The organism is Anoxybacillus sp. P3H1B (assembly GCF_001560855.1).
GTDB classification, from domain to species: domain Bacteria; phylum Bacillota; class Bacilli; order Bacillales; family Anoxybacillaceae; genus Anoxybacteroides; species Anoxybacteroides rupiense.
The window spans coordinates 114,007-171,677 of the sequence record NZ_LPUG01000012.1 but is presented as its reverse complement, the minus strand read 5'-3'; the positions used below and the strand labels follow the sequence as shown (position 1 = coordinate 171,677).

Sequence of the window (57,671 nt, the reverse complement as noted above, 5' to 3'; positions counted from 1 at the left end):
CGGCTCCTTTTCATCAATAAAGTAAGGAATCTCATAATCAACAAAAACAGTTTGAAATAGATTGCGATAGTCATCAGAATTTCGTACCAATAGAGCCACATCGCGATATCGATACCCTTCCTCGCGCACAAGCCGAATAATTTCTCTAGCAATTCCTTCAATCTCTGCCCGGCGATGTGATGCTTGGTATAATTGAATTTCACCGGCCTCCCCAGCAAAGGGCAAAGAAGGGCGCGTATCATAATGCGCTTCTAAATGGCGAAGCGATAACGACTGATGCCTTACATTCTCTTGACAAAACTTGACCGGTTCAATGAGAACGTTGTTTAAAAGGGCTATATTCCGCAGCTCATAGTATGTTTTACCTGTCATTCGAAACAAGTGTAGCTCATTCGGCAGCTGTTCATTATAAGGCTCATCCACCGTTAAAGCGACCGTCACGCGCTTAGCGAAACATAACAATTGCTCAAGCACCATATATTCTTGCGGTGTAAAATGGTGAAATCCGTCCACGTAAATTTCCGCGTCTTGTATGTAGCGGGAATGCGGAATTTTTTCAGCCAAAAAGCGCAAGTAATCTTCCGAATCCACATACCGATTCATTAAATCTCGTTCGAATTGGCGATAGATAAGCTGTAAATCCTTTAGCTTATCCGCTAATACTTTTTCAGCCGAGGTGGCATTTTGGCGCAGCTGCGTTTCTGTTTCCAGCAGTTGCTCCGGTGTAATACAATAACGCTTGCACTCAATAAGCATTTCTTCTAGCTGCTCAATAAAGCCATGCTTATCAGCCGCGCGGGCAAATAAAATCAGCTCATCCTTATGCTTATCAATAATTTTCCTTAGCAGCATGCGCACTCCCGTTTGATTTAAATAATAGCGGCTCATTCCCCCAGTTTCTTGCAGCACGCGAAAGGCCAATCGCGTAAAGCTTAGCACCTGTGCGCGAATCATCCCGTCCAGTCCCGGTGTGCGAATCAACGCATATTCTGATTGAAACGTCATTTGCTCTGGCACAAGATAAATGATGGGAGAGCCCATCGGCTGCTCCTTCAGCTTCTCACGAATTTCGTTTAAACATGCTATCGTTTTGCCGGTCCCTGATCTTCCAATCATAAAGCGAAGCGACATGCTATCACCACCTTTATTTTCCATTCCCCTTCTTATTTTAGCACATATGTTCGTTTGTTTAAAAGAGGGAGATCGTGGGAAATCGTCATCTGTCAAAGTAAAAAAGGTATTCATTGAACGCTTGTTTCGATGAATACCTTTAAAACTGAATGCTAATCTCACGAAAAGGCCAGCAGCGCGCATTAACTTTTCCAACAATTCGGTTCATTTTCACATAGCCAAAATGGCGGCTGTCCCAGCTAACTAAACGATTATCACCTAAGACAAACACATAGCCAGAGGGAACCGTCTTTCTCCCGGTCACTTCTTGAAGCGTAAAATCCCCGGTGAGTTTTCCATTAACCAATTTACGTTTATATCGCTGCAAATACGGTTCTTCTATCGGCTTCCCATTAATGTATAACACATCATTTTTATACATGATGCGATCGCCAGGAAGACCGATAACACGCTTGACATAATCCTTTTGCGTATTGGCATGGAACACGATAATATCAAAACGCTGGATGCTGCCAAATTTCTTCACGATTAAGAAATTGCCGTCCTGCAGCGTGGGCATCATCGATTCTCCTTCAACTACATAGTTAGTAAATAATAAAAACCGCGCCAAAAAAACCAGTGTCAGACTAACTGTCCATATAACCGATCTTCTCCGATAAATTGGCTGTTTGCTCATCACACTGCCCACCCAGCTTAAGAGTCTTTTTTATCTGTTTTTTCCGTCAATGAAAACCTTGCTTCTACTTTCTTCCCTGCATACCATAAAAGGAAAATCGCGATAATGACCGCTACCGTGCGAAGCGGCTGTTTGGCCAAAGCCGCCAAATCATAGCCAATAAAGCTAATCATAAAAATCATCACCATTTTGCCGAGAAGTACGGCTAAAATAAACTGCTGGCGGCTAACGCGGGCTAGTCCAGCCACGACATTGATAATCGCCGATGGTGTAAACGGAAAACAAAACAGTAAAAACAATGGGCCAAATCCATGGCGTTCCACCCAATCCACCAGTTTTTTCACCTTTTGATGACGGCTCAAAAAATGAAAAAACCGTTTCTGGCCTATTTTTCGAGCAAGTAAAAAAACACAAATGGATCCGAGGCAAGCGCCAATCCACGAAATCATAATTCCTTGCCAAAGCCCAAAAGCAGCCGCGTTCGCCATCACAAATACAAACATCGGAAGAATCGGAAAAAACGACTCTAACAGCGTAACGATAACCCCGGGCAGCATCCCAAACGAGCGGTAATGTTCCAGTAATTCTAATACATGCTTTAATGTAAACCAGTGCTTTAATGCTTCGATGTCCATGAATACTCCCCATTTACATTGTTGCTAACAATCTTATTTTACACGGTTACGCGGGGAATATAAATAGAGAGAATTTTAACAACTTCTAAACGAATCATCACTTCTAGAAGTGAGTGTTTCTTGAGTCTCACGACGAAGCCTTTTTCGTCTCCCTCATCGTAACTTCCCGCTGCGTGATGATACATATTCAACCAATCGAAAATTTTGATACGGTATTACGCAAAGACTGAAGCGCTTGGTTTTCGTCTAGATTCTCTCTGCTCCCCCAGTTATTGGCAAAGAACCTTTGTTTCTATAGTAGTACAATAGTTCAGGGAATACAATCCATTTCACCTATGCCCACTGCCATTCATCCTGATCGTTGGAATTTTGCCCTTCACGTAATGGAAACCGGGAATTTTTCGAGGTTAATAATTCATGACAACCAGTCTTTTGTTTGATCCATTCTAAACAAATACTGCATTTTTCGTTCACGCGCTTCCATTCTTTCAGATAGCTTCGTGCGCAGCTGGGCTGTGCGATAAAGTTGATTGACAAACGAATAGTAGGAAATATCAAGGCAAACACTTTTATCGTTTTTAAAATATACGGTTGTTGTGTCGCCGCGAGAGGGTTCGTATTCGAGCACGTGCATATGCGAAATCCATACGCATCGTATATCATTTGGAGATGTTGTAGGAAACACATAAATTTCGTTCAGTGGTTCAATCGCAATGGGAGGCTTGTGGGTAATGCCTATAATTTCTTTTGTTCCTTCCTTTCTACCTTTTAAGCTTGAGCCGTAGTAATAGCAGCTGCGGGAAATAATCTCAATCGGCTTCATCTTGACGATGTATTCTCCGTCTTCTTCAATGACTTTTGTGTAATGATGGTCATGAAAATGATGAGGCAAAATGACCATTGTGTAGCGGCTCACAATGAAGTCATTTAATACAATAAATTCGTTTACTTTCATTGAAATCGTTCACCTCTCACATCGATTAAAATGACTTGTACATCTTCATCATACCATTTACATCTATATTTTTCTATATTTTCAAAAAATAAAGAGCGATTAAAAAATCGCTCATGAATAATAAAAAACGGGGTACCTCTCTTCCTCTGCCAAATACTCGTTTGCCTGTTTGATCGCTTTATGTTCTGCATTTGAGCTGTCTGCATATCCAACCTCATCGAAAAACGCTTGATAAAAATGAAAATCGGTGCTTATTCTTACTTCGGGATTGAGCACGGAATCAAGCGGCAATTCCTTTCGGCTATTCTGCATTTGTCAACACCTCCTGATGTTATCATGTTTCATTTTTCGCTAAACATGCAAAAGGTTCGCATCGACTGCGAACCTTTTGACTGCTGACAAATGCTTTCATCCTGCGTCACAGGCCTCGTACATCCACTCATGAACGTTTTGGTTCCATTCACGTCTTCACTCAGCTGTGTTCCTTATCTGCCAAGCGCTTTCAAACGAGTCCGATGTGAAACCATGCCATCAATAAAGGATATTAAAATGGTTGTAGACAAAGTCAATGATGACTTTGTCTACAACTTGAAGGCTCGCATAGACGCGAGCTTTTCTCTCTATTATTTTCTCTATATAATCCCCCGTATTTCCTTACATTTCTATGATTAAGCTGTTGTGAATTGTTCTTCTTCTGTCGATCCCTTAAGTGCCACCGTTGACGATTGTCCCCCGGAAATGACTTGGGATACTTCATCAAAATATCCTGTTCCAACTTCACGCTGGTGTCTAGTTGCTGTATAACCGTATTTTTCAGCTGCAAATTCTGCCTGCTGTAATTCGGAATACGCCGCCATACCGCGCTCTTTGTATCCGCGTGCCAATTCAAACATGCTGTAGTTGAGGGAGTGGAATCCTGCCAATGTAACGAATTGAAACTTGTAACCCATTTTTCCAAGCTTCACTTGGAAGTTCTCAATTGTTTCAGCATCCAATTTCTTTTTCCAATTAAAGGATGGAGAGCAGTTATACGCAAGCAGCTTTCCAGGAAACTTCTCATGAATAGCTTCAGCAAAACGGCGTGCTTCTTCCAAATTCGGTTCACTTGTTTCGCACCAAATTAAATCGGCATATGGTGCATATGCTAGGCCGCGAGCAATCGCTTGATCCAATCCTGCTTTTGTGCGGTAAAACCCTTCCGGTGTGCGTTCTCCTGTAATAAATTCTTGATCGCGCGGATCAATATCACTTGTAATTAAATCAGCGGCATTTGCATCCGTGCGAGCGATTAGCACCGTTGGAACTCCCATAACATCTGCCGCCAAACGCGCTGCAATTAAATTGCGTACCGCTGTTTGCGTAGGCAATAATACTTTTCCGCCTAAATGACCGCATTTTTTCTCAGAAGAAAGCTGGTCCTCAAAATGTACCGCTGCTGCTCCTGATTCAATCATCGCTTTCATCAATTCAAATACATTCAGCTGCCCGCCAAAGCCCGCTTCCGCATCTGCTACAATCGGAACAAAATAATCGATATCACCGCTTCCTTCTAGATGTTGAATTTGATCCGCCCGCTGTAACGCTTGATTGATCCGTTTCACGACATGTGGCACGCTGTTGGCAGGATATAAGCTTTGGTCCGGATACATTTGTCCAGCTAAGTTGGCATCAGCCGCTACCTGCCAGCCGCTTAAATAAATCGCCTTTAATCCCGCTTTTACTTGTTGAACAGCTTGATTGCCAGTCAATGCCCCAAGCGCATGCACATAATCCTCTGTATGAAGCAAATTCCAAAGCTTTTCTGCTCCACGGCGAGCAAGCGTATATTCGATATCGATCGAACCGCGCAACTTGATCACATCTTCTGCAGAATAAGGGCGCTCAATCCCTTTCCATCGTTCCTCCGTGTTCCAGCTTTCTTGCAATTGTCTCACTTTTTCATCACGTGTCATTTTCCCTTCCCCCTCTTTTTTTCAGTAAGATCCTCAAAATGGCCTTCTATTTTCAGCGAATAAAAATATGAACTAAGCCATTTTTGTTAAAGTTGAACTAACTTTTTTATAGAAAGTAAATTTCCATCAAGTGTGAGATGCTTTTCTTCAGAATACCAGCCGTGCGGACGAACCCTTCAGCACAGCCGTCTCTTCCCTCGTAAATAGAGTTTTCCTTCTGGAGATTCATAAGTGATCATACGGTGGTGTCTCGTAAGTGGGTTGGTGTCTTTGCTGTCCGTTTTCTTATGTCGGAGAATAAACATCTTCCAAATCAACCATAACCCCCTTAGCCCCGGAATAGAGCGCGTCAATCATCATTTGGCGATCCGCCGGCTCCGCAATTTCAATATGCTAGTCTAGCAGATCTTTAGAAATGGGTCTCACGGTTGCCGATATGAACAGTTTCTTCTGGGGAGTTTAACAATCTTTCCATCATCCATTTCTTGATGCTTTTTCTTTCTTTGCTCAAACAATTTCCTTCTTTTCCAACCAAAATCGCCCTCTTATTTCTCCGTACATTTGGAAGGCTCATCTGTCAAAATGGTTTCTACCTCTTTTTTATGCGTCCATTTGCATGAAGTCGCGATATTTTCGTCTCCATATCCCCCACCTTCCTTTTGTTATAATACAAATAATATTTTTTCTGTTGTTATTATATAACAGAACATCCGAAAAGAAAACTATTTTTTTGAAATTTTTTAAAAAAATAAGCAGAAAGTGTTTCACTTTCTGCCTGCAGATAATATCACCGAAAAATTCAAGACTCAGCAAAGAAATCAGTGGGTGATGTTTAAAAGAACACAAATTTCATGGAAGGACCAAGCTTTATCCATAAATAGAACTTTCATTTATGCCCATTCTCTGATTTTTGCTGTTCTAAAAACACAATCCTTTCAAAAATAGTCGGATGTGTATAGCGAAAAATTTTCACTAGATATGGTGGGTACACCTCGCTAAGTCCAGCTTTGGCCAGTTTTTGAAATGTGGAAATCCCGGCATCTGCATCTTCTGTTAATTCAACCGCATATTTATCAGCCGCATGCTCTTCATATCTTGACACCATATTAGTCAAAGGCGTAACAGAAAACTGGAGCAGCGACATGATGAGCAAAAGCAGCGGCAAGGAAGCTAATTCTCCCACCGCTTTTATACGCAAATGCTTTCTCCATTTAGCAAGAGCCCAGCTCATCAAGCGGCTGACCATCCATAGTCCAAAAAAAGCCAGCACAATGGACCCTGCTATGCCCCAGTATATATGCTTCATTACGTAGTGCCCCATTTCATGGGCCATAATAAACAGTACTTCTTCCTGTTTTAACCGTTCAACCGTTGTATCCCACAACACAATGCGCGCATGGGAACCGATGCCTGTCACATATGCATTCAGTGCATTGGTTTTTTCAGACATATTGACTTCAAATACATGGTCAGCTGGAATATGCGCTTGTTGTGCCAATGATAAAATTTCCGCCTCAAGCGCGTGATTCTTTAGTGGATAAAACTTATTGTATAATGGATCAATGACAACAGGTTGAATAAACATCAAAAAGATGGTCAATGGAATCGATATCAACCAAGCAAAAAACCACCATCTTTTTTCAAAGCGACGAATCAACCCATACAAAACCGTGATGACGAAAAACAGAAGCAGCGTACTGATCAAAAAATCAGTGACTTCATCTCGAAGCCAGCTAGACATGGATTGCGTACTGATTCCATAGGCTCGAGAAAAATGATAGCTTGCCAACTCCAATGGCAAGGCGGCAGCTGTGATGATCAGCGACAACCAAAATACATAAAGCGCGGTTTGCATCCAAAATGCTTTTGTGGCACGCTGCGCCCATTTCTGCAGCATGTTGGAGATTCCCAGCAGTAAAATCAATAAGTAAACAAACCAATCATAAGGAATAGAGGCAAAATATAAAAAATTTTTCAAATCGGAATACCGCTCGCTCAAATGCTGCTCTCCTGATGTTAAAAAGCTGGATGGATCTGCACTCGTTCCCCGCCATTCAGTCGGAATGGACGCATCAGAAAACCAAAATAAATACAGCGCGATACCTGCACAGTACAACACATAAATCAACACCGACCAATAGATCATTTTTTTCATCAAATTCCCCCTTCGAATGGACAACATTCCTTATCATTAGTGTAGTCTCTTTTGGATGAATTAGAACGTCAGATAAAGTTCAAAATCATTATTCGTTTTTCCTTACTTTTTCATGTATCATGGAAAATAAGGGAGGGTGAAGCTGTTGAAAAAAATATATTGGATGTTCGGCATCTTGCTTGCTGTATGCATTGGCATCGGGATTTTTTATGTTTCCATATACCGTCAATGGCAAATGAAGCTGCCAAACAACATAACCATGGAAACGGCATGGGGGGAAGAATATTCATTCAATAAAATGACACCAAAAATGCGGCTGCTCGAATTTATTTATACAAATTGTCCAGACATTTGTCCAAATACGACATTCGAAATGACGAAGCTGCGGCAAAAATTAGAGCAACAGCGTGTATTTCCAAATAAAATCGAGTTTATTACCATCACCATTGATCCGAAGCGCGATACAGCGGCAAAGCTTCAAGCATACGCTAAAACTTTTCACATTTCGCCAAATGACAAAGGATGGATTTTGCTTCGCGGAAGTGAACGCGATACAAAAAAAGTAGCCGACGCCTTTGATTTCCAATATCGCGACCCCGGCAACGGCATGCTCATTCATACAACTCGCACATACCTGCTCGATGAAAACAACCGTGTCATTGAGCAATTTGGAATGGGCAAAAAAGGATTTAAATACGAAGAAGTTTACGAGACCATTATGGACAAAATCAAATAGAGGCTGTCTCAAAAGGTCGTTAAAACGCCCCTTTGGGAACCGCCTCTTTTTTACTACTTGATTATTTATTTCTTTTTTGAAGCAGGAATGGCTCCTTATTTCTGAATTTGATCCTGTTTTTTCTTTAGTTGGATCGGTTGTGGCCGCCCACTTTCTCAAATGGTGGCCCTCATTCCAAGGTGGTTTTTGGGAGCCCTCTTAACCAAAATCGCTGAAATTGCTGGTTGTACTTGATTGGCCCAAACACCGGGTCCTTTTCGATTGTCCGTTTTCGGTACGTCGCCGCCTCTTCTTCCGTGGACAGCCGTTCCCGGATCCCCTGCCGTTGTTGCGGATGGTTTTCGTGTCTTTGCCTTTGGCGCCAATCCACTCATCCAGCTCCTCCTCATACATCATGTCCTCAATTCGGTGATCTCCTTTGCACACGCTTTCGTTGGTTCCCGATCCAACGTGCTGTACTCGATCAGGGCAACGATCTCCTTTTTCACAATACGTGTAGTTCTCCTCTTTATCCAAAAAAGGGGCCCAAAAACGAACGCTATACGAACACTTTCGGGACCCCCTCTTCCTTTTTTATAGGGCAGCATAAACACTTAAAACTAAAACAGAGGCAAGCACTACGATAATGATATTCGCACCAAACCACGCCACGACAACAGCACTGACAAAGCCGAGCACGCCGAACCAAGGATCCTCGTCAAGCAAAAAAATTCCCGGTACAATTAATGCTCCTAATATCGCGTATGGCACGTTTTTTAATACCCCTTGCAAAAACGGCGGGAGCTTCACTCGATGAAAAACAGCAAGCGGAAGCATGCGCGGAATATACGTAACCATTCCCATTCCAATAATCATCCAAATAATGTCATAGCGCATCGTCGCTTTCCTCGCTTTCTTTGGCAAAAGATTGAACGAGTACGGAAGCAAGCAAGGTGGAGATGACAATCGCCCAGCCTTTTGACATATGAAGCCCCAGCAACAAAATAGAATGGAACGCAGCGGCTAAACAAGCAAGCCAAATCACTTTTCGTTGCTTCTTTAAAGTCGGGACAAGCAAGCCGATAAACATGGCGTATAGAGCAACAGACATGCTTTCCTGAAGGCTTTTTGGCAGTCTCTCTCCCACTACATGGCCAACACCTGAGCTTATCACCCAACTCCCATAAGATACAAAAATTAAACCCAACATGTAGGAGGCATTCACTTTTCCCGGTTTCATCGCCGCTACGGAAAAGGTTTCATCTGTAATGCCAAACGCATATAACGCCTTTTTCCATAACGATTCCTGCTCCGCTTTTTCATTCAATGCCGCCGCCATCAAAAAGTGACGAATATTTAAAATAAAGGTGGTCAACACAATTTCAAATCCGCCTGTGCCAAGCGTCAACAAGTTTAAAGCGATATACTGCGACGCCCCGGCAAAGACGATCACGCTCATCATCACCGTTTCCCACAGCGTCAATCCTGTTGTTTTCGCCAATAGTCCAAATGTTAAAGCAATCGGCATATACCCGATTGCAATGCTCATCCCCGCTTGCATCCCTTGGCGAAATGAGGACAACGTTCGTGCAGTAAGTGCTGTGTCCATCTTCCTCCTCCTTTCTTTCTTTATTTTCCGTAAATGATTTGCGTTTTTCAATAAAAAAAGTACCGATTGATCGGCACTTTTTTCAGCCAAGCCCATTTACACCGCTTTCTCTTTCTATTTAAATCCATCACCCACGGGCTTGAATATCGCTTAGCGTGAAGTCAATTGCTCCTTCAATGCCCTTCTTAAAATTTTCCCGGTTGTATTTTTCGGAATTTCGTCTAAAAATTCAACCATGCTTGGCACCTTATACTTGGCAAGATGCTCCCGGCAATATTCGATCAGCTGTTCCTCTGTCAAATCGGCATTCTTAGATACAACAAAGCACTTGACTGCTTCTCCAAAATCGGGATCAGGAATGCCGATGACCGCTGCTTCAACAATGTCCGGATGACTGTACAGCACCTCCTCTACCTCGCGAGGATAAACATTATATCCTCCGACAATAATCATATCTTTTTTGCGATCAACGATATAAAAATATCCTTCCTCATCCATTTTCGCCAAATCTCCGGTGTAAAGCCAGCCGTTGCGAAGTGCATGAGCCGTTTCCTCCGGCATTTTATAATATCCCTTCATCACGTTCGGACCGCGCACAATTAATTCGCCGACTTCTCCGACTGGCACTTCCTCGCCAAATTCGTTCACCACTTTATTTTCCACATGTAAAATGCTGCAGCCAATGGACCCCGGTTTGCGCGGACGATCAAGCGGATTAAAACACGTAACCGGAGAAGCCTCTGACAATCCATATCCTTCTGATACAATCACTTTAAATTTTTGTTCAAAATTTTTAAGCAGCGCCACCGGCATCGAGGCTCCGCCAGAGATGCAAAGCCGCAATGTTTGAAAATCCTCCGCTTTTCCGTGTTCATATTGGTACAAAAAGTTGTACATTGTTGGCACCCCAGCAAAGATCGTCGCTTTCTCCTCTCTAGCAAGCTGAAAGATTTTCGCAGGGCTGAATTTTGGAACAATCAGCACCGTTCCGCCATTCATCAACGGCGCATTGAGCGCAACGGTCAAACAAAAAACATGAAACATCGGCAATGTAGCAATCACGCGATCGCTCTCGTTTATTTTTAAATAATTGGCCGTATCTTGCGCGTTGCTATACAGATTCTTATGTGTCAGCATCGCTCCTTTCGGCTTTCCTGTCGTTCCTGATGTATATAAAATAACCGCTGTATCATCCTCAGCAAGCTGCGGTCCTTGATAATCAGCCACACCAGCCTTTAAGACGTCTGTAAACGATTTCATTTTGCCGGTGAATGAAATAGGCTGATCTTTTCCTTGCGGTGTGTCACATACGATGACATGCTCAATGTTTGGTAAGCGAGATTCCATTTTCTGAAATAGCGGAACAAGCAAATCTAAGCCTATAACCGCTTTCACATCGCCATTGGTTAAAATATAACCAATTTCATCAGGCGTATAAATCGGATTGACCGGTATGACCGTCGCTCCCGTCCGCAACGCTCCATATAATCCAATAATGAAGTATGGCGAATTTCCAAGCAATAGCGCAATGTGATCCCCTTTGCCAACTCCCATGCTGGCTAGTCCGCTCGCAAACCGCGAGATTCGTTCATGCAATTCTTGATATGTACAGCTTTCTCCTTCAAACACATACGCTTTCTTCTGTGGCAGCTGCTTGGCCACCTCTGCCAATCGCCACGATAAATTCATAAAACCCTCTCCCCTGCTTAATTAATGAATGAATCATCATTCATTTAATAATAAAAAAATTCTAAATATATTATATTTTATAAAAAAGAGAAGCGCAAGAAAAAAGCCCCACTCCTCCATTTTATCGATCTGTTTTTTCTTGTTATTCTAATAGCGGCATTCACAAAGATGCTAGCCACTATCATTCAATTGTTTTGAAAAACCGTTCAAATGATCCGCTAGATTGTATACGATCATCAACAAGATATATGAATCTAGGCTGTCGTGAAATCTCAACAGCCTAGAAAGCCTGCGTTTTTTTCTTCTATCGCATTCCAAAAGCTAGTCATTATTTACTGCTTGTTTTTCATTTTATGATGGAATCAAAAGGGAGAAAGTTCGTGCGTTTGTTTATCTTTCCCATACAAGCCCTGTCGCTGCAAGCTTTACTGTTCCGGCAAATATCGTTTTTGCTTCCTGAACGAGCTGCGCGTGATCTCCGAAATGCGGCAAATGCGTTAATAACAAGGTTCCTACGTTCGCATCGCGGGCGATGGCTGCCGCTTCTTCACTTGTCATGTGACCAGCTGGAGCCGCGTTTTGTCCCGCATAAAAGTTGCTTTCACAAATGAATAGGTCGGCATTTTGCGAAAATGGCACAAACTCTGGTAAGTAGCTGGAATCCGCCGTATAAACAACCGTGGAGCCTCCCACTGTGATGCGCATGGCGTAGCAAATCACCGGATGCGCAGTTTTCATAAATTGAATCGCAAACGGTCCGATTTCCAACGGTTTCTCTGGATCGTACGCGACCGCTTTTGTGATCTCTTTGTGAGCGAGGCGCGCAAAATCCAACGAGTCAAATGGATGACCGTAAATAGGCAGTTCTGGCAATGAAAATCCGAGATTTTTCTTAATCAGCCACGCATATTGGAGCGGTCCGATATCGGCCACATGGTCATGGTGATAATGCGACAAGATGACGGCATCTAGCTTTTCCACTGACACATAATTTTGCAATTTTGAAAGCACTCCGCTCCCGCAATCCACTAATAACCGAAATCCATCATATTCCAATAAATATCCAGACGTTGCTTCATTGGCGGCTGGGAACCCGCCCCAATATCCAATGACCGTTACTTTCATCATCACTCACCTCTACATATGTAGTCTTTTTTATATCATACATAATTCTCCAACATTTTTCACGATTGTGGAATTTTGTTTTAAAACAGTTATTGACTTATTGAATACTGTTATAATACAATATAAATAACAAATCAACGGAGGCGATTCCCATGCTAATGAAAATTTCTGAATTTTTCAGAAACCTTCCGCCTAAAAAATGTACAGATTGCGGAAAAGAAATCGAAGAGCAGCATGAATGTTACGGCAATAAATGCAACGACTGTTTAGGCGTGATCCATCATCATTAATAGAAAAAGGATGCTCGCTAGTAAGGAGCATCCTTTTTTTATTCTTTTACAGATCCAGATGTTAATCCAGAGACAATCCGCCGCTGAAATAATAATACCATGATCACGAGCGGAACCGTCACAATCACGGTTGCAGCTGATAGTTCTCCCCATGGAATCGTATATTGTCCTTGGAACATCGCAATTCCAACCGGAACCGTTTTATATTTTTCAGCTGTGTTGATCGTCAAAGCAAATAGAAATTCATTCCAAGCAGCAATAAATACAAGAATCGAAGTTGTAAATACCCCTGGTACTGCCAGCGGCAAAATGACTTTAAAATACGTTTGCATCGGCGTAGCTCCGTCCATTTTCGCTGCTTCCTCTAAATCAAATGGGATTTTTCTAAAAAACGTAACAAGCAGCCAAATAGACAATGGTAAAGCAAAGGTAGTATACGGAATAATTAAACCTAAATAGCTATTCGTTAAACCAAATTTTTTAACAAACATGTAAATGGGGGAAATCGTCGCAATTTGCGGAAACATTGACACGGCCAAGACCAATCCGAGAATGACGGCCTTTCCTTTAAATTCAAGACGTGCAATGGCATAGGCAGCAAATGCCGCCACAAATACCGTATACACGGTGGTAATGGTCGCAACCACTGTGCTGTTCCACAAATATCGCAGAAATGGATAATTGACAAACACAGAAACGTATGATTCAAAGGTAGGATGGCTCGTAAACCATTGAAACGCATGATCGCCAAACAGCTCGCTCAACGGTTTCACTGAACTAAGTAAAATCCATAAAAATGGAAACATCACAAAAAAGATAAAAACGGCTAAACAAACATAAAATAATGGTCCAGCTTTTTTAGACATCGTCTCACCCCTCCTTTATTTTTTTGCGCCATCCGAGAGCAAGTCCGCGCCTAATAGTTTAATATAAATCATGGAAATAAGAGCAACACATATAAAGACAATAACGGCTAATGCAGAGCCTTCTCCAAAGTTCGTTTGCGAGAACATCATTTTATAAGCCAAAATGGAAATCGTTTCTGTCGAATTCGCTGGACCTCCGCCTGTCAGCACATAAATGAGATCAAAAACACGGAAGGCATCCAGTGTGCGGAATAGTAACGCAACAAGAATGCTTGACTTCAATAGCGGCAGCGTAATTTTTGTGAACTGCTGCCATTTGGTCGCCCCATCAATGGAGGCTGCTTCATATAAGGAGCTTGGTATGGTCTGTAATCCGGCCAGCAAAAGTAGGGCCATATAAGGAGTTGTCTTCCATACATCAGCAAAAATAACAGCAAACATCGCTCCTACTTCTGTTGTCAATAAATCCCCCATCCGATGAACAATTCCAATATCCTCAAAATATTTCGCGACAATCCCATTCTGTCCATCATATAAAAATTTCCACATTAATGCTGACACAGCTGTCGGGATTGCCCACGGAACAAGAATGGCGGCCCTCACTAATCCGCGGCCAAAGAAGGTTTTGTTAATTAAAAGGGCAATTCCTAATCCCAAGACTAGTTCAATCGCTACAGAAATGATCGTAAAAGAAGCGGTATTCCACAATGCTTTCCATGTACGCGTATCACCAAGGCTGTCCTTGTAATGCTGCCAGCCAATAAAATTCGGTTCCACAACCACTCCCTTTAATCCCTGAGCAAGTCCGACAATTTTATCTGCCTGTTTTAATTTCCCCTCTTCTTTCATTTGAGAAAGTGTTTTGATTACTTCTCGGACGTTATTTTGGAACTGCCGGGCGGCTTCCTCATCAATCTCCACCATTTTAAGCTCATCGCTTGGTGACTCGAAATTATTTAAAGCCTCATCCACTTGATCGTAGCGTTTGGCTACTTCCTGATCTGCGCGAATCGTCTGATCCATTTTTTTCAGCTTTTCCTCGACATCTACCAGCGCTTTCTTCGCGTCAGGATTTGCTTGTGCCATTTCCTGTGTTAAAGAGCTTTTTAAAAACGGATAATTTTGTAAATAACCTTCGAGATCAAGGCTATAATTCAGATGAATGGAAGATTTAGTCGGATCATTTAACCGATAATCAAACAGGCTGTAATAAAATGATTGAATAACCGGCCAAATGGCCACCGCTAAAATAAGCAGCAGCGCTGGAGCAACAAGCGAATATCCTAATATTTGTTCTGCGCGTTTTCCGTTCCTCATGCGGTTCTCCTCCTATGCCATAAAGGATAATTAGCCTTCAGCGCTGAACAAACAGCGATCTGAAGGCTAACCAAATCGTTGAGCAACAATTATTTGTTTAAGGCTGCCTTAATTTCTTTTTCCATGTTTGCAGCTGCTTGCTCAACCGTTAATTCTCCGGCAAGAGCTTTTGATACATTGATTTGAATGATTTCTGACACTTCCGGATAGTTTGGCACAACAGGGCGCGGTACCGCTGCATTAAGAGCATTAACGAATCCTTGCTCACCAAAGAATGGATTCGCTTTGAGCACATCCGCATCTTTATACAACTCTGGAAGCGTTGGAGCAAGTCCGCCGTAAATAGCTGAAATTTTTTGCCCCTCTGGTCCCGTCATAAACTTTACGAATTCCCAAGCCTCTTTCGGATGTTTCGAATATTTGTTAATGGCTGTCATCCAACCTCCTAAAGTAGCGGCAGATCCTTTATCACCCGCTGGAAGCGGTGCTACGCCAACCTTGCCGACGATTTTCGATTGAGTTTGGTCATTGGCCAGTGCATATTGGTAAGGCCAGTTGCGAATAAACGGGGACTGTCCTTCAATAAACGCCGTATGCGATTCAGGCTCTGTGAATGTCGTAATATTGCTTGGCACGGCATCTGATTTTACAATTTCGACCATTTTCTTCAACCCTTTGATCGCTTCTGGGCTGTTTATAACAACGTTATTATTTTCATCCACGATTTTGCCGCCATAGGAAGCAATAAACTCGACTGCGTTACATACTAATCCTTCATATTGCTTTGCCTGCATTAAATAACCAAACTTGGTGCCTCCTGTTCCTTTTAATTGCTTCGCCATGGCTAATAATTCATCCCATGTTTTTGGCACTTTGTCCTGAGGCACAAGATCGGTACGATAAAAGAGCATTCCAGCATCAATAAATTTCGGTAACGCCCACTGCTTTCCGTTGAAGTTACCGGCCGCTAACGCCCCTTGATTGTACTTGCTGAGATCGATACCATCATTATCAATAAAACGGTCAAGTGGCAGCGTATAGCCCGCCTGAGCAAACTCAGCAGGCCAAACCACATCAAGATCCATCACATCAATTTCCGCTGATTGAGCATTCAGCATCGTTACATATGAGTCGTGCTGCTTGCCTGTATCAGCGGGCATTTCGCGGAACTCTACTTTAATGTTGGGATGAGCCTTTTCAAACGCTTCAATCACCTTTTCCGTCGCTTTCGTAGAATCTTGGCCACGCGCATACACAATGGTTACTTTTTTGTCTGATGAGTCTCCTTTGTTTGTTTTCTTTTGATCAGCCCCTTGATCGCTGTTGCCACTAGAACATGCCGTTAACCCGAATGTAAGCGCTAACAAAGCAGAAGATAGTTTGACCGTTTTTTTCATACGTGTCCCCCCGTATCGTACTAAACAGCTTCAGAAATCGATTTCAAAACCTTGAAGGCTTATAATGTCACCAGTTTATTCGATGATACCGTCGACTCTCTGACGATCAATTCAAGCGGAAATTCATATACTTCACGACATCGATATTTGCGGGAATGAATTTTTTCCACCATTATTTCAAGCGCCTTCTGGGCCATTTGCTCAACCGGCTGGTATACAGTCGTAATCGTCGGCTCTATTAATTCCGTAATTTCTTGATTGTCAAAACCTACTACGGCAAGCTGCTCAGGGATGCTGCAGCCATGCTTATTTGCCTCAGAAATAATTCCAGCGGCTACTTCATCGCTGCCTGTGAATACGGCGGTCGGAGGTTCAGAGAGCGCCATCATTTCATGAAACACGCGCCGGCCGCCCTCGCTGTGAAACACATTGCGGAATGCGTATTGTTCATTAAATTCAATTTTATATTCCGCAAGCGCTTTGCGAAATCCTCTTTCCCGATAGCTGGCGACATTGCTGCGCGCTCCGCCTTGGCAATACGCAATGCGGCGATGGCCTTGTTCAAGCAGATGCTTTGTCGCTATGTAGCCTCCTTCTACTTGATCAAGCATCACGGATGGAACGTTCGCTTGTTCGTCAAACTCATTGCACAGAATGATTGGACCATAGTTTAAAAACGGTTCAATGACGTTCCAATCATTTTGCATAGATGCTAAAATGACGCCGTCTACTTGTTTCATCTTTAATAAATTCATATAATTTAATTCTTTTTCCGCCGAATATCTCGTCTGGCAAATAATAAGCTGGTAGCCATGCTCAGCAGCAGCAATTTCCATCGACTCTACTAAATGGCTAAAAAACGGATTCATGATTCTTGGAACAAATAATGCAATCACATCTGTTTTCTGACTTCTCAAACTTCTTGCCGAAGAATTCGGAACATATCCGAGCTGCTCCATCGCTTCGATGACCAATTTCCTTTTATCTTCTGACACATATGGATGATTGTTAATCACTCGTGATACAGTTGTCCGAGAAAGCCCTGCCAGCTTCGCTACATCTTCAATCGTTGGCATCGCTGCATACCCCCTTTCTTGTTGGAGTGCCGCGCCTTTCGCGGTAATGAAATCGTTTTCATATTTGAATTATAATCAACTTTCCAAAAACATTCAACTAGCAATCTCAAAATTTTTTGACAAAAGCACCTCGGCCGTTACGCCTGAGGTGCTTCTGTCATCTGTTTTGCGGTCTTATGAAATTTCCGTTTATGCCAATATATGAAGTATAAGGCTGTGCTAAATGCACCGAATACTAGATAAATCGCAAGAATAGCCGCGTTTTCCCACATGAAGGAAAAATCTCCGCTGGAAATGACAGATCGGAACCCTTGAATGGAGTATGTCATTGGTAAATAAGCCGTTACATGCTGCAGAGCCTTTGGAACTAATTCAATAGGGAACGTCCCTGCGCTCGCTGACAATTGCAAAATGAGAATGATAATTCCAATAAATCGGCCCGGGTCCTCTAACGTTGTGACAAGAAATTGGATCAATGCCATAAACGCAAAGCTGACAATGATACTAAAAATGATAAATCTCGGGGCGCTTTGTACATGGACTCCTAATCCGATAAGCAGCACCAGATCCGCAAGCAATGCTTGCACTGTCCCAATCAGCATCATCACACCAAATTTGCTAATGAACCAGCTTAATCCAGAACGCGGCACGCCCGCTGGTGAACGTAGCGGAAATACAATAGTCGAAAGAAGCGCTCCTACATATAATCCAAGCGATAAAAGATACGGAGCCATTCCTGTTCCATAGTTCGGCACATGGTGAATGGATTCGGTTTTTAGCTTTACTGGTTCCGCAAACATATGATAAACTTCATTATTTGCTTTAACATTTCTGGATTCTTTTGCCCCGTCTGTAAGCTTTTGCGCAAGTTCTCCCGATCCGTTATCAAGTTTTTCCATACCATTGACTAATTGATTCGATCCATCCGTTAATCGATTCATTCCTGTTAGAAGCTGGGAAGCGCCATTTTCTAACGCTGTCATACCGCCGGCAAGCTGGCTAGATCCGCTGGCTAACTGGCTTGCTCCATCCTTTAAGCGTCCTGAACCATCCGCAAGCTCTTGTAAACCATTGGAGAGCTGATGGCTTCCATTGGCGAGATCAGCCGTTCCCGCTTTCGCTTCTCCCGTTTTTTCTTCTAATACCGCTAAGCCTTGAATCACTTTTCCTTGACCTTCTACAAGAGCGCTCGCTCCTTCTGCCAGCTTCTGTTGACCGTCTATCACTTGCTTAAAGCCTTGGTTGAAGGCATTCTCCCCGCTATAAAGCTGAAGCGCTCCCTCTGCCAGCTGATCGGCTCCAGCTTTTAGTGCCGTGGCGCTAGCAGTGAGCTGGCCGATTCCCTCCGTTGTTCGTTTGCTTCCTTGCCATAAAGGCTGAAGCTGATTTTTTAGCGTTTGTAATTTTGCTTTTTCCTCCTCAGTTGGTGCTTGAGCAATCATTCCATCTAACTCTGTTACCACTTGCTCCAGTCCGTTGCTGACTTGCATCGCTCCGTCCTTTGTGCTTTCAGCCCCTTGCTGCCATTGTGACAATGATGCAGAAAGCTCTCCGCTTCCCTCCTTTAACTGTAGAGAGCCGTTAGTCAACGATGGCAGTGCTTCTTGTAGTTGTTCCATCCCTGACAGTGATTGCTGAATTCCTTCCAAAAGACTCTTTGTGCCACCTTCTGTTTGCTTCGCTCCATTAAGCAGTTGGGATTGACCTTCATGTATTCTTCCCAATCCGCCATTTAGCTGCTGAAGGCCGTCATTTAAACGCTGGGAACCTTCACTGGCCGATTTCACCCCGTTTTCAAAGGCAGCTGACTTCTCCGCTAAGAAAGTTAAGTTTTGATTGATGGCTTCTGCCCCAGTCTTGGCTGATCCAATCCCTTTCTGAAGCTGGCTGCCTCCTGTTTGTGCAGAATGAAGGCCCTTCTGCAATTGAACGGCCCCGTCCTCCGCAGTTGACATCCCATTATTTAATTGTTTTGCACCAGCGCTCGCTTCCTGTAATCCTTTCGCCATCTTCTGTACATTTTCAAGCATTGCTTCTGCATAAGTCGCCGTTACCGTGCGGGAGATTTCCTCTTTGATTGCTTCAACCGCTTTATTTCCGATTTGTGCTGATAAAAAGTTCATCCCTTCGTTCGGCTTATAAACAATCTCCATTTGCTTCGGATGTTCATTTTGTAAGGTTGTGGCGTTTTCTGAGAAATTTCCAGGAATCTCGACAACCATATAATACTTGCGCTGCTTTAACCCTTTATTTGCTTCTTTTTGTGACACAAAGTGCCATGCGAACGTGTTTTTTTCTTTGAGCTTTTTCACAAGTTCGTTGCCAATCTCCAGCTTTTCTCCATTTAAGACAGCGCCCTTATCATGATTAACAACAGCAACCGGCAGTTTATCTAACTGCCCATACGGATCCCAAAACGCCCATAAAAACATTCCGCTGTACATTAATGGAATAAAGAGTATAGCAATAATCGGAATCAATATTTTTCGATTGGTAGCAATCGACTTAATTTCCTGAAGCAACAATGAAAACTCTTTCATTGTCTCCCTCCTTTTTAGACACCTGACCATTTTGTTCATTCAGTCATATTTTCAAAAAAGAAGAAGGACCATCATTTTGATAATCCTTTGAAAAAATATAGCTCAAATAATTCGGCAATTTTTTCTTTTGAGAGCGGCTCGTGCTTTTTTTCCCATTCAAACACAAGCGCAAGATACATTTTCAGCATTAAAAATGCCGTGATTTCAGCATCACATGGACGAATTTCCCCCTTCTGCATGGCCTCTTCAATTTTATCGCGAATATAGGCAAGAATCGCCTCATCTAGTTTATGCAGCACCTCTTGAACCGTAGGAGTGCCGATATCACGTACTTCCTGCAAAAGCTTAATCGTCAGCTGATGCTGTTTGCGAAACTCTAAAATGCGGTATAGCGCACGATGAACATTTTCAAAAAAGGAACGATTTTCATCAATCGACTGCTCAGCTGCTTCTTTAATTTCAATAATAACGGATGAAATAATTTCTTCGAGCAGGTCTTCTTTGCTATTAAAAAAAGTATAAATCGTTCCCTTTCCGACATTCGCCATCTTTGCCACTTGATCCATCGTCGTCGCCTTATATCCAAACAGCGAAAAAGATTGCGTAGCAGCCTCAATAATTTGCTGCTTTCGATTCACTGACATTTTCCTTCCTCCTGCAAATTGACTAAATGAACATTTCAGTCATATGGTATAAGGAATGTTACCATAGAACAAAGAAAAAGTAAAGAGGTTAACCTTGTTAGTTAACCTCTTTTAGCGCTTTTCTATTCATTTCTAAATAATCCAGTACTTTTTTGACCGCTTCCTCCCCTTGATCAATACAATCGGGCATTCCCAATCCTTCATAAGAACTGCCCGCTAAAAATACGCCCGGAAGGTGTTCAGCCATTTGTGATTTTATGGTCTCGATTCTTTCTTTATGGCCAACCGTATATTGCGGCATCGCTTCCTTCCATCTAGAAACAATCGAAAATTCCGGATTGCCATTAATGCGCATGATTTTATTTAAGTCATCAAGTACAACCTTGACGATTTCATCATCCGATTGCTCCACGATTGTTTCGTCTCCTGGACGCCCGACATAGCAACGCAATAACGCTTTGTCTGCCGGAGCGGTATGCGGCCATTTTTTATGCGTCCACGTGCAGGCCGTTATCGTATAATCGCTGCGTCGCGATACAACAAAACCTGTTCCGTCTATATCTTGTTCAATCGCTCTCTCTGGAAAAGCAAGCGCTACTGTCGCAACTGAAGTGGACGGAACCGCTTTAAATGGCGCAAAAAACGAATAATCAGAAAGCATGGATGGCACTGTTTGATGCGGAGTGGCAATCACGATGCTATCGGCTTTCCATACATCGCCATTGCTTAAATATAGCGAATAATTCGTATGTTTTCTTTCAATTTTTTCAACGCGAATGCCTTTGAGTACGCTTCCGTGCTCCAATCGTTTTTCAATCTCATCGACTAGTGATTGCAGCCCCGTCGTTAACGTCTGAAAAGCCCCTTTTTTGTTTTTCTGTCCTTCTTGTTTTGGAGTTGTCCGCTTGGTTCCCAGCACAAGGCTTCCATATTTTTGCTCAACATGGAAAAATTGTGGGAATGTTGCCATCAAGCTCATTTGGTCGATATCTCCAGCATAAATTCCTGATAAAAGCGGTTCAATCAAATTCTCTACTACTTCATCCCCGAGTCTTCGTCGAAAAAATTGTCCCAGTGATAAATCTGCGTCTGTTTTGGTCGGCGGCAAAATAAAATCGAATGCCGCCCGCAGCTTTCCAACCGGTGAAAATAACCCTGTTGTCACAAAAGGGCCTATCTTCGTAGGAATTCCCATCACCGCACCGCCAGGGATTGCATATAATTTTCCATTCACTAATATATACGATTTTCCTGTTGCGTTGTGCACGATTTTATCTTGAAGCCCCACTTCATGGACAAGGCGAGACGCGCTTTGCTTTCGCGCTAAAAATGAGTCAGGCCCCCGTTCAATCACAAAACCGTCATGAATGACCGTTTGAATTTTTCCGCCAAGTCGGTGTGTAGCTTCAACCAGCTTGCATTCAATCGGTAGCTGCTGTTCTCTAATCGCTTTTTGTAAATAGTAAGCAGCGGCTATTCCGGCAATTCCTCCTCCAATGACAATGACCGTTTTCTTTTCCTCACTCACCGTTTCATCGCCTTCTTTTACATAAGTTTCATATGCTTTAAAACCACTGTTGCTAACGCATCGATAAAGGAAGGATGAGCATTTGGCATTTCTGGACGGTAATAGCTCGCTCCGATTTCCTCCGTCACTTGCTTACATTCAATATCATTATCATAAAGCACTTCTAAATGATCAGCAACAAATCCAACCGGTAGATAAACAAAGGACGTGTAGCCTTTTTCCTGATGCAGCTGTCTTGTTAAATCTTGCACATCTGGTCCAAGCCATGGCTCTGGCGTATTGCCGGCGCTTTGCCATCCCACTGCATAATGAGTGACTCCTGCTCCTTTGGCAATCATCTCTGCCGTTTCTTGTAACTGACTTGGGTACGGATCGCCTGCAGCTATAATTTTTTCCGGCAAGCTGTGAGCCGATACAATCAACACCGCTTTCTCTCGTTCTTCTTTACTCATTTGGCCATATATTTCTTTTACTTTTTCCACCCAATACTCAATAAATTTCGGTTCTTGATACCAGCTTTCAATCGCATGGATGATTGGACCGTTCAGCTTTTCGGCCTCTGCCTTGGCGCGCGTATTGTACGATTGAATGCTAAAAGTTGAAAAATGCGGTGCGAGCACAAGGCTCACAGCCTCCTCAATCCCATTTTCGTGCATTTTTTTGACCGCATCCTCGACAAATGGTTCAATATGCTTTAAACCTAAATACATGCGAAAGTCGATCTTATCTTGGATTTCATTTAAATGCTGTTCTAACGCTTCAGCCTGCTCTTTCGTAATTTTCGCTAAAGGAGAAATGCCGCCAATGGCTTCATAGCGCTCCTTTAAATCTTGAAGCTGTTCAAGAGGCGGCTTTCGCCCATGGCGAATATGCGTATAATAGCGTTCGATATCCTCTTCTTTATATGGGGTACCATATGCCATAACAAGCAGACCCATTCTCTTTTTCGCCATTTTGAACACCTCATTTTCTATTTTGCGATGTATATTCATGTATAAACGCGGTTAACCGCTTCAGCGTCTCTGGACGAATCTCTGGAAAAATGCCATGTCCTAAATTGAACACATACCCGGATTGCTCCATTCCCTCATCTAAAATTTGTTTAACCCTTGCTTCAATGATTTCCCAAGGCGCAAGCAGCACAGCAGGATCTAGGTTTCCTTGAAGCGCTTTTGTAATTCCTTGAGCTCGCGCCTCTTTAATCGATAAACGCCAATCCACCCCTACGACATCGAGCGGCAAATCGTTCCACTCTTTTGCCAAGTGGCTAGCACCCACACCAAACATGATGAGCGGAACATTTTCCTCGCGAAGCTCCGAGAAAATCCGTTGCATGGTCGGCTTAATAAAATAACGATAGTCTGGCACATTGACCGCCCCAACCCACGAATCGAAAATTTGAATGGCTTTTGCCCCTGCTTTAATCTGAGCTTTCACGTAGCGAATGGTCATATCCGCCAGCTTGTCCATCAACGCAAACCATGCTTTTGGCTCTGCATACATAAACGCTTTTGTTTTATTGTAATTTTTTGAAGGTCCCCCTTCAATCATGTAGCTTGCTAGTGTAAATGGTGCACCGGCAAAACCGATGAGCGGAACTGTCAGTTGTTCGGTCGTTAACAAGCGAATCGTTTCCAACACATAAGGAACATCTTCCTCTGGCTGGATCTCTCCCAGCTTCTCTACATCTTGAAGGGAACGAATCGGATTAGCGATGACCGGACCGATCCCCGCTTTAATATCCACTTCCACTCCGATTGCTGGAAGCGGTGACATAATATCTTTATAAAGAATGGCTGCATCAACCTGATATTGTTCGACAGGCAGCCGAGTGACATAGGCGCACAACTCTGGCTGGTGCGTAATTTCAAACAAAGAGTACTTTTCTTTTAGAGCCCGGTATTCCGGTTGTGAGCGTCCTGCCTGTCTCATGTACCATACAGGAACATATTCTGTTTTTTCCCCAAGACAGGCGCGCAAAAATGTATCATTAAATGGTAGTTTCGTTGTCATCATCATCCGCCTTCCTTTATGACATTTATGCCGTTACATAAGAAAACTTGGCCACAAGCCAAGCTGTGTACAATTACAACTATACAAGTTTCTCTCTTTAATGTATAGAAAACATAACGAAGTGTCAAAAAATTGACGATTTATTTTGTCAAATATGACAGAGCAGCTGTTCCAAGCATTTTAGCAGCAATTAACATCGCTCTTTCATCAAAATCAAATCTAGGATGATGATGCGGAAATGGGGAACTAACCTCCTCCGCTTTCGCTCCAGTAAAGAAAAAGGTTCCCCTTACCTTTTGCAAATAGTAGGCAAAATCCTCTCCGCCCATACGCGGCTCCACTTCTTCAATCATCGTAACCTCAGAAACCTGCTTCGCGATGTCTACAATCAGCTTCGTTTCTTCTTCATGATTGACAAGTGGCGGATATCCCTTTGTATACGTATACTCATACAAACAATCCGCAGCTAAACAAACGCCTTTTGTAATCCGCTCAATTTCTTTCTCAATCTCATCGCGCACAGCTTCATCAAAGGTACGCACTGTTCCAATCAGCTTTGCGGTATCGGCAATGATGTTAAAGGCGTTATCTGCGATGAATGATCCAATTGACACGACAGCTGGCTGCAAGGGATTCACACGGCGGCTGACAATTTGCTGCAAAGCAAGCACAAGCTGTGAGGCTACAACGATCGCATCTTTGGTGCGATGCGGTTCCGCACCATGGCCGCCCATCCCTTTGATCGTTATTTCGAATCGGTCAGCAGCAGCCATAATCGGCCCTGTTCGATATTGAATTTTTCCTGTCGGTTCTGTTGCCCATAAATGCGTGCCAAAAATAGCATCCACTCCTTCCAAGCATCCCGCTTCAATCATGGAAATGGCCCCGCCTGGCGCATATTCTTCAGCATGTTGATGAATCAGAACAATCGTTCCAGCTATTTCCTCCCGTATTTCGTGAAGCACTTTACCTAGTACAAGCAATGACGCCGTATGTCCATCATGTCCGCACGCATGCATCACTCCAGGAACTGTTGATTTGTATGGAACGTCCTTTTCATCTTGAATAGGCAGCGCATCAAAATCAGCTCGAAGCGCGACCGTTTTCCCCGGTTTTCCCCCGTGAATTTTGGCGACTACTCCATTACCGCCCACCTGTTCTTGGACAGGAACGTGTAACGCTTTATAATAATCAGCTATGTACTTGGCCGTTTGATATTCTTGAAATGATAGCTCGGGATGCTGGTGCAAATAGCGGCGAATCGACACCATTTCATCATAATAAGCCTCTAGGCGTTCATATAATGGAATATTCATTTTCTCTCCCCCTGTTTTTTTCCTTATTATATCATGATATGACAAAAGCTGCCTCTTTAATCAAAAGGCAGCTGAAATAGATGCAAACGAAAAATCTCCTGAACCCTCATGCCTACATTTCTTTTAGGGGCGGGGCAGTGAATAGGTCAAATCAAAAACATCGCAACAATGGTGGTTACGACTAAGCCAATCGTAACAGGCACCAAATTCCGCCGGGCTAGCTCAAATGGATCAACTCCGCAAATCGCGGCAGCTGGAATTAAAGCCCAAGGAACAAGCGTGCCTCCTCCCACCCAAATGGCAGAAATTTGTCCAAGCGCTGTCAGTGTAGCAGCACCTGTGCCGATGGCCGTTGAAAATAAATGCGCAATCGAACCGGCTAATGAAATGCCTGAAAATCCAGAGCCGTCTAATCCTGTAATGGCTCCCACAATTGTTAATGTGACCGCGCTAATTCCCTTATTTAGAGGAACAAGATGAGCTAATGCCACTCCCAAATCATTGACAATCCCATGTGAAGAATTTGGTAAGTACTCACCGATAATCTTCGCAAATCCTGTATCACCAAGATAAAAAAATGCAGCAATCGGAATAACGGCGCCAAATATTTTAAAACCAAATTGAAAGCCTTCAATAAAATAATTCGTAATCTCTTCAAAGCTGTTTTGCTTATGAGCAAACAAAGCGATTAAAATCAAGATAAAAATGGAGGTGCCTCCAACTAAAGCGGTAGCATCTCCTCCTTGCAAATGCAAGTAGGACATAGCCACAACATTGAGTGCAAATAAAAACAAGATCATAAAAGCAAACGCTATTTTCGCTTTTTTGGATAGCAGAGAAGGAGGCTGTTCGGCTTTTGCCGCGGTAACGTTTTCATTAAGAGGTGAGCGTAGCTTCCCATTTTTCATATCACGGCGCAGCAATATAAACGCCGTTACCGTTGTTACGATCCCCATCACTAAAACAAGCGGAACGCTCGCAGCCACCACCTGTGAAACCGGGAGATTGGCGGCATCCGCTGTCAGCTTAGGCGCTCCTTGAATGACAAAATCACTTGATAATGCAATGCCATGTCCAAACAAGTTCATAGCCACCGCTACTCCTAAAGCTGGAAGCCCTGCGCGGATAGCAACAGGCAAAAGGACTGCTCCCATAATCGCTACTGCCGGTGACGGCCAGAAAAACCACGAAATCACCATCATTAAAAGTCCGATCGTCCAATATGCTCCACCTGGCGTTCGAATCAGCTTAGCAAATGGAGAAACCATCATATCATTGATGCCCGTGGCCGTTAATATTTTGCTCATTGCCACAATAACGGAGATTACCAAAATCGTTGGCAATAGCTCGGTAATCGCATAAATAAAACTGTTAAACACCACGCTAACGGCAGTGCTTAGTGAATGTGTCGCCACCATCCCCAGCAAGAAAATACCGATAATACAAACAAACGATGTATCTTTTCGTGCGACCATAAATCCAATAATCAGCACGATAAACAGCAAATACATCCAGTGTAGCGCTGTTAGCTCCACTCCCATACCTTATTTCCCCTTTCCGTTTTCCCCATCACGATAAACAAGGCGTTTACCTAACGGATGTGCTTACATGATATGAAAAACGGAAAAAGGTGTGACCGCCCCATTTCCTCGGAAATAGTCGAAAAAACAAAAATGCCGCTATAATTTAGCGGCATTTGAAATTTTATTCGATAATGCTATAAGTTGTTACGTAAGAAGGGCGGGGAAAGAGCTTAACTTGCTGTCCCTTTTCTTCTTTCGCTGTTCGTTCGTGATGTGCTTTTTCAAACGCGCGCGAACGCTGCCAATTTTGAAAATGCTCTTTTCCTTCCCACAATGTCATAATGATATACGTATCGTTTGATAAAGGGCGTAATACACGAATAGCGACAAATCCTGGTTCTTTTTCAATTAATCCGGCCCGCTGACTAAAGCGGTATTCAAATAATGGCCTTCCTTCATCTGTCACCGGAATATGATTGAGCACGGCAAATGATCCTCCTAAGTTTCCAACCGCATCAATCACTTCGTAATGACGCGGCTCCTGAAAAACCGTACTGCCATCTGTTTCATGAAAAAGCGTGGCTCCATCTTCTCCTTCAAGCAATAGCATCGTTTCATGAGCATAGCTGTCTTTCAATTTTTGCAAATAATCTCTTGTTCCTGTGGTCACATATATCTTTTTCATCTATTCACCCTCCTGCGCCGATTGAAATAAAAAAACAATAGCCAGTAACTAAAAACCCAGCCAATAAACAGCAATAATAGAACATGCACCACATAGCCGAATACAAGCATAAAGAGCGCAAACACGATATTTTGTCCAAGCAAAAGCCAAAACAAAAGCTGAAGCACGGTTTTTTTCTTCAACTGATCAGACAATGGATATAATTTATAAAAAATATTGGAACGATGGTGCTGCTGAAGCCTTAATAATTGAAATCCAGTGGCATAAAGGAAAAATAAAGCAGCGATTATTTTCCCGTAGATAGGCGGTACAATATAAAGGACGAGGCAGGAAATACAAGTTAACCGTATGTAAAGTCCCAAATAATCTCCTGCTCTTAAAAACGTCCGTAAATATAAATAACGAAACGCCTGCTCTTGACGATACGGGACAAAGGATAAGACAAAATCCATCCATTTACGACGCTTCGCCCGCTCTTTCAAATGAGGAACATCTGTAAAAATGTTAGCTAGCCGATAAAATGATAGTTGTGCCTTTTCTTCTTGAAGGATCAGATGTTCCCAGTTCAGCCCTTTTCGCTTCGTTGTCTGCATAAAGTAGAAAGACAAAGCCGCCATAATAAGCAGTAGCATACCCCAAAATAGTATGGATACGTTTTTTAACAAAAAATACAGAAAGACCATATTAAAAAGCAGTCTTGTTCCATAGCCGAAAGAACGAGCCCCCGTCGTTGCAAAACTTTGCTCTTTCCAACCAATCCACATATTCCATCCCTTTAAGGATAATAAAATGATCCACAGCAGCCATATCGATAATGCCGAAAACTCGAGATGTAACGGAGCCAGAGCCAAAACAGCTAAAGAAAGCAGAGACGCCTGCATCCCCCAGCTGAATACAAAGGCGCGGCGAAGATAAGGCGTAAGTTTTGCTTCAGCCGGCAATAAAAAGACAAGATCCGCTTCTCTAAAAAAAGTGCGGACAGAGCCGTATGTAAGAAACATCGAAAGAACAACAGCTTCTACCATTGCATAAGGAAAACTGCTTGTTAACGTTTGTAGCCATCGCTGATAGACAAACGCACCAGCTCCCAAGCCAATCAACACCACAAACAACAAATGATCATTAAGCATATACCGCAAATAACGCCTTCGTTCAGAGCCGTAACGAACGAAGCGCTGCTTCCACAGTAAGCGGCTATCAAGCATATTCCTCTTCCTTTGTTAATTCAATATAAATCTCATCTAATGTCGCGGTCGGGAGCTGAAGCTGTTGGCGCAGTTCTTCTAATGTTCCTTTTGCCTTTACCTTGCCATGATGAAGAATGACAAATGCATCGCAATATCTCTCAGCAGTCGCTAAAATGTGGGTTGACATTAAAATACCGGCTCCTTTTTCTTTCATGCTTTGAATCAGCTGAAGCAGCGATTGGATACCAAGCGGGTCAAGGCCGACAAAGGGCTCATCAATAATATAAAGAGACGGCTCAATTAAAAAGGTGCACATAATCATGACTTTTTGCTTCATTCCTTTTGAGAAATGAGCCGGAAACCAAGACAGTTTTTTCTCCATGCGGAACTCTTTTAACAGCAGAGGCAGCCGCTTTTCATATTCCGCTTTTGGCAAGCCATACGCCATCGCCATTAATTCTAAATGCTCTTTTAATGTTAATTCATCGTATAAGATCGGTGTTTCCGGTATGTATGTAAACTGACTGCGATACCATTGTGGATCATCGGCAAACGTCTTTCCATTGATCGTAATCGTCCCTTTCCTCGGCTCCATTAATCCAATAATATGCTTAATCGTCGTGCTTTTTCCTGCGCCGTTTAAACCAATCAACCCGACAATTTTGCCGGTGTCTACCGCAAACGAAACATCCTCAAGGACATTTCTGTTCGTATAACCGCCATGTACATGTTTCACTTCTAAAAGCGCCATGATTCGTTTTCCTTTCTTCCTAATTCAATCGCGTTACCGTCATTTTATCAAAAAAACTTGATTTTTTCCAAAAATGAGAAGCATATAAGCGGCTGATTAGGAGATGATAAATAACGAAGAGGGGATGAGGAACCGCTTAAACAGCTATTGATGATCATTGTGGTTTGGTGAATCGTCCAAATTGAAATGAGGTGTTTACAAAAGATAACACCGCTTAAAGCAAAAGAGAAATCTCTTGTAAATGAGGTGTTTGTCGGAGATCATCCAATGATATCCAAGGCTTTGGTTCCTTGTGAAAGAAGATGATCATTGTGAACAAAGAAATGTTCATGAAGTAAAAACCCATAAGTAAATGAGGTGTTCATCAAACGCCATTTCATTGAATAAGTCCTTACCCCTTTTCATGACTGACAGGATGTGGCCATTCCGGCTTACATCCTGTTCTTTTTATGGTAAAATGTAATTAAAATCGCGAGAAAGGTGGCCGATTTTATGAGTGATTGCATTTTTTGCAAAATTATCAATGGCGATATTCCCGCCGCAAAAGTATATGAGGACGAGCATGTGTTAGCCTTTCTTGACATCAGCCAAGTCACAAAAGGGCATACGCTCGTCATTCCAAAAGTACATACAAAGGATATTTTTGAACTTACGTCCGATACGGCAAGCCACGTTTTCCGCGTTGTTCCGAAAATCGCCAACGCCATTAAACAGCAGCTTGCCCCAGTGGGTCTAAATCTGTTAAACAACAATGGTGAACAGGCTGGACAAACGGTTTTCCATTATCATGTTCACCTTATTCCGCGCTATGGAAAAGGCGATGGATTTGGCGCTGTGTGGAAATCACATGCCAGTGATTATACGTTTGCGGATTTACAAACCATTGCCGAGACGATTCAAAAAGGAGTGCAATAATCAAACAGGGAAGCGATCTGCTTCCCTGTTTGATTATTGAATGGCATCTTTAAGATCCTCATCTTCAATTTTCACGTTCGCGTCTTTAATCACTTTCGCTACTTTTGACTCAATCTGTGAAGCGTCAACCTTGCTCTTTTTCACTTCAAATTCGATTTCATCCTTCATTTGTTCGTAGGACGGCTTTTTCTTCTTATCCGTCACTTTAATAATATGATAACCATACTCCGTTTTAATCGGCTGGCTAATTTCCCCAACCTTCAAGGCGTATGCGGCATCCTCAAACTCCTTCACCATTTTGCCTGTACCAAACCAGCCTAAATCGCCGCCGTTTTGTGCAGAGCCTGTATCCTGCGAATACTCTTTAGCGAGCTTAGCAAAGTCTTCTCCTTTATCCAGCTTCGTCTTAACCTCTTGCGCTGTTTTTTCATCCTTGACTAAAATATGGCTTGCCCGTATTTCCGGCTTGTATTGATCGTAATATTGTTTTAATTCTTTTTCGGTTACTTTGACATCCGCTACCGCTGCTTTTTGGCGCAGCAAGTCCAGCTTCACCATGTCACGGATCGCTTTTTCGCCGTTTTGCTGAACAGCTAAATCATATTGCGTTCCGTACATCTCCTTTAAGTTCTCAATTTGCTTATCAATTTCTTTATCCGTCACTTTATACTTCTTGCTTAACACCTTTTCATACACAAGGTCGCGGATGACTTCTTTACCATACCGCTCTTTCATTGCGTTATAAAATTCTTCCTTCGTAATGTCGCCCGCTTTCGTCTCCGCAATGATTTTTGAATCTCCATTGCTACAAGCAGATAGTGCAAGAACAGAAGCTGCTGTCGCAACAGCAATTGTCCATTTTTTCATCCAATTCACAACTCCTACTATCAAAATTTTTTGCAAAAAACTACAACAATTAATATAACACATTTTCCCATAATACAAAAATGTTTTCCCCTATTCCACCATTGCGATTAAGATTTTTTTTCCTAAATATAACGATCTTATGATCCTTCTTCTTCAAACAAGAATAGCAGATGAAGAAAAAATCTATATCACAACTAGAGGCGTCAGCATGTGCCTGAAGCAAGCATTTCGACAGCCTTATGACCGAAACAACGCCGCTTTTCCAGAACTGAAAATGAGCGTGAATGAATATAGGGCACGTGCCTATACACACTTTATCGCGGCTGCATAAAATAAACTATCCAAAAACGAGAGCCCCCTTTTTGAAAGGAGGTGTTATAATGGGTGCACCTGTTCCTTACGCTGGTGGATTCGCGTTGATTGTCGTGTTGTTTATTTTATTAATTATTGTCGGGAGTGCATGGTGGTTCTAAATGCCTAATAAAAAAGCTGGCAGTCATGGCTGTCAGCTTTTTTTATGTAAATAACATTTCAAAATAAGAAGAAATAAGTAAAATAGTGATAAGTACATTAATGGTGCGGAACACGACCGGCTGTTTGTCCTCGGGAATTTCTTTTTGAACACAAAGCGTATTGGTAAGCTGATTAATAGAAAATAAAATAATGACAGCAAGGGGTATGAAGTAAATCGTCATGTTTAACTCCCCTCCTATTCCTTACAAAATTACTTTATTTACTTTACAATTTTTTTCTGGATAAATCAATATGTATTTTACCACCTTTAATTTTCCAGCATCAATAAAGAAATGTACCGATGTTTATGTAATCGTTGTCACTCGACATATTCACATTGACAAAAATATGAAGTTTGCGGTATTTTCCGATGGCCGCACAACCCAACAATGCCGCTTACAGCCAAGTTCATTTACGAGTAAGCAGCTTGTTAACCGACGCTCAGCCATGCTTTGGCGCAGCCGGGCAGATCGGCGACTTGCCTTCCAAGCTTGGATTTTTACGCATAACATTCGCTCATATTGAGCACAAAGACAACAAATGAATCAATTAAATCTGACACGCAAGTGTTGAAGCTCCCCCTTCCTAACTAAATGGAGCTAATAGGAGGAAAAGAATGCTAAAAATTGATGGTTGCCAGACTGTTATGCATACAAAAACTTATAGTTGGTTATTTTCTATTATTTGAATAAAATATATAACAAGGGGGAAGACGACATATGGAAAAACGAATGGCAAAACTTGAGTATCACCGATCACTGCTATTACAAATGGTGGATGAGTCCAAAAATCCTTTTTATTCTCTCGTTATCGCCGCTGATTTGGCAAAAGAAGAAGTAGAAGAAGTTCTTTCCCTTTGTGAAGAATTGAACAAAGAATATGAAAAACAAAAAGCGGAAGGCTTGACGATTTTCACTCCGCTTTTGCTTCATTTTGCCGGCATGCTCCATCCTCGTCTTCCGCTTGAAAAAACTATTGATGCTTTGCTAAAACAACGTTTGTTTGTTCCGCTGATGCAAGAATTTAAAAAGTTGATCGAAACGATTCCTTCCTCATGATTGGCTCGCTACTTCCTTCTCAGCTTCTGGCAACGTCTTTTTTATCAGCTTTCCTTCTTCCTCAATAAAATCTGTTTGAATATTTTCAAACGATTTTTCGAAAATCTCCATGAAATCATCCCCATAAATATTGCGGATAATACACATCATTTCTAAAATTTCTGGAAATTTTCCGTATAGCTCACGCAAAGGCAGCGCTCCATTCAACACAGCATTTTGCTTTGGATCATATGATTCCATCAGCTTCAAAAACACTTGCTCCCCTTTTTCTGTCAATTCAATATATGTGTTGCGTTTATCATCTTGTTTTTTCGAAAAGGACAGCAGTCCTCTTTCTTCTAGCTTTTTGGAAAAGTTAAATGCGGTTGATACGTGCATGACCCCAAATTTTGCGATTTCTGAAATAGAAGCTCCTTTAAAATGATAAGCAATCCATAAAATATGATGTTCATTAATGTTTAGATCGAACGGTTTGATCCACTGCTGCCAATCCTTTTCGATTGATTTCCAAAGCGCTTTGCTTAATTGTGCAATCCGCTGGCTAAACATCATTGCTTCTTTTATGGAATAATGTTGTTCTCCATGTTTCATCGTTCCACCCACTCTTCCCTCACCATTATTATTTTATTCTATTATGCCAGTAAAATAAAAATTAATAAAGATACAAATGTTAGAATTTTTAAATAAAGAATAACACATCTCGAGACTCATAGTTAAAGAACAAGGTACATATAGTGAAACATAGGAGGAGAATATGATGGTTTATATAATGTCCTTTTGTTATATTCTTAATGTTGTTTTTCTCTGTCTTGCAGCAGCCACATTTTTTTCGCTACATAAGGCCAAAATGTATCCGCCCAAAAGAATATTGCAACAAAGGCTGCTTTTATATATACTTGTCGCTGTTTTTTCTTTTTTGCTGGCCTGGTCGCTGCAGCACTTTTTATAGCAAAACCCGACCTGGAGCGATCGGGTTTTGTTGTTTTACGGTTGTGCCGCCATATTCGTCCGCTTAAAAATGGACGATACAAGCGGATATACGAATAGAATAGCAAGGGTGTTAATCAAGGCTGTTGGCAACACAACCGTAACGAACAAGCTTGAAAAAGCAGCACCTCCAGGCAGGCCGACAACAAGTAGAGCAACTGTCAAAAAAATCGTGCCAGAAACGATCGTTCCTATCGCTGTTAAAACAGCGGCCCCCTTCGTTGTTTGTCCATATTTTTTCATCATAAGCAACAAAGCCAAAAATATAAAGGCTGTCGTTGGTTTATCAAGCAGATTGGGCAATAGCCCCCCTGGAAAGCTTGTCGTAATCCCAGAAATGATGCCGGTTGCCATTCCCAGCAGACCGACTGACTTTTTATCAGGAAACAACAAAATGCCCAAAAACATCATCAGCAGCATCATATCTGGCTTCATGCCAAAAAAGAATCCAGGAATTGCACTGTGCAGCACCGCACCAATCCCCACAAACAGTGCAAGAGAAACTAAAACTTTTGCTTTCATTTTCTCATCTCTCCTCATCTCAGCTTTTCTAACCTTCTCTTCTCTAGTACCTTTTGCCTATTACAAGATTTTTTACATTATACTACTTTATCGCATAAAAGTGAAGAAAAATTTTTAACCAAAATATTTTGGGAACTCCTTCATAAATTGCGCTAACGCTTCACATGCTTCCAAAGGAACCGCATTATAAACAGAAGCGCGGCAGCCGCCAACAGAACGATGTCCCGCCAATCCAACAAATCCGCGTTCTTTTGCTTCAGCCAAAAATCTTTTTGTTACTTCCTCGTTTGGCAATGTAAACGTAATATTCATTAAAGAGCGGCTGTCTTTTTTCGCGTGCGGCGCATAAAACCCATCGCTTTCATCAATTGCGGCATAAATAACCCCTGCTTTTTCTTGGTTGCGTTTTTCAATCACTCCCACTCCTCCCTGCTCTTTGACCCATTCAAGCACGAGCGAGAGCATATAAATCGCAAAGGTCGGCGGCGTATTATATAAAGAATTACTTGTGCTATATGTGCGGTAATCAAGCATGGTCGGCAGATTTTCTGGAATTCTTTCAAGCAAATCAGTGCGGATAATCGCTACTGTCACACCGGAAGGCCCTAAATTTTTTTGCGCTCCGGCATAAATGAGGGCAAATTTCGCCACATCGATCTCTCGGCTTAAAATATCGCTCGACATGTCGGCAATTAAATCGGTATCCGCATCCGGAAACTCGTTCCATTGCGTTCCAAAAATCGTATTGTTGGATGTGATATGTAAATAAGCGGCCTCTTCGGAAAGCTGAATGCTTTCATTCGCTGGAATGTACGCGTAATTCTCTTCTTTACTCGATGCGGCAATATGCGTCTCTCCTACTTTTTTCGCTTCTTTCAACGCTTTTTCCGACCAAGCCCCCGTTAGCACATAATTGCCCACTCGGCCATCTGTCAGAAAATTCATGGGCACCATCGAAAACTGCAAGCTTGCTCCTCCTTGCAAAAAGAGCACATCATGCGTATCGGGAATATTCATAAGCTCTTTTAATAATTGCTTTGCCCGATTATGGACCTCATCATACTCTTTGCTGCGATGGCTTAATTCCATCACCGACATGCCGGTGCCGCGAAAATCAAGCAGTTCCTGCTGTGCACGCTGCAATACAGCAAGCGGAAGCGCTGATGGACCTGCATTAAAGTTGTATGCCCTTTTCATCTGCTAGATTCCCCCTACTTTATTTCTTTACTGAATAACAGTTATTTATTATCCTAACATGAAACCTAAAAAAATAAAGCTTATTTTTTGGAAATTCTAAAAAATAACTTTTGGGATCAGATACAATCGATTTGCTGATGGTCCTTGTGCTGTTATAAATATGAGTGATCGCTATTTGTAAATCCCCGTCTCTTGATCGCCGACATATCGGAGCACCATAGGCTTATATGGACCAAATGTTGATGTTGGTACATCAAGACTCCGCGGATAAAAAATAAAATCCTTGTGCCTATCACAAGGATTCAAATGGTTGATAAAGTTCCTTTTTGCTTTGTCTACAACCATTTTATACAATTATACCCATTCATAGCAGCATTTTTCTTGAAAACGCTTGACAGACAAGGAACGCTGCCGAGTGAAGGCGCTAATCGAACATAGCGTTCATAAGCGGACGAACGGATGAAAGCGTTTGGCAACTGTTTGAAGCCTTGTGCCTATCATAAGGATTGCTGCTGCCGGCGCATTTTTTCCTCTCGAATGCGCTGCATATAAATTTCTCCTTCTTTTTCAATGAAGGCTTCATCGATTTCTCTCTCTTTAGCCGCCGTTCTCACCGTCATGTACCCGCTAAACACAATTCCAGCAATGACAATATAAATCCACCATGGCAAAGATAGCACATTCTTCCCCCCCTATCTACTCAGCTTGTCTTATTTCCACTATATGATCCAACGATCGTTTTTATGCACAAAAAACAGAAGCGATCTGCTTCCGTTCTGTTATTTTTGAAATGTCGGCTTATAAAATGAACGGTTGTCCAACGCAAAAATCCGTTCTGTAAACTCTCCGGGCTTCACTTTTTCCAATGCGCGATCAATCATATTCATTTTCGCATCTAAATTATCAATATAATGAAGAATCTCTGCCTCTTTCACCATTGGCGGCTTCGGACTCCCCCACTCTGCTTTTCCGTGATGGCTCAGCACCATATGCTGCAGAATGACGACTTCCTCGCCAGCAATTCCAAGATGCTCAGCCGCCTTGCCAATTTCGCCTACCATAATCGAAATATGTCCAAGTAAGTTTCCTTCAAGCGTATAGGTCGTAGAAATAGGCCCTGATAATTCAATCACTTTACCAAGGTCGTGCAAAATGACTCCCGCGTATAAAAGATCCCGATCCAGCGACGGATAAAGGCGAGCGATCGCTTTTGCCAAATCAAGCATCGAAACAACATGATAGGCAAGACCGGAAATAAATTCATGATGGTTTTTCGTGGCTGCCGGATACTCCAAAAATTTGCTTTCATATTTTTTGAGCAAATGCCTCGTAATGCGCTGGATATTCGGATTTTTCATTTCAAAAATATACTGTGTGAGCTTCTCCATCATTTCGTCCCGCTTCATTGGCGCAACTTCAAGAAAATCGGCGATCCGTACCGGGTCCGCTTGATTGGCCGGACGAATATTGCGAATTTTAAGCTGTGTACGCCCCCGATAATTGCTAATATCTCCGAATACTTTGACAATGCTTTCCGGCACATACACATTTTCATCTTCTGATGAAGCGTCCCATAGCTTTGCCTCAATTTCGCCTGTTTTATCTTGCAAAATAAGAGTTAAAAACGGCTTCCCGTTACTTGCGATCCCTTTGGCAACAGATTTTATCAACAAATAAACATCGACTTGTTCTCCGACTTCGTAATGAATAATCCCTTTTGCCAAGCCATTCTCCTCCGTTTCCGTATTTGCCTATCGTCTAGTATACCATATCCAGCTTAGGCAAAAAATAAGACCTTGCCTAAAGCAAGATCTTATTTCTTCGTTAGCTCAAGCGCTTTTTTCATATCTTTAAGCGAAGTCGATTTCCCATACATTAAAACGCCGCCACGGTAAATTTTCGATCCTAAAAAAGCAAACAACACAATCGTGCCGATTAACAACACAAGGCTCAGCGCTACTTCCCAGAAAGGGATATTCAGCATGCCGATCCGCAGAAGCATAATCATCGGTGTAAAAAACGGGATAAAGGAAGTCACCGTAATAAACGAAGCTTCAGGAGCATTCAAGCCAAACATGGCAATTAAAAAAGCGACAATGACGAGCATGGTGACCGGCATAACGACCTGCTGCACTTCTTCCGCACGGCTGACCATAGAGCCAAGAACAGCAAATAACGTGGCATATAAAAAGTAACCGAGCAGGAAAAGGACGACAGCATAAACGAGCGTCGAAACCGGAAGATGTTCAAAGCCTAAAAGCTGCAATAGCTCTTTTCCACTGCTTTTCAAGGAGCTAAAACCAATCGCAAATAAAACCAAAAACTGTGTCAAACTGAGGAGAGCCACTCCAATAATTTTACCGAACATTTGCTGAACAGGAGGAACGCTGGAAATCAGAATTTCCATAATACGTGATGATTTCTCGGTCGAGACCTCTGAAGCGATCATCGATCCATACATAAGCACGAACATATACATGGCAAACACTAAAACATAAACAAGTCCTCTTGCTTGATTCAATTCCTCTTCCGTTTTCGCGTTTTCCTCCAACGCGATTTTTTGGAACGACACCGGCTCATACAGCTGCGTTATTTGCTCCTGCTTTAAGCCGATTTTAGCCGTCGCCATCGCCGTTTTGATTTGCTGAAGCGCTTCTTTTACTTGATCGGATGTATCGCTATCAGCAACCGTCTTCGCATAATATACCGCTTCAGGCAACTGCTTATCATCATAAGCAATTTTTAAAAAGGCTTCCCATTGACCGCTCTCTACCTTTTGCTTCGCCGCTTTCTCCGATCCTTGAAAGAATTCCAGGCTGATCTTTTTGTCGCCGCTTTTTTCAAGCTGCGCCTTCAACGGCTTATACATCTCCTCTGTTTGATCCATCACCGCAATCGTTTTCTTTTCATTTTTGTTAAAAAAGTCAATAATGTGGGTGATATTCGTCACTCCAAGAATGAGCAAAGAGGTAATCGCAGTCGTAATAATAAACGATTTCGATTTCAGTTTTGTGATATATGTATGCCATAGGACAATCCAAAATTTATTCATATGCCGCACCTACTTTTTCAATAAAAATGTCATTCAAAGAAGGTTCCTCTAAAGCAAATTTCCGAATAAACCCTTTGTCGGCAATATGGGCCAGGATGTGTTGGGAAACGTCTTCATCTTCCACCTGCAGATGAATTCCTTCCGCTGTTTGCTTTGCTTTCATGACTCCCGGAAAATGGCGCAGCTCATCAAGCGGAAAATCAGCATGAATAATAATATTTTTTTTGCCAAAGGATCGCTTAATCTCTCTCAGCGCCCCGTGGACTACCGGCTTGCCGCGATGCATAATACACAAATATTCACACAACTCCTCCACATGCTCCATGCGGTGGCTTGAAAATACGATAGTAGTGCCATTATTTTTTAAATCAAGCACCGCCTCTTTCAACAGCTCCACATTCACAGGATCAAGGCCGCTGAACGGTTCGTCCAAAATTAACAGCTTCGGTTGATGCAAAACCGCAGCAATAAATTGAATTTTTTGCTGATTTCCCTTTGACAATTCTTCTACTCTTTTTTCCGCATATTCAGGCACTTTAAAACGGTCGAGCCATTTTTCCATTTCTTGAATGATCGTTTGCTTATCAAGGCCTCGCAGCCTTCCTAAATAAATGAGCTGTTCCCTCACTTTTAATTTTGGATACAGGCCTCGTTCCTCCGGCAAATACCCAATTAAATGGCTTTTAGCGTATGTAATGGCTTCATCGTTCCATTGGACCGCTCCCGACGTTGGCTCAAGCAATCCTAAAATCATGCGGAATGTCGTTGTTTTACCCGCTCCATTTGCGCCAAGAAATCCAAACATCTCTCCTTCCGGAATACTTAACGTAAGGTGATCAACCGCAGTCACATTTCCAAAACGTTTCGTTACCTGCTCGAGTCGTAAGCTCATCGCTACTTCCCCCAATTTTGAAATAAAAGATAAAATTTCCACATTATATTACACGTTTTATGTTATCGAAAAGTTTCACATTTGAGAAGGAAATTTTCAAAAAACAGCAAAATATTTAATGTTCATTCATTATTCAGCAAAGGAGGAGCGATCGTGCCGACATTTACTTTAACTGCTTTTGATAAAAATGGAGAGACCCTATTAAACGAAACATTTGAAGCAGACAATGAAGAAGAAGCTAAAAAAATAGGCGAGCAAAAGCTGCGTGAACATAACTGTTACGATAAAACGCATCGTTGCACGACCTCAAGCGGAAAATTGATTTTGTTTCATCGTTAATGACAAAAACCCCGAAACATTCGGGGTTTTTTCCGTTTCATACCACTGTCCATCGTGTTTATTTGACGTGAATCGTCACCGTCCGCCATGACGCGTTCATGTTATGGTTCGACAGCTGGGCCGATCCTATATTCCCGTTTTAACAAATCGCGCGGGCGAACGATACGTTTGTTTTGAAGTGTGTGTCCGGGCCGCAAGCGGACGGTTCTTGCCCCACAGTCGCAAATATAAACAAAAAGCGGGTTTCCGATTTTAACGGATGCCCGCTTTCCGCCATATTTACGCAGAACGTTTAACGAAACAACTCGTCCATCATTTTCAGTTTTTCCTCTGTATAGTGTACAAAGTTTTCATTATATACTTTCGGTTCTTTCGGATTAGCAAAACGGGTAATCGCTCGCGTTTTCGGGTGGACAAATTTGCTTGATGCCCCACATCCGAGACCGATAATCGATTGTTGCTCTTCCATAATCATAATGTTATAAAGGCTTTCTTGTCCCGGAAGCGCATACCCTACATTTTCTAGATTACCGAGAATATTTTTCTGGCGGTACAAATAATAAGGTACATAGCCATGACGCTTTGTCCATGCTTCGGCGTTTTTCATCATCGTCTGAATCTCTTCACGGTCGGCCACTCTGTATTTTTCTTTGTTTTTTGTCATTTCTGACGCCCGTTTAAACGACAAAGTATGGACCGTCAATGACTCAGGCAGCAGCTTTTCTGTTTGCGCAAGTGTGTAGTTAAACTGTTCGATTCCTTCTCCCGGAAGACCGATAATTAAATCCATGTTAATGTTGTTCATCCCCATCTGGCGCGCCAAATGAAATTTTTCCACCGTCTCTTCAACCGTATGATGCCGGCCGATCGCTCTCAGCGTTTCCTGAATATAGGATTGCGGATTGATGCTGATGCGGTCGATGTTCCACTTTTTAAGCACCTCCAGCTTTTCCGGAGTGATCGTATCCGGTCGTCCTGCTTCTACTGTTATTTCTCGGACGCGTTCCATATCTGGGAACGATTGATACATCTGCTCGTATAATCGATCCATTTCTTCAGCAGTTATACTGGTTGGAGTACCGCCGCCGTAATAAATGGTCGTAATATTGACGCCGCGCTCCTTTAAAAACTGTCCGACTTCTTTTATCTCATAATGGAGACCAGCTAAAAAGGCATCAACCGAGCCTTGGCGTCCATTAATCGCATAGGCTGGAAACGTGCAATACGCACACTTTGTCGGACAGAATGGGATGCCGATATAAATGCTTACTTCATGGGCAAGGTCATATAAATCGGGGACAACGGTTAGTTGCCGATCCACAATTTTTTGCATCAGCTGAATTTTTTCTTCGGTTATTAAATAATCTTCTCGAAGCTGGCGATGCGCTTCCGTTTGTGACAGACCTGACCGCAATTTTTGGTGCAGCAGCTTAATCGGGCGCACTCCGGTTAAAATTCCCCATTGCTGAATCATTCCCGTATATTCTTGAAAAAGTGTTAGATAAACATGAAAAACCGCCTGTTTCCATTGTTTCAGCCGCGCTTTCTCGTCGTGGCACAAACGCAAATCTGTTTGATAATCATGCTTCCATTCATGCCCGCTGGCCGTTTCAATGAGCATCCCGTTCACGATGCCCATTTCTTCTCCATGCAGCGAAAAGGTGACAACTATATCAGCAGCGGAAGAAGCTGGTTCAAATAATAACTCATATTCTTCAAAAAATAATCCTGTTATCACTTCAAGCGGGCGCTTAATTTGTTCCAAGGCATGTAATCCGTAAATTTGAATGCGCAATGATATCACCTTTCTACGTCAAACTTATTTAAGTGTACAGAAGGCCGTTTATGCTCGTCAAGTGACGATTATTTCCGAACATCATAAAAGGCTGAGATTTCATCTCAGCCCCCTTTCATCGCTTCATTTTCAATTTATGCAAAAACTCTGGACGCTGCTGCTTGCGAAAATGCTCTTTAATCATGTAAGCAACCCCGAGCTGTTCGTTAGAACGCGTAATCCAGTCCGCTGCCTTTTTGACCTCAGCAGGCGCATTTCCCATTGCCACTCCTAATCCCGCCGCTTCAATGGCTTGAATGTCATCGATTCCATCACCAATGACAACCATTTCTTTTAATGAAATTCCTAAAACATCCCCAAGTCTTTTGAGTCCATCTAGCTTGGAGACACCGCTTGGCACAATTTCTACTTTTCCATTCGGATGTTCAATCATATCAACCGTTGGAAATTCCTGTCCTAGAAGAGAAGTCACCTCTTTTTTCTCTTTTTCATTGGCAAAATATACGTCAATTTTAGGAACAGCAATTGGATCATCGCGCAGAACATCACTTAGCGAATCAACAAATTGAGTTGGATAAAAAAACGGATCTCCAGAAGACAGCACGGTTTTTACCACCAATTGCTTCTGAACCTTTTTACGATTTCCAAGCGAGTATCGTTCATGCATGAGTCGAACATTGCATGAATAATTTTCCAAAATTTGCACAATATTAAATGTCCGTTCCTCTGGAATGGTCGCCTCATATAATTTCTCATTTAACGATTTTCCGATGATCGCTCCTTGAAACGTGATAATCATCGTATTTAATTTTAACGATTTCGCTATTTTTCGCGCTGATAGCAAATTTCGCCCGGTCATTAATGTCACATATACTCCTTTTCGTTTGACAAATTCCACTGCTTCCTTTGTTTCCTTTTGCAGACGCCCATTCTGTTTTAAAATCGTCCCATCGATATTAAGAGCAAGTAATTTATAAGACAAAGCAGCTTCCCCCTTTTCATGTTGTCACACTTGCCTATCACATAGCTATGACAAGTAGGATAAAAAAAGAACACTCAATTGAGTGTTCTCCCTTATTCAGCAAATGAGCGATATAATTCTTCAAGCGGTTTCATGATGATTTGGTTCATGTCGGCAATTGTCATGCTCATGCGCTGTTCAAGCGCCATAAGAGTTGATAATTTTTCATTTTGCTGTGTCAGCGCCATTGCTTTTTGTGCTTGTTCCACTTCTTCTGGAGAAATGGCCGCTCCCGTAAACTGCTTTTCGTGTAGCTGCAGCTGCAATTGCCGGAAATGATTAAACATGCGATAGGCAGTTTCATCGCGACGCACCGCTTCATACGCCCGCTTGAGCTGCTGGAAATCCTCGCTCGTGCGAATCGCCTGCTCTAATTGTTGAGCCAGTGTATACAATGAATTGGACATAAAATAGCCTCCTAAAGATAAAAATTACGGTTATTCCTAAACATATGCGCTCCTAAAAAACAATATGACACCAAGTGATCAAGCGAGCTCCTCAGCCCATATATAACGGATGAATGAGTGGGGCGTCCGATCCCTTGCCGAATGGATGGCGAGAAAATGAAAACATATCACTACTGTTGGGGATTCAATTCATTTGCTAAAAAACAAACTGATAGGGCTTAACGTCAGCTTTTTTGCTTCTTCCTAATATTAACGCGACCTGCTAAAACCACAATCCGACAATCGCTTGAAAGATTCCGATGATTCCTCCCAAGAGCGCTCCTAAATACGTAATCATCTTAAATTCGCGCTGTGAAATTAACAGAATCATTTGCTCAAGACGTTCAACAGGAAATTTTTCCACTTCTTTACGAACAATATCAGCGACTTGCAAGCGTTCGATAAGCGCTTCTACTTGACCAATAATCCATTGCCGCGCTTTCTCTATTGACTTTGGAATCCATTCATTGATAATAGGCTCACGATACATAGCTGCAAGATCTGCTACTTTTTTCTCCCATATTTCATTTTGATGAATGGCTTTTATCACCCAATTGCGCAGCGACTGCTGAATCCGTTCTTTCCCAATAAAAGCTTCCGCCTCTGCAACAGAAGCGGCGGACCACTTGTGCCACTCATCCAATAAAAGCTGGGCTAGCATTTGTCTTGTCCCTTGATGTTTAAGAAATTTAATCACTTCTGGCTGGACTTTGTCAACAAGATTTACATTGCCTAGAAACATTTGCAGCATGTTTCCAAACATGCCACGACCAATAAAAAATTCGTCAATCATTTGGGCAATCCGTTGTTTTCCATCCTCACTTTGAAAATAGCTGAGCGCCCGATCTGCGATATAATCGGCAAAAGCACTTACCCTTTTCTCTACTTGAACGCGCACCTCAGCTGGCAGGACATCATAAATCCTTTTATTTCTTAAAGGAGCTAGTGAGCTTTCATACGTATCTTCGAGCCATTGTGCTATTTTGGCATCAATCCATTCTTTCGGGGCTCTCATGCCAAGCTGGCGAAGCAGCCCGTCCACTGTTTGCTCGCTGCTCAGCCAACGATCGGCCAACTGTTGTCCCCATTGAATCACACCGTCTATCAGTTCAGCCTCCATCAACTTGCGGCGAATTCCTTCCGCTGTCAACAGATGCTCTACTACCATTTTCCCTAACTGATGCGCCAGTTCTTCACGCCGCTTTGGGATTAACCCTGGTGTAAAAGGAAGGCGTTTTCCATAGACATAAATCGGCTTATACGGACGAAATAGCATTTTTATCGCTAGCGCGTTAGTGACTCCTCCGATAATCGCACCAGCAGCAACCATAAACAGCACATACAAAACGGTTTCCATCTTCCTTCCTCCGCTCTGATGTTTACTTATTTGCCTAATGTCTCATTATATCGTTTGTTCGGTGAAAGCGCAAATAGGTGACAACGGAGGAAAAGATGGTCGATCATTTCTTGCACCAGCTTTATATAAGCTGTGCTTGTTCTCTCTCTTTCTGCATCCACTGAAAAAAACAACGGCTATGTTCCAATGAATGCGTTAGTGCTTGCTCTGCCGCATATTTCGGTGCTTTCGCGAGCTGAGTGTACATGCGATAATACAGCATGTTTTTTTCTATCTCACGAAAAAACAAAGCTGCCACCATTTCTTCAACGTGCTGCACAGCTTGACCTTTATCATTTAAGGCTCTTTCATACGGAATTCCTCTTGATACCATAAATAAATATTTCCATATTTCATGCTGTTTTTGTTCTTTCGCGATATATGAAGTCAGCCATGACTGCCATTGTTCATCACATAGTTTCTCTAACAATTGCTCCGCTAATTGCCATGTCACAAATGTAGCTCGAATCGCTTGTTCTAGCATATCCAACATATTTTCCCTCCTACTATGCTTGTCCATTTGCCTTCATATATATGAATGAAGGAGTTTATATATGACAAAATAAACTTAACAAGCAAAGGAGGGTGGGAAGATGGATCACAAGCATCAAAAAGATTCCTGTCACGAAGGACGCGATAAATATTACATGGACATTGATCGCATGATTAATGAAGGAATGGCAGGAGGTTACGTACATGCGCGCCATGAAGCAACAAATATTGAAGAAGCACATGAGCTAATAGAAGAAGAACCGCCACATGAAATAAGCTAAAAGCAGATGCCGATTTTCCTTTTTACAGGGAAAATCGGTTTTTTTGTATAATAAACAATAGAAGACTTACGGCGAAAATAAGGAATCGGGCCAAGATAAAATCAGAATATGACCATAGCTGTGGGGTTTTATCATTTTCCTAACATTGCGATATCACTTCAACTGGCAACTAAAATAAATCTTCTCCGGAATATCGATGGTCAGAGAAGTCAGTTCCATTATCCAAAGACCGAAACACCATTACTTTCATTCATCCGACTGTGAAATGGCCCATTGTTCCGCCATAGGTCCGTCAAAAACAATAGGCTCCATCCAAAGGTTAAAACTATGACAAAGAAAGGAAGGCGCACAATGCTTGAACAATTAAAAGCTCATTTTAAAGATGCGCTGCTCATCAACGAACAAACAGAACAAATGGATAAATATGAATGGTTTTATACAAAACAAGGAGATCGAATCGGTATTTTAAAAAAAGCACTAACTGAGCGGGAAAAACAACTGTTGTCCATCTTCTTTATCCCTATGCTCCAGAATCAGCAGCTACTGACAAAAGAGGAGTTCGCTTGGCATTGTTTTGTTATCCAAGGAGATGATACACCACTTCGCCTTCTTGATAACCACTCTCCTTATTACCGCTTTATTCACTTTCAAACCAAACAAATAGCAATAGATCAAGCGGACTTCCACGAAGCAGTAGCCGGTTTGCTTGATGAAACATTTATGATTATTTGGGAAAATGAATATGAAGGAGTGATTATAGAAAAGCGATTCAGTCAAGTGGAAGAGCATCTTCCGTTTCTTGAGATGATCGATACCCTTTCAAGTGATTTTTATGTAACGCTCCATGTATTCATTGGCCAAACACATCCAAATAATCATGAGCTTTATCGCCATTTTCACCTTGAAAAACAATATTTCAACTGGGCTAAAGCATACATTCAAACACAAACCGTTTATACGATTGAAGATATATTGCCGATCGCATTGATTCATCATCATCCAGATTCGGAAACCATTCAACATCTCCGCTCCATCGTTCATAGCATTGATGATGAATTGCTCGAAACCATCAAAGTATTTTTTCAATGCGATTTAAATGTTTCATCAGCTGCCAAAAAACTTTATATGCACCGCAACAGCCTGCAGTACCGCATCGATAAATTTATTGAAAAAACAGGAATCGATATTAAACATTTTAAAGGCGCGGTCGCTGTTTATTTAGCCATCTTAGCAACTGAATCCATAAAGAAACACTAGTTCATCACGCTGCCTAAAATCTTCGCTATTTTTTGTGCACATTGTCCATTTACGCCTTCCGCTATTTTCCGTATGATGAAGAAAAAGTGAAAACGATTTCGCGGAGGGATTCAAATGGCTGAGCTTCGTTTAGAGCATATTTACAAAATCTACGATAATAACGTAACGGCTGTAAAGGATTTTAATCTCCATATCCAAGAAAAAGAATTTATTGTCTTCGTTGGCCCATCAGGATGCGGAAAATCGACGACGCTTCGGATGATTGCTGGTCTTGAGGAAATTTCAAAAGGCGATTTATATATTGACGGCAAGCGCATGAATGACGTAGCTCCAAAAGATCGCGATATTGCCATGGTGTTTCAGAACTATGCGCTCTATCCGCATATGAGCGTTTATGACAATATGGCATTCGGATTAAAATTGCGCAAATTCCCGAAAGCAGAAATTGACCGTCGTGTTCGTGAGGCTGCCCGCATTCTTGGACTGGAACAATATCTTGATCGCAAGCCAAAGGCTCTATCCGGTGGTCAGCGTCAGCGCGTTGCCTTAGGGCGCGCCATTGTCCGCGATGCCAAGGTGTTTTTAATGGACGAGCCGCTTTCTAACCTTGATGCTAAGCTTCGGGTGCAAATGCGCTCAGAAATTGCAAAATTGCACCAACGCCTAGAAACAACTACCATTTATGTAACACACGATCAAACTGAAGCCATGACAATGGCTACCCGCCTTGTTGTCATGAAGGATGGCGTCATTCAGCAAGTAGGCACTCCAAAAGAAGTCTATGAAAAGCCGGAAAACATTTTTGTCGGCGGCTTTATCGGATCGCCGGCCATGAACTTTTTACGAGGAACACTGGAAGATGGCAAATTCGTAACCGGTTCCGTCACGATCGGCATTCCTGAAGGAAAAATGAAAATGCTGCGCGAGCAAGGATATGTAAATAAAGAGGTCATCTTAGGCATTCGCCCAGAAGATTTCCATGACGAGCCCGTGTTTATTGAAGCTTCACCAACTACAAAAATAATCGCAAACGTCGAGGTGGCCGAATTGCTCGGTGCCGAAACGATGGTTTATTCGCAAATCAACGGCCAGGAGATCGTGGCTCGCATCGACGCTCGTACAGAAATTAAACCAGGCGAACAAATCGAGCTGGCTCTCGATATGAATAAAGCCCATTTCTTTGATATCGAAACGGAACAACGCATACGGTCCAGCAATGAATAACGCCCTTCAACATCTGCAGCATCAATAGGGAATTTAAGCGGTCTTTTAGCCGTCAAATGTTTCAGCCCAATCGCATGATGAATGAAGCGGCTCAGTTGCGGTCATGAGAAACAGGCCAAATATCCAAGGCAAGCCCGTCACTTGTCTCCAGCTATTGAAACCATTCCTCATCATATAGTCAGACGGAAGACAAAGCCCACATAAACTTTGTCTTCCGTCTTTTTACGCATCATCCATTCATGCACTTCGCTTGACAAACAAGGACAGTGGTACAGAATTCAAATGTTGATTATCAGTCTGCCCTCTTCATGAAGCAGATGTCACTCTTTTATAAAACGGACCTCCTCTATTCGACATTGAGGACAATAAAACAAATGAACACATTCATGATGTTTCAACGTCATTGGATATCCATCCACTTTTTTCATCGTATCAATCTCCATATATGGGCTATAATCATCAAAGTAGTCTGTTATTTTACCGTGATCCTCCAAATCTGTCCCACAGTGGGAACAAAAAAAGATTCGTTCTCTTAATCCATTGCAAAGCGGACAAATATTCATCTGTGCATCCTCCTGTTGAAAAGCTACCTCTTCTCAATATTCCCAAATAAGCATAGATAGATGTACTCGTGCTGCTAGTTAGCCATTGAACGCAACAATGATCGATATCACTTTGATCTCTATATTTCTCCTCTATGTGAACAGAGGATGATTCGCTTTTAGTACTCATGGCATCAGCGAAACGAGCACAAACCCGTGGTTTTTTACAAATTCTGTCCATTCATCATATATGCATAGCACAAGAAGCAGCAATCAGTCGATTGGAATTGGCACCATGATGATAAATGTTTTTTGGTCAACTTGACATTTTCACATTTATATAGATCCAGCGTCTGAGTCTGTTTTTTTGACAGCCGGATCAATGGAAAAACGCCGCTTTACAGAGCCATCAATAGGTCTGTGAAAGCGGCGTTTTTCCGAATCTTCGTCACGTGAATGTGCGGTGATATTTCAAGCTGAATTGATACAAGTGTAAAAATACCAAAAATTACTAAGAATGAATGAAGAATAATAATAAAAAAATGTTTCAAACTACTAGTACTACTTTCACATTCACTACATTGGGGTTCGCCAAGTTGGGCAGCATGCATCAACAGCATGCGGCGCTGGTGCAAATCCAGCCAACCCACCATTTAAATACTTAAATTAATAAGGAGATGATTTAACATGGCTCGTAACAACAACTCTAATCAAGTACTAGTTTCTGGTGCTCAACAAGCGATTGATCAAATGAAATACGAAATCGCACAAGAATTTGGTGTAAATCTTGGAGCTGAAACAACTTCTCGTGCGAACGGTTCTGTTGGTGGAGAAATTACAAAACGTTTAGTTGCTATGGCACAACAACAACTTGGTGGCCAGTATACTCGATAAAACTGCATATACATGGCAAAAAGCCCCGAGCAATGAATCGCTTGGGGCTTTCTCATTATTCGATAAGCCGCAAAAACTGTTTGGTTCGTTCATGTTGAGGGTTTATAAATAATTGTTCCGGTTTTCCCTGCTCAACAATGCGTCCATGATCCATAAAAATAATTTCATCTGCTACTTCTTTTGCAAACCGCATTTCATGCGTTACAACAACCATTGTCATCCCTTCGGCGGCCAAATCTTTCATCACCTTTAGCACTTCTCCTACCAGTTCAGGATCGAGCGCTGACGTCGGCTCATCAAAAAGCATGACTTCCGGCTCCATCGCAAGTGCCCGAGCGATGCCAACCCGCTGCTGCTGCCCTCCCGATAATTGAAATGGATATTGATCCGCTTGCTGAACCAATCCTACCTTTTTCAGTAAGTCCACGGCTTTTTGGCGCGCTTGTGCTTTCGCTTCCTTTTTCACCGTTACCGGTCCTTCCATTACATTCTCAAGCGCCGTCATATGAGGAAACAGCTGATAGTTTTGAAAAACCATTCCCGTCAACCGCCGGAAAGCATGAATCTCCTGCTTGGCAACGGATTTAGCAAAATCAAGCTCCTTTTCTCCGATCCTAATCTTTCCCTTATCAGGTTTTTCTAGCACATTGAGGCAACGCAGCAAGGTGGTTTTTCCAGATCCAGAAGGTCCGATAATAACAACAACCTTCCCCTTTTGAATCTTCAGATCGATTCCTTTTAGCACCTCAACTTCGCCAAACTGCTTATATAAGCCTTGTACAGAAATCATCATTTCTTATCTCCTTATCGAGCAATGTAACGATTCAAACGTCTTTCGATCCGATCTTGAATGATCGATAATCCAAAGCATATGACCCAATAAATCAAGCCTGCTTCCGTATACACCAGCAAAAACTCGTAGTTAGTCGAGGCAATTTCTTGCGCTTTTCGAAACATTTCTGTTACAAGAATTAAGGAGGCAAGCGATGTATCTTTCACTAAGCTCACAAACGTATTCGAGAGAGGCGGAATCGAGACGCGGGCCGCTTGTGGAAAAATCACACGCCGTAAGACTTGTCCATAGCTCATGCCAATCGAATAAGCAGCTTCCCACTGTCCCTTTGGAATCGATAAAATCGCCGCACGAATAATTTCAGAAGCATAAGCACCGACATTTAATGAGAACCCAATGACAGCTGCTGGAAAAGGATCAATGGTCACCCCTAAATTCGGTAAGCCGTAAAAAATGATAAACAGCTGAACGAGCAAAGGAGTTCCGCGAATAGCCGATACATATACTCTGGCCATTCCATGAAGCAGCTTGATGCCGGAAACGCGGGCAAGCGCCGTAAGAATCGCTAATAACAATCCGATAAAAAATGTAATAATCGTTAACGGAATCGTATTATATAAAGCTCCCTTCACTAGAGGGAGAAGGGAGCTTTGAGCGATTGATGCAAGCCGCTCCAAACGATCATGATCCATCATTATGTTATTTAGATAACTTAGATACATCTTGACCAAACCATTTCTCTGAAATTTTTGCGTATGTTCCGTCCTTCATCATATCTTGTAAAGCTTGGTTAACAGCTTCCACCAATGAATCATTTCCTTTTCGGAACATGAGACCGCTTTGCGAAGCATCTTTGTGTGTAGCGACAACTTTAATCGGCGCATTCGGCTTTTGTTTTAAGTAATCAAGCACAGACAATCTATCATTAATCGTAACATCTACCCTTTTTGAGCTTAACAATTCCACTGCCTGATTAAAGCCTTCCACTCCGACTATTTCCGCGCCGTATGAACGTGCCAAGTCGGCAAAATTGCTTGTCATGGATTGGGCGGATTTTAATCCTTTGATGTCCTCAAACTTTTTCACGTTGTTGTTATCCTTATGAATCAGTAAAACAGCAGCTGATGTCGTATACGGAATAGAGAAATCGTATTTCTCTTGCCGATCTGACCGAATGCCCACTTGGTTGGCGATCATATCAAACCGCTTCGCATCTAACCCGGCAAACATCGCATCCCATTGCGTTTCCATAAACACTGGTTTCACACCAAGACGCTTGGCCACCTCTTTCGCAACCTCTACATCAAAACCTGTTAATTCCCCATTTTTGCCATGGAAGGTGAATGGCGGATACGTTCCTTCTGTACCGATGCGAAGCTCTCCGTCTTCCTTTATTTTTGTCAATAAATCCGTTGAATTTTTTGCTCCATTATTTTTCGCTCCATTATTCGCTTCCTGGTTGCCGCATCCGCTTAACAGCAACGCAGCAATAATGAGCAATAAAGAGCACATAGTAAACAGTTTTTTCATTGATGAACCCCCATTATTCCTATTGGCTTTATAACATATGTCATCATAAAAGAAATAAAAGAAGTTGTCAAATCCATTGTTTTTTGACAAAGCTGATGATGAGGAAGAGAAGCTAGCAGACTGCCTTCGGAACGCGTAACAAAGGCTTTCTTTTTAGAATAAATCAGTAAAATATACCATTTATATTACAAATGTTGATGATCTATTTATTATAGCTGCCAATAAAAAAAGAGTGTTCATCACTCTTTTCAAACTGTTGCCAAGCGCTTTCTCGACCGTCTTGATTATGCCTAAAATAGTTGTAGACAAAGTCCAATTGGACTTTGTCTACAACTTACTCCATTACGCATTTTCAGCAATCGGTTCATTTAATGAAACAAGTACCTTGCGGATTCTTCGGTTTTCCACTTGACGAACCGTTAACGTAAGAGGGCCATATTGGAGCGTTTCTCCGACGTTTGGAACGCGCTCAAACATTTCGAATATCCATCCGCCCAGCGTATGAGATAAGCTTTCCGGCTCATCAATCTCCATCAGTTCACAAAACTCATCAAGCGGCAACTCGGCATTTAACTCATAACTGTATTCATCAATTTTATGAACATTTTTTACCGCCTCGTCATGTTCATCCCATATTTCTCCAACAATCTGTTCAATAATATCTTCCAATGTAATCAGACCAGCTGTTCCTCCGAATTCATCCACAACAATGGCCATATGCACTTTACTTTTCTGTAAAGCCGGCAGCAAATCGGAAATTTTCATTGACTCCACAACAAAGAGAGGCTTTCGCAGCAGTTCGCGAATATTCACATCCCTTTGCTGGACAAGCTGGCTAAAAAAATCGCTTTCGGACAGGATACCGATCACATGGTCAATATCTTCCTCGTACACAGGAATGCGCGAATACCGCTCCTCTAAAAAAATATCGCGGATTTTTTCGATCGGCATGCCGGCCTCGACAGCGACCATATCAATGCGGGGCGTAAAAATTTCGCCAACTAAAATATCATTAAAATCAAGAGAACGATGGACAAGCTCCTTTTCTTTATTATCGATAATCCCTTCTTCTTCGCTTAAATCAATCATTTCTTTAATCTCTTCTTCTGTTACAGACGGACCTACGATGCCATGTGTCAACCATTTTGTCAGTTTTCCTTTTAAACGAGCGAACAGCAATGTGATGGGAAATAGCATTTTGATAAACACGTACATCACACTTGAATATTTCAAAGCGACCGATTCAGCGTGTTCTTTTGCAATCGATTTCGGTAATATTTCCCCAAAAATTAACAAAAGAAACATCATCGCGATACCGCTGACCAACAGACCGACATCTTCTCCTAATAAAGGAAACGCCATTTTGGCAGCGATCAAGATAGCGGAGATATCGACAATGTATTTCGCTACAATCACGGTAATTAACACATGGTCTAAATGCTCTGCAATATAGAGAACTCGCTTGCTTCCGTTCCGCTGCTCGTCTGCATCATGCTTAAAGCGCGCTTTATTTATCGAAGAAAACGCCGCTTCTGCTGAAGAAAAAAAGGCTGACAAAAACATCAATAAAAGAAGTGAAATAAGAAGGCTCAGAGGCAATTCTCCCAAAGAATATTCACACTCCTAAACCGTTTCCTTGTTATTATTATCCATTCTATTTATATGTATTATCATATCAAATTTTTCACAAAATGCCTATAGCATAAACAGTGCAAAAAGCTGCAATCATACGACTGCAGCTTTACGAATCTAAAATCACAGCGCCAATCACAAAAATCAATGTTAACAGCGAAGCAATATTTAACGTAACCGATAGCTCCTCCATTTTTTCCCCCTCCTTATTCATCGACAAAATCCCCCACCTATAAGGTAGCACTTTCTTTGGAAACAAACGAAATAAAAATCGTACAATTTATTGACAGATTCAAATGGTTCAAACCAATCCTATGACCCGGCGCTTTTTTATTCCTTGATTTGAACACCATCTTTTAGCCTAAGGAAGAAGGGAAAACTTTAGCCGATCACCGAATGCTTCACAGCGCCACGAAAGCGACTGAAAATCGCATGGTTCAGACCTTTGCTACACATTTGTACTACACCGCAGTTGACCTCTTCTCTCTTTATTTCACCTTCAAGCCAGCTGATTATAGCGCTTTTCCTGCATAAAAAATCCCTCTGAATAATCAGAGGGCGAGTTATCCTAAATAACGATAATAAATCGTTTTGGCTGTTTGAATATCTTTCGTCCCATGAATGAGCGCACGCCCATCCTGAAAGATGACAAAGCGATAGTCTCCAAGAGAAACCGACAGGAGATACGGGTTAGCTTCCGCAACCAATCCTTGTCGCAAAAACAATTGCGCCAGCTCCTGCAAATCATAATTGCGCTTTGTAGCAGGGCGAATTTGCACGGAATCCCGTCCGCATAATACGGCCGTTTTCGTTTGCATTTCATACGATAAATAGGGATAAGTCGGATGTTGACCGCAAGATGGACAATGGCTCTTTTTCACTTGATCCACACGAATGGCGGCATATTGATTATTCCAAACATCAAAAGAGACTAACTTCCGGCGAAGTGAGCTTTTATCTCCGACTAATAGCTTCAGCGCTTCTGCCACTTGATAAGCAACGACCATTTGTACGGCTGGGCTGATAATTCCGGCTGTATCACATGTCGGACCGCCCGCAGGCAGCGTTTCAAGCAAGCATTGGAAGCATGGCGTCTCTCCAGGGAGAAACGTGTAACTTAATCCATAACTGCCGACACAGGCTCCATAAATCCAAGGAATGCGATATTTGCATGACACGTCGTTAATGGTCATGCGCGTTTCAAAATTATCGGTCGCATCAATGATGACATCTGGTTTAAGCTCGCTTGCTATTCTTTCCAATTCCTCCGCGTTGGCATCGCCAATGATCGCTTGAATGGAAACGTCCGAATTAATTCGTTCCAGCCTTTGCTTAGCGGCAATCGCCTTCGGAAGACGTTGTTTCGCATCCTCCTCACTATATAATTGCTGGCGCTGCAAATTGCTCCATTCTACATAGTCGCGATCGATCAACGTTAATTGGCCAATGCCTGCCCTTACAAGCGCCTCGGCACTTCCTGTTCCTAATGCTCCCGCTCCAACAATCAGGACATGCTTAGTGGAAATCCTTTGCTGTCCCTCTTTGCCGATAGGGGCAAACAACTGTTGGCGTGAATACCGTTCATTCAAACAACGCTCATTCCTTCCGTTGGGCTGCTTGCTGTCGCATACCGTTTCCGCGGAATTCTTCCTGATTCGTAGCCAAGGCGTCCTGCTTCAATGGCCAGCTTCATCGCCTTAGCCATTTTTACCGGATCTGCTGCGCCAGCAACAGCTGTATTTAATAAGACGCCATCGGCTCCCATTTCCATAGCAAGCGCCGCATCCGCTGGGCTGCCAATACCTGCATCTACGATCACAGGAACTGTTGCTTGCTCAATAATAAAGCTTAAATTGAGGGGGTTAATAATTCCCTGACCTGAACCAATTGGGGATGCTCCTGGCATGATCGCATGGCATCCCATCTCTTGTAATCGTCTTGCCAGCACGACATCATCCGATGTGTAAGGAAGTACAATAAATCCTTCCGCTAAGAGCTTTTCCGCAGCTTTTAGCGTTTCTACCGGATCAGGGAGCAACGTTTTATCGCAACCGATCACTTCCACTTTAATCATATCACATAGACCAGAAGCTTTGGCTAATCGGGCAATGCGTACAGCCTCCTCTGCCGTTTTCGCACCTGCTGTATTAGGAAGCAGCTTATATTGGGTTAAATCTAACTGTTCGAGAAAATTAGGCTGGTTGGGCTCAAAAATATTCATCCGCCGTACAGCGAATGTTAAAATTTCAGCTCCCGACACTTCAACTGCTTCTTTTTGGATTGAAAAATTCGGGTATTTTCCTGTCCCTAATAAAAGCCGTGATTGAAATTCATATGGTCCAATTTTTAACATCATCATCCGCCTCCTACAAAATGAACAATTTCAATGCGATCTCTATGACACAAAGATATTTCAGCATAACTAGGCTTCTCGATAATATCCGCATTCACTTCAACGATGACAATCTTTTGATCTAATTGAAAATGAACAAGTAAATCAGCAACTGTTCGAACATGGTCAGGCACATGAACCATTTCTCCATTAATTAACAATTCCATATTTATTCACCTCTACACTGTGCTTATGGCATCGTGATGTCTTGTCACAGCAAAAGGGGTGATATCAAGTTCTCCGCTTCCCTTCCCTTCGACAAGATCCGCGATGAGCACCCCTGTAAGCGGGCTTAATAAAATGCCATTCCGATAATGTCCAGAAGCAATCCAAACATTTTGATAATGAGGGTGCTTTCCTATATAAGGCAAGCCATCTTTTGTTTGCGGTCTGATACCTGCCCATGATTTCTCCAGCTCGGCTCCGCCAATGCTTGGAACGAGCTCTTGGGCTTTTTCAAGCAAGTGAGTGACTCCTTGTACGGTTACCTTTTGATCAAAGGTATGCGGAGTGGAAGTCGCTCCAATTAATATTCTGCCGCCCCTCTTCGGAACAAGATAGCAGCCATTTTTAGCAAATAACGTTGCTTGAATAAGCGGCTTTTCTGTTTTAACAAGCAGACATTCTCCCTTAACAGGATAAATGGAAAGCGAAAGACCCGTCTTTTCGAGAAATAACGCAGACCAAGCCCCGCCGGACACAACCACAGCGTCTGCTGCAATCACTCCTTGATTGGTGCGGAGTTCATATAAACCTCCCTGCTCTTTTATATCGATGACTTCCGTAAACTCATGCCACTGCGCTCCATATGCCATGGAAGCTTTAGCAAAAGCAAGCGAGAGATGCGGGGCGCTTACTTGTCCGTCTTCAGCGATGTACATAACTCCCTTAAGCGTTGGGTTCACATTCGGTTCAAGACTTGCCAGCTCCGAAGCGGACAGCCATTGAACAGGCTGTCCCATCTTCCTCCAAAACTCATAGTGTTCTTGAAGCGATTTTTGCTCTTCCTCTGTCACGGCTACTTTTAGCATGCCTTTTTGCACATAGCCAATATCGATGCCGGTCAGCTGCTTTAGCTCCTCTGCAACTTGTCCAAACATGGCACGGCTTTTCAAAGCCAATGAAATCAGCGGGCTATCGCTTGCAAATTCCGACTGCGCTCCAAGCATCCCTGCAGCCGCACTGGATGCTTGACTCGCGATTCGCTCCTTTTCCAGTACGACTGTGCGTACATTTCGTTTCGCTAACTGAAACGCGATCGAACCACCAATGACTCCGCCGCCAATAATCGCAACATCATAATGATTATGAGCCATCCTTACCCCTTCCTTTATTTACATGCCGATCCTTTCGTATCAGGATCACATGCTTGCATAGCATAACGTTTTACCTGAGCCAACGGATCCTTCGCTAAAAACACACCGGACATCACGGCTACTCCGGCAGCACCTGCGCACCATACTTGTGAAACATGATCAGGTTGAATCCCGCCAATAGCGATGACAGGAATGCGAATGGTTGCAGCGATTTCCTGCAGCTCGCTGACTCCTCTTGCCGGTATCCCCGCTTTACATTCTGTCGGAAAAACATGTCCATATATACAATAATCGGCTCCATCCCGCTCCGCTTCGATCCCTTCTTCTAATGAATGAATGGAGCACCCAACGAGAAGCGACGGAAAATGAGCTTTGACCGCTTTTACTGATAAGCTATGATACGCCAGCTGTACTCCTTTTACCCCGCAGGCAACGGCTACATCGACCCGGTCATTTACAATGATCTTTTTGGCTGGCACACCAGCATAAAGTAGAGCCTCAATCCATTTCACCAGCTCTTTTGCTGTTTTGTTTTTTTCTCGT

At 42.5% G+C, this 57,671-nt stretch carries 60 protein-coding genes (2 of these 60 only partly in view); 10 read left to right on the top strand and 50 right to left on the bottom strand.

The annotated features are described in order from the left end of the window. From addB to AT864_RS08150, 7 genes are all read right to left on the bottom strand, one after another. On the bottom strand, positions 1–1,131 hold the 5' end (the start) of the coding sequence (addB, locus tag AT864_RS08180; protein WP_066148149.1) for a helicase-exonuclease AddAB subunit AddB. 2,343 nt of this gene lie to the left of the window's left edge; 1,131 of the gene's 3,474 nt are visible here — the first part of the coding sequence; the start codon lies at positions 1,129–1,131; its stop codon lies off the left edge, out of view. 139 nt (positions 1,132–1,270) lie between these two features. Continuing rightward, entirely contained in the window at positions 1,271–1,807 is a 537-nt protein-coding gene (lepB, locus tag AT864_RS08175; protein ID WP_066148146.1) for a signal peptidase I, read from the bottom strand. Positions 1,808–1,824: 17 nt separating this feature from the next. Then, positions 1,825–2,442 carry a TVP38/TMEM64 family protein gene (locus AT864_RS08170; RefSeq protein WP_044745663.1) on the bottom strand — a complete coding sequence of 206 codons (618 nt, stop codon included), beginning with the start codon at positions 2,440–2,442 and terminating at the stop codon, positions 1,825–1,827. 415 nt (positions 2,443–2,857) lie between these two features. Continuing rightward, entirely contained in the window at positions 2,858–3,397 is a 540-nt protein-coding gene (locus AT864_RS08165) for a competence protein ComK (protein ID WP_044745662.1), read from the bottom strand. 111 nt (positions 3,398–3,508) lie between these two features. Beyond that, positions 3,509–3,709, bottom strand: coding sequence for a hypothetical protein (locus tag AT864_RS08160; RefSeq protein ID WP_066148143.1), 201 nt, complete (start codon positions 3,707–3,709; stop codon positions 3,509–3,511). Between the two features lie 356 nt (positions 3,710–4,065). Next, the gene (gene aceA / locus AT864_RS08155) at positions 4,066–5,349 is read right to left on the bottom strand and encodes an isocitrate lyase (RefSeq protein WP_066148140.1); all 1,284 of its coding nucleotides are present in this window, start codon (positions 5,347–5,349) and stop codon (positions 4,066–4,068) included. Between the two features lie 886 nt (positions 5,350–6,235). Next, entirely contained in the window at positions 6,236–7,504 is a 1,269-nt protein-coding gene (locus tag AT864_RS08150) for a M48 family metallopeptidase (protein WP_066148136.1), read from the bottom strand. 145 nt (positions 7,505–7,649) lie between these two features. Between AT864_RS08150 and AT864_RS08145 the strand changes: the two genes are divergently transcribed. Further along, positions 7,650–8,240, top strand: coding sequence for an SCO family protein (locus AT864_RS08145; protein WP_066148135.1), 591 nt, complete (start codon positions 7,650–7,652; stop codon positions 8,238–8,240). Positions 8,241–8,409: 169 nt separating this feature from the next. Here the strand turns inward: AT864_RS08145 and AT864_RS08140 are convergent, their stop codons facing one another. From AT864_RS08140 to AT864_RS08120, 5 genes are all read right to left on the bottom strand, one after another. Continuing rightward, positions 8,410–8,610: a transposase gene (locus AT864_RS08140; RefSeq protein ID WP_369815506.1), complete on the bottom strand. Its 201-nt coding sequence runs from the start codon at positions 8,608–8,610 to the stop codon at positions 8,410–8,412. A 203-nt stretch (positions 8,611–8,813) separates the two neighbouring features. Then, positions 8,814–9,116 (bottom strand): AzlD domain-containing protein, encoded by a 303-nt coding sequence (locus AT864_RS08135; protein ID WP_066148129.1) that lies wholly within the window; start codon positions 9,114–9,116, stop codon positions 8,814–8,816. Further along, positions 9,106–9,828, bottom strand: a complete 723-nt coding sequence (locus tag AT864_RS08130) for an AzlC family ABC transporter permease (RefSeq protein WP_066148126.1) — start codon at positions 9,826–9,828, stop codon at positions 9,106–9,108. The genes AT864_RS08135 and AT864_RS08130 overlap by 11 nt, the downstream gene beginning before the upstream one ends. Before the next feature lie 150 nt (positions 9,829–9,978). Next, complete coding sequence (locus tag AT864_RS08125; protein WP_066148122.1) at positions 9,979–11,517, bottom strand: fatty acid--CoA ligase family protein; 1,539 nt, start codon at positions 11,515–11,517, stop codon at positions 9,979–9,981. Positions 11,518–11,907: 390 nt separating this feature from the next. Next, positions 11,908–12,642: an MBL fold metallo-hydrolase gene (locus tag AT864_RS08120; protein ID WP_066148120.1), complete on the bottom strand. Its 735-nt coding sequence runs from the start codon at positions 12,640–12,642 to the stop codon at positions 11,908–11,910. A gap of 152 nt (positions 12,643–12,794) precedes the next feature. Here AT864_RS08120 and yhfH point away from each other — a divergent pair, with 152 nt between their 5' ends. Next, positions 12,795–12,932: a protein YhfH gene (gene yhfH / locus AT864_RS17530; RefSeq protein ID WP_080860509.1), complete on the top strand. Its 138-nt coding sequence runs from the start codon at positions 12,795–12,797 to the stop codon at positions 12,930–12,932. A gap of 38 nt (positions 12,933–12,970) precedes the next feature. Here yhfH and AT864_RS08115 read toward each other — a convergent pair whose 3' ends face one another. The 14 genes from AT864_RS08115 to AT864_RS08050 all read right to left on the bottom strand — a co-directional run bounded on the left by AT864_RS08115 (position 12,971) and on the right by AT864_RS08050 (position 29,778). Beyond that, a complete protein-coding gene (locus AT864_RS08115; RefSeq protein WP_066148117.1) occupies positions 12,971–13,798 on the bottom strand; it encodes a carbohydrate ABC transporter permease in 828 nt (275 codons plus the stop codon). Between the two features lie 15 nt (positions 13,799–13,813). Further along, complete coding sequence (locus AT864_RS08110) at positions 13,814–15,115, bottom strand: ABC transporter permease subunit (protein WP_066148115.1); 1,302 nt, start codon at positions 15,113–15,115, stop codon at positions 13,814–13,816. A gap of 89 nt (positions 15,116–15,204) precedes the next feature. Continuing rightward, positions 15,205–16,512, bottom strand: a complete 1,308-nt coding sequence (locus AT864_RS08105) for an ABC transporter substrate-binding protein (RefSeq protein ID WP_066148111.1) — start codon at positions 16,510–16,512, stop codon at positions 15,205–15,207. A gap of 59 nt (positions 16,513–16,571) precedes the next feature. Beyond that, entirely contained in the window at positions 16,572–17,588 is a 1,017-nt protein-coding gene (locus AT864_RS08100) for a LacI family DNA-binding transcriptional regulator (protein WP_066148110.1), read from the bottom strand. A 137-nt stretch (positions 17,589–17,725) separates the two neighbouring features. Continuing rightward, positions 17,726–20,128, bottom strand: a complete 2,403-nt coding sequence (locus tag AT864_RS08095; RefSeq protein ID WP_066148108.1) for a YhgE/Pip domain-containing protein — start codon at positions 20,126–20,128, stop codon at positions 17,726–17,728. 71 nt (positions 20,129–20,199) lie between these two features. Continuing rightward, positions 20,200–20,772: a TetR/AcrR family transcriptional regulator gene (locus AT864_RS08090; protein ID WP_044745648.1), complete on the bottom strand. Its 573-nt coding sequence runs from the start codon at positions 20,770–20,772 to the stop codon at positions 20,200–20,202. Positions 20,773–20,869: 97 nt separating this feature from the next. Then, positions 20,870–22,300 carry a protoporphyrinogen oxidase gene (hemY, locus tag AT864_RS08085; RefSeq protein WP_066148105.1) on the bottom strand — a complete coding sequence of 477 codons (1,431 nt, stop codon included), beginning with the start codon at positions 22,298–22,300 and terminating at the stop codon, positions 20,870–20,872. Positions 22,301–22,317: 17 nt separating this feature from the next. Continuing rightward, positions 22,318–23,253 carry a ferrochelatase gene (hemH, locus tag AT864_RS08080; protein WP_066148102.1) on the bottom strand — a complete coding sequence of 312 codons (936 nt, stop codon included), beginning with the start codon at positions 23,251–23,253 and terminating at the stop codon, positions 22,318–22,320. Between the two features lie 10 nt (positions 23,254–23,263). Then, positions 23,264–24,313: a uroporphyrinogen decarboxylase gene (gene hemE / locus AT864_RS08075; RefSeq protein ID WP_066148373.1), complete on the bottom strand. Its 1,050-nt coding sequence runs from the start codon at positions 24,311–24,313 to the stop codon at positions 23,264–23,266. A 140-nt stretch (positions 24,314–24,453) separates the two neighbouring features. Next, positions 24,454–25,629: a M20 family metallopeptidase gene (locus AT864_RS08070; protein ID WP_066148098.1), complete on the bottom strand. Its 1,176-nt coding sequence runs from the start codon at positions 25,627–25,629 to the stop codon at positions 24,454–24,456. A 146-nt stretch (positions 25,630–25,775) separates the two neighbouring features. After that, positions 25,776–27,170, bottom strand: a complete 1,395-nt coding sequence (locus tag AT864_RS08065) for a hypothetical protein (protein ID WP_066148095.1) — start codon at positions 27,168–27,170, stop codon at positions 25,776–25,778. A 163-nt stretch (positions 27,171–27,333) separates the two neighbouring features. After that, a complete protein-coding gene (locus AT864_RS08060) occupies positions 27,334–27,837 on the bottom strand; it encodes an antibiotic biosynthesis monooxygenase (RefSeq protein ID WP_066148092.1) in 504 nt (167 codons plus the stop codon). Next, entirely contained in the window at positions 27,834–29,042 is a 1,209-nt protein-coding gene (locus tag AT864_RS08055; protein ID WP_066148089.1) for an ABC transporter permease, read from the bottom strand. Before AT864_RS08055 ends, AT864_RS08060 begins: the two co-directional genes overlap by 4 nt. Next, complete coding sequence (locus AT864_RS08050; RefSeq protein WP_231734618.1) at positions 29,035–29,778, bottom strand: ABC transporter ATP-binding protein; 744 nt, start codon at positions 29,776–29,778, stop codon at positions 29,035–29,037. Before AT864_RS08050 ends, AT864_RS08055 begins: the two co-directional genes overlap by 8 nt. A gap of 489 nt (positions 29,779–30,267) precedes the next feature. On the opposite strand from AT864_RS08050, the gene AT864_RS08045 reads away from it, so the two are divergent. Continuing rightward, positions 30,268–30,690 (top strand): HIT family protein, encoded by a 423-nt coding sequence (locus AT864_RS08045; RefSeq protein ID WP_066148085.1) that lies wholly within the window; start codon positions 30,268–30,270, stop codon positions 30,688–30,690. Positions 30,691–30,723: 33 nt separating this feature from the next. Here the strand turns inward: AT864_RS08045 and AT864_RS08040 are convergent, their stop codons facing one another. Next, the gene (locus AT864_RS08040; protein WP_066148082.1) at positions 30,724–31,557 is read right to left on the bottom strand and encodes a peptidylprolyl isomerase; all 834 of its coding nucleotides are present in this window, start codon (positions 31,555–31,557) and stop codon (positions 30,724–30,726) included. A gap of 380 nt (positions 31,558–31,937) precedes the next feature. On the opposite strand from AT864_RS08040, the gene AT864_RS17895 reads away from it, so the two are divergent. After that, positions 31,938–32,030, top strand: coding sequence for a YjcZ family sporulation protein (locus AT864_RS17895; protein ID WP_063504933.1), 93 nt, complete (start codon positions 31,938–31,940; stop codon positions 32,028–32,030). 42 nt (positions 32,031–32,072) lie between these two features. On the opposite strand, the gene AT864_RS08035 is transcribed toward AT864_RS17895, so the two are convergent. Beyond that, complete coding sequence (locus tag AT864_RS08035; RefSeq protein WP_066148079.1) at positions 32,073–32,252, bottom strand: hypothetical protein; 180 nt, start codon at positions 32,250–32,252, stop codon at positions 32,073–32,075. Between the two features lie 537 nt (positions 32,253–32,789). On the opposite strand from AT864_RS08035, the gene AT864_RS08025 reads away from it, so the two are divergent. Continuing rightward, positions 32,790–33,128, top strand: coding sequence for a YhaI family protein (locus AT864_RS08025; RefSeq protein ID WP_044745637.1), 339 nt, complete (start codon positions 32,790–32,792; stop codon positions 33,126–33,128). Here AT864_RS08025 and AT864_RS08020 read toward each other — a convergent pair. The 7 genes from AT864_RS08020 to AT864_RS07985 all read right to left on the bottom strand — a co-directional run bounded on the left by AT864_RS08020 (position 33,123) and on the right by AT864_RS07985 (position 39,778). After that, positions 33,123–33,719, bottom strand: coding sequence for an HTH-type transcriptional regulator Hpr (locus tag AT864_RS08020; protein WP_172798649.1), 597 nt, complete (start codon positions 33,717–33,719; stop codon positions 33,123–33,125). The two genes, AT864_RS08025 and AT864_RS08020, sit on opposite strands and share 6 nt — an antisense overlap. A 393-nt stretch (positions 33,720–34,112) precedes the next feature. Next, positions 34,113–34,637, bottom strand: a complete 525-nt coding sequence (locus AT864_RS08010) for a tryptophan transporter (RefSeq protein WP_066148070.1) — start codon at positions 34,635–34,637, stop codon at positions 34,113–34,115. A gap of 114 nt (positions 34,638–34,751) precedes the next feature. Next, positions 34,752–35,834: a 3-phosphoserine/phosphohydroxythreonine transaminase gene (serC, locus tag AT864_RS08005; protein ID WP_066148067.1), complete on the bottom strand. Its 1,083-nt coding sequence runs from the start codon at positions 35,832–35,834 to the stop codon at positions 34,752–34,754. 497 nt (positions 35,835–36,331) lie between these two features. Then, the gene (locus AT864_RS08000; RefSeq protein WP_044745632.1) at positions 36,332–36,514 is read right to left on the bottom strand and encodes a sporulation YhaL family protein; all 183 of its coding nucleotides are present in this window, start codon (positions 36,512–36,514) and stop codon (positions 36,332–36,334) included. 99 nt (positions 36,515–36,613) lie between these two features. Further along, positions 36,614–37,558, bottom strand: coding sequence for a 3'-5' exoribonuclease YhaM (gene yhaM, locus AT864_RS07995; RefSeq protein ID WP_066148064.1), 945 nt, complete (start codon positions 37,556–37,558; stop codon positions 36,614–36,616). An 89-nt stretch (positions 37,559–37,647) separates the two neighbouring features. Beyond that, on the bottom strand, positions 37,648–38,886 hold the full coding sequence (locus AT864_RS07990; RefSeq protein WP_066148061.1) for an ABC transporter permease: 1,239 nt from the start codon (positions 38,884–38,886) through the stop codon (positions 37,648–37,650). Beyond that, entirely contained in the window at positions 38,879–39,778 is a 900-nt protein-coding gene (locus tag AT864_RS07985; protein WP_044745629.1) for an ABC transporter ATP-binding protein, read from the bottom strand. Before AT864_RS07985 ends, AT864_RS07990 begins: the two co-directional genes overlap by 8 nt. A 153-nt stretch (positions 39,779–39,931) precedes the next feature. On the opposite strand from AT864_RS07985, the gene AT864_RS07980 reads away from it, so the two are divergent. After that, positions 39,932–40,117 (top strand): YhzD family protein, encoded by a 186-nt coding sequence (locus AT864_RS07980; RefSeq protein WP_066148059.1) that lies wholly within the window; start codon positions 39,932–39,934, stop codon positions 40,115–40,117. A 292-nt stretch (positions 40,118–40,409) separates the two neighbouring features. Here the strand turns inward: AT864_RS07980 and AT864_RS07975 are convergent, their stop codons facing one another. From AT864_RS07975 to AT864_RS07955, 5 genes are all read right to left on the bottom strand, one after another. Then, the gene (locus AT864_RS07975) at positions 40,410–41,921 is read right to left on the bottom strand and encodes a coproporphyrinogen III oxidase (protein ID WP_231734614.1); all 1,512 of its coding nucleotides are present in this window, start codon (positions 41,919–41,921) and stop codon (positions 40,410–40,412) included. 106 nt (positions 41,922–42,027) lie between these two features. Further along, entirely contained in the window at positions 42,028–42,894 is an 867-nt protein-coding gene (locus tag AT864_RS07970; protein ID WP_066148056.1) for a Cof-type HAD-IIB family hydrolase, read from the bottom strand. A gap of 92 nt (positions 42,895–42,986) precedes the next feature. Further along, a complete protein-coding gene (locus tag AT864_RS07965; RefSeq protein WP_044745626.1) occupies positions 42,987–43,340 on the bottom strand; it encodes a YlbF family regulator in 354 nt (117 codons plus the stop codon). A 262-nt stretch (positions 43,341–43,602) separates the two neighbouring features. Further along, positions 43,603–44,736 carry a DUF445 domain-containing protein gene (locus AT864_RS07960; RefSeq protein WP_066148053.1) on the bottom strand — a complete coding sequence of 378 codons (1,134 nt, stop codon included), beginning with the start codon at positions 44,734–44,736 and terminating at the stop codon, positions 43,603–43,605. 121 nt (positions 44,737–44,857) lie between these two features. Continuing rightward, the gene (locus AT864_RS07955) at positions 44,858–45,268 is read right to left on the bottom strand and encodes a hypothetical protein (protein ID WP_066148050.1); all 411 of its coding nucleotides are present in this window, start codon (positions 45,266–45,268) and stop codon (positions 44,858–44,860) included. A gap of 100 nt (positions 45,269–45,368) precedes the next feature. Here AT864_RS07955 and AT864_RS07950 point away from each other — a divergent pair, with 100 nt between their 5' ends. From AT864_RS07950 to AT864_RS07940, 3 genes are all read left to right on the top strand, one after another. After that, complete coding sequence (locus tag AT864_RS07950; protein WP_044745623.1) at positions 45,369–45,548, top strand: hypothetical protein; 180 nt, start codon at positions 45,369–45,371, stop codon at positions 45,546–45,548. A 351-nt stretch (positions 45,549–45,899) separates the two neighbouring features. Next, on the top strand, positions 45,900–46,805 hold the full coding sequence (locus AT864_RS07945; RefSeq protein WP_066148047.1) for a CdaR family transcriptional regulator: 906 nt from the start codon (positions 45,900–45,902) through the stop codon (positions 46,803–46,805). A 114-nt stretch (positions 46,806–46,919) separates the two neighbouring features. Continuing rightward, positions 46,920–48,029: an ABC transporter ATP-binding protein gene (locus AT864_RS07940; RefSeq protein WP_066148045.1), complete on the top strand. Its 1,110-nt coding sequence runs from the start codon at positions 46,920–46,922 to the stop codon at positions 48,027–48,029. A gap of 320 nt (positions 48,030–48,349) precedes the next feature. On the opposite strand, the gene AT864_RS07935 is transcribed toward AT864_RS07940, so the two are convergent. Further along, positions 48,350–48,592, bottom strand: coding sequence for a hypothetical protein (locus AT864_RS07935; protein ID WP_066148042.1), 243 nt, complete (start codon positions 48,590–48,592; stop codon positions 48,350–48,352). Between the two features lie 666 nt (positions 48,593–49,258). Here AT864_RS07935 and AT864_RS07930 point away from each other — a divergent pair. Then, a complete protein-coding gene (locus AT864_RS07930) occupies positions 49,259–49,465 on the top strand; it encodes an alpha/beta-type small acid-soluble spore protein (protein ID WP_044745619.1) in 207 nt (68 codons plus the stop codon). Positions 49,466–49,520: 55 nt separating this feature from the next. Here AT864_RS07930 and AT864_RS07925 read toward each other — a convergent pair whose 3' ends face one another. The 9 genes from AT864_RS07925 to tenI form a co-directional block, all read right to left on the bottom strand. Then, on the bottom strand, positions 49,521–50,255 hold the full coding sequence (locus AT864_RS07925) for an amino acid ABC transporter ATP-binding protein (RefSeq protein ID WP_066148369.1): 735 nt from the start codon (positions 50,253–50,255) through the stop codon (positions 49,521–49,523). A gap of 14 nt (positions 50,256–50,269) precedes the next feature. Further along, positions 50,270–50,980, bottom strand: coding sequence for an amino acid ABC transporter permease (locus AT864_RS07920; RefSeq protein ID WP_066148039.1), 711 nt, complete (start codon positions 50,978–50,980; stop codon positions 50,270–50,272). Then, positions 50,958–51,788, bottom strand: a complete 831-nt coding sequence (locus tag AT864_RS07915) for an amino acid ABC transporter substrate-binding protein (protein ID WP_066148037.1) — start codon at positions 51,786–51,788, stop codon at positions 50,958–50,960. Before AT864_RS07915 ends, AT864_RS07920 begins: the two co-directional genes overlap by 23 nt. A gap of 342 nt (positions 51,789–52,130) precedes the next feature. Continuing rightward, positions 52,131–53,396, bottom strand: coding sequence for a hemolysin family protein (locus tag AT864_RS07910; protein ID WP_066148034.1), 1,266 nt, complete (start codon positions 53,394–53,396; stop codon positions 52,131–52,133). Positions 53,397–53,983: 587 nt separating this feature from the next. Further along, positions 53,984–55,009: a thiazole biosynthesis adenylyltransferase ThiF gene (locus tag AT864_RS07905; RefSeq protein ID WP_066148031.1), complete on the bottom strand. Its 1,026-nt coding sequence runs from the start codon at positions 55,007–55,009 to the stop codon at positions 53,984–53,986. Then, on the bottom strand, positions 55,006–55,773 hold the full coding sequence (locus AT864_RS07900) for a thiazole synthase (RefSeq protein WP_066148367.1): 768 nt from the start codon (positions 55,771–55,773) through the stop codon (positions 55,006–55,008). Before AT864_RS07900 ends, AT864_RS07905 begins: the two co-directional genes overlap by 4 nt. Before the next feature lie 2 nt (positions 55,774–55,775). Then, the gene (thiS, locus tag AT864_RS07895; RefSeq protein WP_066148030.1) at positions 55,776–55,979 is read right to left on the bottom strand and encodes a sulfur carrier protein ThiS; all 204 of its coding nucleotides are present in this window, start codon (positions 55,977–55,979) and stop codon (positions 55,776–55,778) included. A 12-nt stretch (positions 55,980–55,991) separates the two neighbouring features. Then, positions 55,992–57,128 carry a glycine oxidase ThiO gene (gene thiO, locus AT864_RS07890; protein ID WP_066148027.1) on the bottom strand — a complete coding sequence of 379 codons (1,137 nt, stop codon included), beginning with the start codon at positions 57,126–57,128 and terminating at the stop codon, positions 55,992–55,994. A 14-nt stretch (positions 57,129–57,142) separates the two neighbouring features. Further along, a protein-coding gene (gene tenI / locus AT864_RS07885; protein ID WP_066148024.1) for a thiazole tautomerase TenI crosses the window boundary here: on the bottom strand, positions 57,143–57,671 show its 3' portion. 101 nt of this gene lie beyond the right edge of the window; only the last 529 of its 630 coding nucleotides appear in the window; the start codon falls outside the window, past its right edge; it ends in the stop codon at positions 57,143–57,145.

Excerpts from the sequence above, each read along its gene's own strand:
- AT864_RS07930 (WP_044745619.1), top strand. The coding sequence starts at position 49,259 with ATGGCTCGTAACAACAACTCTAATCAAGTACTAGTTTCTGGTGCTCAA.
- aceA (WP_066148140.1), bottom strand. The coding sequence starts at position 5,349 with ATGACACGTGATGAAAAAGTGAGACAATTGCAAGAAAGCTGGAACACG.
- AT864_RS08010 (WP_066148070.1), bottom strand. The coding sequence starts at position 34,637 with ATGAAAGCAAAAGTTTTAGTTTCTCTTGCACTGTTTGTGGGGATTGGT.
- thiO (WP_066148027.1), bottom strand. The coding sequence starts at position 57,128 with ATGGCTCATAATCATTATGATGTTGCGATTATTGGCGGCGGAGTCATT.
- AT864_RS08060 (WP_066148092.1), bottom strand. The coding sequence starts at position 27,837 with ATGAAAAAGATATATGTGACCACAGGAACAAGAGATTATTTGCAAAAA.
- AT864_RS08065 (WP_066148095.1), bottom strand. The coding sequence starts at position 27,170 with ATGGGAGTGGAGCTAACAGCGCTACACTGGATGTATTTGCTGTTTATC.
- AT864_RS08105 (WP_066148111.1), bottom strand. The coding sequence starts at position 16,512 with ATGAAAAAAACGGTCAAACTATCTTCTGCTTTGTTAGCGCTTACATTC.
- thiS (WP_066148030.1), bottom strand. The coding sequence starts at position 55,979 with ATGGAATTGTTAATTAATGGAGAAATGGTTCATGTGCCTGACCATGTT.
- AT864_RS07965 (WP_044745626.1), bottom strand. The coding sequence starts at position 43,340 with ATGTCCAATTCATTGTATACACTGGCTCAACAATTAGAGCAGGCGATT.
- AT864_RS08035 (WP_066148079.1), bottom strand. The coding sequence starts at position 32,252 with ATGACGATTTACTTCATACCCCTTGCTGTCATTATTTTATTTTCTATT.
- AT864_RS07950 (WP_044745623.1), top strand. The coding sequence starts at position 45,369 with ATGGATCACAAGCATCAAAAAGATTCCTGTCACGAAGGACGCGATAAA.
- hemH (WP_066148102.1), bottom strand. The coding sequence starts at position 23,253 with ATGGCGAAAAAGAGAATGGGTCTGCTTGTTATGGCATATGGTACCCCA.
- AT864_RS07915 (WP_066148037.1), bottom strand. The coding sequence starts at position 51,788 with ATGAAAAAACTGTTTACTATGTGCTCTTTATTGCTCATTATTGCTGCG.
- AT864_RS07990 (WP_066148061.1), bottom strand. The coding sequence starts at position 38,886 with ATGAATAAATTTTGGATTGTCCTATGGCATACATATATCACAAAACTG.
- AT864_RS07925 (WP_066148369.1), bottom strand. The coding sequence starts at position 50,255 with ATGATTTCTGTACAAGGCTTATATAAGCAGTTTGGCGAAGTTGAGGTG.
- AT864_RS17895 (WP_063504933.1), top strand. The coding sequence starts at position 31,938 with ATGGGTGCACCTGTTCCTTACGCTGGTGGATTCGCGTTGATTGTCGTG.
- AT864_RS08090 (WP_044745648.1), bottom strand. The coding sequence starts at position 20,772 with ATGTCAGTGAATCGAAAGCAGCAAATTATTGAGGCTGCTACGCAATCT.
- yhfH (WP_080860509.1), top strand. The coding sequence starts at position 12,795 with ATGCTAATGAAAATTTCTGAATTTTTCAGAAACCTTCCGCCTAAAAAA.
- AT864_RS08045 (WP_066148085.1), top strand. The coding sequence starts at position 30,268 with ATGAGTGATTGCATTTTTTGCAAAATTATCAATGGCGATATTCCCGCC.
- AT864_RS08130 (WP_066148126.1), bottom strand. The coding sequence starts at position 9,828 with ATGGACACAGCACTTACTGCACGAACGTTGTCCTCATTTCGCCAAGGG.
- AT864_RS07900 (WP_066148367.1), bottom strand. The coding sequence starts at position 55,773 with ATGTTAAAAATTGGACCATATGAATTTCAATCACGGCTTTTATTAGGG.
- serC (WP_066148067.1), bottom strand. The coding sequence starts at position 35,834 with ATGAAAAGGGCATACAACTTTAATGCAGGTCCATCAGCGCTTCCGCTT.
- lepB (WP_066148146.1), bottom strand. The coding sequence starts at position 1,807 with ATGAGCAAACAGCCAATTTATCGGAGAAGATCGGTTATATGGACAGTT.
- AT864_RS08165 (WP_044745662.1), bottom strand. The coding sequence starts at position 3,397 with ATGAAAGTAAACGAATTTATTGTATTAAATGACTTCATTGTGAGCCGC.
- AT864_RS07935 (WP_066148042.1), bottom strand. The coding sequence starts at position 48,592 with ATGAATATTTGTCCGCTTTGCAATGGATTAAGAGAACGAATCTTTTTT.
- AT864_RS07960 (WP_066148053.1), bottom strand. The coding sequence starts at position 44,736 with ATGGAAACCGTTTTGTATGTGCTGTTTATGGTTGCTGCTGGTGCGATT.
- AT864_RS08110 (WP_066148115.1), bottom strand. The coding sequence starts at position 15,115 with ATGAGGAACGGAAAACGCGCAGAACAAATATTAGGATATTCGCTTGTT.
- AT864_RS08135 (WP_066148129.1), bottom strand. The coding sequence starts at position 9,116 with ATGCGCTATGACATTATTTGGATGATTATTGGAATGGGAATGGTTACG.
- AT864_RS08160 (WP_066148143.1), bottom strand. The coding sequence starts at position 3,709 with ATGCAGAATAGCCGAAAGGAATTGCCGCTTGATTCCGTGCTCAATCCC.
- AT864_RS08095 (WP_066148108.1), bottom strand. The coding sequence starts at position 20,128 with ATGAAAGAGTTTTCATTGTTGCTTCAGGAAATTAAGTCGATTGCTACC.
- AT864_RS08100 (WP_066148110.1), bottom strand. The coding sequence starts at position 17,588 with ATGCCAACGATTGAAGATGTAGCGAAGCTGGCAGGGCTTTCTCGGACA.
- AT864_RS08055 (WP_066148089.1), bottom strand. The coding sequence starts at position 29,042 with ATGCTTGATAGCCGCTTACTGTGGAAGCAGCGCTTCGTTCGTTACGGC.
- AT864_RS08125 (WP_066148122.1), bottom strand. The coding sequence starts at position 11,517 with ATGAATTTATCGTGGCGATTGGCAGAGGTGGCCAAGCAGCTGCCACAG.
- AT864_RS08020 (WP_172798649.1), bottom strand. The coding sequence starts at position 33,719 with ATGAAACATGGAGAACAACATTATTCCATAAAAGAAGCAATGATGTTT.
- AT864_RS08040 (WP_066148082.1), bottom strand. The coding sequence starts at position 31,557 with ATGAAAAAATGGACAATTGCTGTTGCGACAGCAGCTTCTGTTCTTGCA.
- AT864_RS08025 (WP_044745637.1), top strand. The coding sequence starts at position 32,790 with ATGGAAAAACGAATGGCAAAACTTGAGTATCACCGATCACTGCTATTA.
- AT864_RS08170 (WP_044745663.1), bottom strand. The coding sequence starts at position 2,442 with ATGGACATCGAAGCATTAAAGCACTGGTTTACATTAAAGCATGTATTA.
- AT864_RS08115 (WP_066148117.1), bottom strand. The coding sequence starts at position 13,798 with ATGTCTAAAAAAGCTGGACCATTATTTTATGTTTGTTTAGCCGTTTTT.
- AT864_RS07945 (WP_066148047.1), top strand. The coding sequence starts at position 45,900 with ATGCTTGAACAATTAAAAGCTCATTTTAAAGATGCGCTGCTCATCAAC.
- AT864_RS08120 (WP_066148120.1), bottom strand. The coding sequence starts at position 12,642 with ATGAAAGTAACGGTCATTGGATATTGGGGCGGGTTCCCAGCCGCCAAT.
- AT864_RS07955 (WP_066148050.1), bottom strand. The coding sequence starts at position 45,268 with ATGTTGGATATGCTAGAACAAGCGATTCGAGCTACATTTGTGACATGG.
- AT864_RS08070 (WP_066148098.1), bottom strand. The coding sequence starts at position 25,629 with ATGAATATTCCATTATATGAACGCCTAGAGGCTTATTATGATGAAATG.
- AT864_RS07940 (WP_066148045.1), top strand. The coding sequence starts at position 46,920 with ATGGCTGAGCTTCGTTTAGAGCATATTTACAAAATCTACGATAATAAC.
- AT864_RS08150 (WP_066148136.1), bottom strand. The coding sequence starts at position 7,504 with ATGAAAAAAATGATCTATTGGTCGGTGTTGATTTATGTGTTGTACTGT.
- hemE (WP_066148373.1), bottom strand. The coding sequence starts at position 24,313 with ATGACAACGAAACTACCATTTAATGATACATTTTTGCGCGCCTGTCTT.
- AT864_RS07985 (WP_044745629.1), bottom strand. The coding sequence starts at position 39,778 with ATGAGCTTACGACTCGAGCAGGTAACGAAACGTTTTGGAAATGTGACT.
- AT864_RS07920 (WP_066148039.1), bottom strand. The coding sequence starts at position 50,980 with ATGTATCTAAGTTATCTAAATAACATAATGATGGATCATGATCGTTTG.